Below are 52,364 nucleotides of genomic sequence, written 5' to 3'. Positions count from 1 at the left end.
ACCTAAATTGTGAGATTTAGGAATCACCGTCCTTCTAGGGCGGTGAGGATGTCAACAGCAAACAGGGCAATGATAATATTGGTATCGAGCAAATATCTACCATTCATTGACATCTATCCGATCGCAGTCTTCCTGAATCGCTTTTGCCATCATTTGTAGATCTTCGGCTGGAATTGAACCAGCAAAACGGAGGTGTTTGTATCCTGGTGTTCCAGACGGTTCTGTTTGGATCTCAGCCAGCAGACGAGCGGCGATTCGCTGCGCGATACCTTCGGGAACGCATCCTGCTGATCTTCGGGTAACTGCTTCAGTTGGGCGATCGCCTCTTCCAGTAATTGAGTCATACTCACGCTTCCAATCGATGGCTTTGCCCGTTATTGTAACGAAACTGACTGGATTTATGGCGATCGCCCCTGAAATCCTAAGCCGATTCTAAATGCGTTACCGGAATGACTTCAGTTCTCTCTGGCAATTTGGCTCCGGTTGCCACCTGATGAACTTCATAAAGAATATCGGCTGCATAATAGCGATTACCACAGTTGTCGCAGACTCCAATGGTGACATTCTCCAGGATCACAAATCCATCTCGATGCTTAAATACCTCATGTTTAACCTGTCGAGGCTGAACAGTTCCTTGACAATATTCACAGTTGTATCCGTACATATTTTTAGAGAGTTAGTCTTTCCTGTCAGTTCATAAGGAGTAGACATGACAGGGAGATCGCCCCGCTATCCCTTGGGACATGCCCCCCATTTAAGCATGAGGGGTCATTTTGCCATCAATGATTAGTTGGCCAGGCGTTGTGCGATTTTCATCAATGACCGTAAGGCTTTATTTACGGATTTTTCATTGGGAAATACCTTAGCCACATCAGGATCAAGCCGAACCAAATTATTTCCAGCTTGCTCCTGTTCAGCATATTTACTTTCAACTTTCCCGGCTAACTGGGAAGGATTATGCACTTCGAGTTGCAGGTCTTCATCTATTTTATTGTCAACTTTGGGTTGCAGATCTTCATTCGTTTTCTTCTGCATCAAATTCTTTGATTCCTCACGAAAAGCTTCTAAAACATCGTCTGGATTCGGAGGATTGCCATGATTTTTTATAAACAATCTTTCCAAAATAGCAATGTAAGTTTCTCCAACTAATGCAGTAAGGGTTCCTGCTGTTCCTCCAGCTATTAAACCTCCAGCAATCTGACCGCCAGGAACTAACTTAAGAAGTCCTGTTACAATAGCTCTTCCCGTAAGTGTTCCACCTGCTCCAGTAACAACACTGCCCACAATTGAGCTATAAAAGCTTTCATTGAAAGACAAACCAAAAGTTACTGATATACCAGTAATCATCCCAATCTGAATGGGTATAATACCGAATGCATCCGAGAGTGGGATAGGAATTGCACCTATTCCTACTGCTGCTGCTGTCGCCGCCGCCACTATTACACGGCATTGGTCTTTTTTTAGCTCAATATCTGCTTTTTGAGCAGCCGCGAATGCTCTTCTATGTCCTTCTGGGATAACTTCCATCGTCAAGTTTACAAGTTCATCCAGTCCCTTAGCTTCAAGGATCAATCCATTATCTAGCTCTTCTGGAATTGAGCGCACACGAATCACGTTTTTTGTAAGTGGAAGTTTCTCCTTAACTTTTTCATAAAATGATTCACGTTTTCCCTCATTATTAGGAGCTTTATCCTGTTTTGCTTTTGTGATCACTGCAATGACAGGCATATAGTCAGCCAACATATTGACCAGTTCCTCTTCCGCTTCCTGAACACGACGAGAATCTTCAGAAATGCAAAGCCAGGCAACATGAATATGTTTGTTACGATCGGTTTCTTTACTACGTTTCTTAACCAATGAATATAAAGCCTCTCTAGTCTCGGCAAGAGCCTTCATTTCAAGTCCACGAGTATCAATAATAGAAATCGGAATCCCTTCTTTTTTAATTTCGTTTATGTCTGGAGTTATAGGAGATCCCGACCCAGTAGTTGCAAAATTGCCCTGGAATACCGCATTAATGAGTGTGCTTTTACCAACTCCAGTAGCACCAACGATCACGATGTTGACATGACCACGCTCTTTTACCGCTTTGTCTAAAGACTCTCTAACTAATTTTTCAAAGTCAAATTTTTCAAAGTCAAACTCTTTTGTCATAGTTCAATCCTACTTTTATGAATCGTAAAATAATTCAGTATTTTTTTACATACTGAGTAAGTTGAGTGAATAGTTTGTGATATATTAGCTTAATCGATCACCCAGACTTTCAAGTTATAAGTTAACTTTGTGCCTGCATCGAGCCAGTAGTGGACTCGAACATTGGATGAAGTGGTTTCAGCAACCTTAGCGTCTCCGTGACCACTACCAGGAATAGATGCTTTAGTCTTAGCAATGAAGGGTAGAGAAACATCTCCAAGTTCAGCTAAAGGGATAGGACTCACACTTCTGTTGAACTCAATTCTCGATATTTTCTTGGCATCGTAGGGAAAATCATCATCCCCTTTCTTACCCAACCATTTTGCTTCATGATTGATGGATGAATCTATGGCAAGCCTTTCACTCATTAGCTCATCTACCGAAAAACACTAGGTTCCACTGTCATTGAAGAAAAAGCTCTCCAATCGTAGACTCCCTTGAGGAAGGGAAGTATTCTTTACAGTATAGGATGCTCTTTCAAGTTTGCCTACTTCAAAAAAGGTGAATTTAGTCTATAGTTTGAGCAACTATTTCCCTATTCGTTAGTCTAAAAAAGTTAATTCAAGTTATTTTAAGTTGCAAAAAGGTAAAAAAAGTGATATGGTAGCGGCGAAGTCGTATTGATAAAACGAATGGATGTGGAAGCAATCCTGACATGGGCCGATGAGTTGATGTTGGCTAAAACAGGCACAAGGTTAAGTAGTCTGCAACGAGCTGTGTTGGTTGGGGTTTGGAATCATCAGAAATATAAAGAGATTGCGGATGAATATCACTGTGGCGAAGGGAATGTGAAAATAGTGGCGGGGAACTTATGGAAGTTGATTGGAGAAGAGTTGGGAGAAAAAGTTAATAAGAAGAATTTTCGCGCAACATTGGAGAGGTATTATATTTCCCATTCTAAAATCAACAATTTTGAGAAAAGTTTCAATCAAAATAATATTAATTTTTGTAGCAAAGATTTATACTCTAGAGATCCAACCAAAAACCGCTCCCCTACTTCTAAGGGAACGCAACAACGCCACGATCTCATAGAAGCGCCAGAATACTATCCTCTCAATAATCGCAGCACTGAACTAACCACACTGAAACAGTGGGTATTGGATGAAAAAATCAAGATAGTTACAATTTTTGGATTACCTCGCATCGGCAAAACCACTCTCGCGAGAGCATTGGTAGAAGAGGTTAAAACTCAATTTGAAGCCGTCATCTGGCGCAACTGCACGAATAGTGTAAAACGGGAATCTCTGGAAGATGAAATTATAGACTGTATCGGCAAAAATGAAACGGATAAATCTGCAAAACTCATCCATTATTTGCGCTCTTCTCGTTCCCTGATTATCCTCGATGACTTCCAAGAACTGTTTACTCCGGGTGAGTTGGCTGGGACTTATTTACCTGGATGTGAAAGTTATGGTAAACTCTTAAGAGAAATAAGGCGCTTGCATCACCGCAGTTGCTTCCTTCTCCTCAGTTACGAAAAGCCCACAGAAATTGCCACCTTAGAACGGGAAAACAACCATTGTCTCAGCTTACAATTGGGGAGTTTAGGAACAGCAGCCAAGGAAATCTTGAGCCACCACCAACTCATGGATGAAGAGCGGTGGGAAGAACTGATTCAACGCTACGGAGGTAACCCTTCCTGGCTCAATATTATTGCTTCTACTATTCAGGACTTCTTTAACCGTAGCGTTGATAAGTTCCTATCCTATCCTAACCCCTTTCTGGGCGACCTAGAACCGATATTGCAAGACTATTATCAACGCTTATCCCCCTCGGAAATGACTGTGGTTCAATGGTTAGCCAGTGAAGACACGACCGATATTTTCCACAAACCCAAAGAGTTAGCCTTGTCTGATGCTGAATTCTCGCAAGCAATACATTCTTTAATTAAACGGGGAGTTATTCAGAAAGAGGCGAATGATGATGTGGCCCAATTTATTCTACAACCGACGTTTTCATCTTATATTCATGGTCTATAGAAAATAGATATAATCGCATGACCTATAACTCAGATGATCCTTTTTTTGAGATTTTATGTCAAGACTATAGCAAACCTAAATCAGTTGTGTAATGGCTGCCCCTCATCCCCCAACCCCTTCTCCCGCAGGAGAAGGGGAGCAGAAGTCCCTCTCCCACGGGAGAGGGATATAGGGAGAGGGCATTTCCTGTTGCACAATTCATTGAGACTAGCTATATCCTCGATCATGCCGAAAGAAAATACATTAACCCCTTCTAACCTGGAACTAACCCAACATCACATTATTCAACAGCTACAGCAACTGACGATAGCTTATCAACAGGCAAAATCAGAGCTGCAAAATTTACCCCTTGAATCTTCTGCCGAAGAGTTTACTCAGAAGAAATAGAACTCTTAACTACAGAAATTCGAGGGTATGCCAGTCAAATTAAGTTTACAGGTACGATAGAAAATCCCCAACAAGCCACGGAAATCTTACATCATCGTCGTGTCTTAGAAATTCCGGTGATTACTCAGTTCTATTTCCAGAGGGATATTGAATTGACACACCTGAAATCTTACTTACAAAAATTAGACTACCTGCGATTATTAATCTTGGAGTATTTGCAATTTACAGTGATTTGACTGTCTCCATCCTCATCCTCAAGTAAATCAGCAATCAGATCGTCCACCGTTCCTCGTTTAGCAGATCCTTGCTTAAATTCTTGCTTCAGCGCTTCAGTATTAGCAGCAATTTCTAAGCGCCGTTGTTCGATTCTTCGCTTGCGGATTAACTCGAATAAATAATCTTGCTCTTCAATAGATAACTGTTCGATGGAATCAATTAATTCTTGTAATTTCATAGATTTAACTTAAATAAATGAGTCGCGTTCATGTCGGTGAGAGCCGAAACATTTGTCCCTCATCCCCCAACCCCTTCTCCCACAGGAGAAGGGGAGAAAAGTCCCTCTCCCGTGGGAGAGGGATTTAGGGAGAGGGCATTTTCAACTCACAATCTAAAGGCTACATCTTCAGGCATTTGTCCTAAATGGTAGATCTATTCGGATTGCACTGACAACTGGATGGAGAAGATAACGTTTTCCATGGATTGTAGGATCTGCGTAGAGATAAGGCGTGCCTTGTCTCTACCGGTTTCCAACGATTCTAAGGATATGATTTTAGGTACGGTTGTGGAGTGAGGAATTGATGCTGTCATTATTTTATGTTTCGTTGTTGGGCGCTGGGATTTTTGCCAGTGCGAATGCGCTTCCGGTTAAGGCTTGTGAGAATGGGTTAACTGAAGTTTGTCCATCAAGCCTGACAAGATCCCCCCAACCCCCCTTGGAAAGGGGGGCAGTCAGGCAAGTCCCCCTTATTAAGGGGGATTTAGGGGGATCGAGGATTCCCACTCAAGGGAATCAGATCATCATTAATGGTCAAACTTTACCCATTGCTTGGAAACAATGGCGGGAGAATAATCAAGTACGGATTGCTATTAGTGATGTGGGTTTGGGGTCTGGTTTTGGGGTAGAGTTGCTGAGTACCTCGAATCCTGCTCTACAACCGATTCAGTGGTATGGAGTGCCAGGGCAAACTCGGTGGACGCTTCCGGCTCAGGTAGGGGCGAACGGCCGTTCTCCCCTACATTCCATACGGTATGTGGAGGTGACGGAGTGGGTGCAAGAATTGGGATGGCGGATGGTTCCCCAGGGGAATGTGCTGAGGGTGGAAACGGCTTCGAGTCAGGTTTTGGGGATGCGTCAGGGGAAACAAACTTGGGGCGATCGCCTCGTCATCGCTCTGAACCAAGAAACTCCCGTACAAGTTAACCATGCTCCCGGAAAGACAACCATCACTCTTGGTGCAGTGGCTTCTCCTGCTCTCTTCGATGCCTTTGAATCTAAGGCAGGGAATGCGGTTGATAGCATCAAGTTTACCCCTGAATCAGGGCGCACGAAAATCGAAATCAACCTGAAAACCAAACAAGTTCGCCCCCAAATTCTGACTCTGAATGCTCCCTATCGGTTGGCGATCGATTTTCGTTTAGATGCGACGATTCCGGCTAAACAAATTCAATGGGCTTCAGGGATTCAATGGCGACAACAAACCGTGAGCCTCGGATCGTCTGAATTTCCGGTGTTTTGGCTGCAAATTGACCCCCGAAATCCTCAGATCCAACTGCGTCCTATTCGCACGAATAGCCAAGGGGCAGCCGGGACTTCTCCCTTAGTGACTTTAGCCCGTCAATCTCAAGTGGCAGCCGCCATTAATGCCGGATTTTTTAATCGTAATAATCGCTTACCCTTGGGAGTTATTCGCGACAATGGGGAATGGATTTCCGGCCCGATTCTCAACCGGGGGGCGATCGCCTGGAACAACCAAGGACAATTCCTCATCGATCGCCTCACCCTCACGGAAACCCTCACCACCCAAACCGGCCAGTATTATCCCATTCTCTACCTTAATAGCGCCTATCTGCAACCGGGATTATCCCGCTACACCTCTGCTTGGGGAACCACCTATACCCCACTGACCAATAATGAAACTATTCTTTCTGTAAACGGCGATCGCATCCTCAGCCAAACCCAAGCCCCCCAAGCCGGAGTTGGACAAATTCCTATCCCTCCCCAAGGATATCTCCTCGTCCATCGCGGCCAAACTCCCCCACCCTCGATTCCCCCAGGAAGCCCTGTTCAACTACAAAGGCGCTCATCTCCCGATCTCACTAACTATCCCTTCACCCTAGGCGCTGGCCCCCTCTTGGTCAAAAATGGTCGTATCGTTCTCAATGCGGAGAGCGAGACTTTCAGCCAAGCCTTTATCCGACAACAAGCCTCTCGCAGTGCGATCGGTATCACCCAAAACGGACAACTGATCATCGCTGCCGTCCATGACCGCTCCTACGGCAAAGGCCCCACGCTCACCGAAATCGCCCAAATCATGCAACGTCTCGGTGCAGTCGATGCCCTCAATTTAGATGGGGGCAGTTCCACCGGACTTTATTTAGGAGGAGAATTATTAGACCGCTCTCCCCGCAGTGCTGCGCGTATTCATAATGGCTTAGGCATCTTTCTGCAACCTTAATTGAAATTACCCCTCATCCCCCTACACAGAAAGGGCAACAAGATGACACTCAACAGCAAAGATTGTTATGGTTAGCGAAGGGGAACTCTTCTCCCCTTATCGATTCTGCAACCCAAGATTTCTAACCTTCTACGGAGAAAAATCAATCATGGTACAAGCTACAGAACGCCCAACCGTTAACTCAGACAAAGATCAAGACTCCCTTCCTAAGTCTTCTCCCTCCTCCAGTGGACTCTGCGAAGTGGGAGAACGCCCTTGGGGAACCTATACGGTATTGGAAGAAGGACAAGGCTATAAAATTAAACGCATCGAAGTAAAACCCGGTCATCGCCTGAGTTTACAGATGCACCACCACCGCAGCGAACATTGGATCGTGGTTTCGGGTACGGCAAAAGTCGTCTGTGGCGATAAAGAAATCATGGTGTACCAATACCAATCGACCTATGTTCCCCAAGGAAACTCCCATAGGTTGGAAAATCCGGGAGTGATTCCCTTGGTGCTGATCGAAGTGCAAAATGGGGAATATTTGGGTGAAGATGATATTGTCCGCTTCCAGGATGACTATGCCCGCAGTAACGGCAAAGAGAGTAAAGTTTAAATTAGAGATACCCCCCCAAATGAATCATCAACTGTTGCCCTCATCCCCCTACCCCCTTCTCCCAAGGGAGAAGGAGGAAAAGTCCCTCTCCCTTGGGAGAGGGATTTAGGGAGAGGGCGTTATATCCATTGGAAATAGGATAAACTGATAGACGTTTAAAGGGCATTTCCCATGATTCATTTAACCCCTGCTGCGGCCACAGAATTAAAACGCTTGCAAAGCCGATATCCCCAAGCTAAACCTTGGGTGCGTTTTGAGGTGCAGACAGGGGGATGTGCAGATTTTAGCTATGAGATCCGGTTTGACTCGGAAAAACAGGAGACTGATCAGGAGTATGCGTATGAGGCGATCGCCATCATCGTTGATCCAACCCAACTCCCTTATCTCGATAACCTAAAAGTCGATTACTCTGATGATTTGATGGGTGGAGGATTTCGTTTCCATAATCCCAACGCCACCCAAACCTGTGGTTGTGGTCAATCCTTTTCCCTTGACTCCCCCTCAAACTAGAAGGATTAAGACCTAAAAGGATTGACAAAAGGTATCTTTATTTGGTAAAGTCAAAAATTGTCGTCAAAGTTGAACCAGAGACGGTTTATAGCAAACCTCCGTACCTTATGCCAACGATCCAACAACTCATTCGTACTGAACGTCAGAAAATAGAACGGAAAACCAAGTCTCCGGCCCTAAAAAGCTGTCCTCAGCGCCGTGGAGTCTGCACCCGTGTTTACACTACAACGCCTAAAAAACCCAATTCAGCCCTGCGTAAAGTAGCCCGTGTACGCTTGACCTCCGGGTTTGAAGTAACGGCCTATATCCCAGGAATTGGGCACAACCTTCAAGAACACTCCGTTGTCATGATTCGCGGTGGACGGGTGAAGGACTTGCCTGGTGTAAGATATCACATTATCCGGGGAACGCTGGATACCGCAGGCGTAAAAGATCGGCGGCAAGGTCGCTCCAAGTACGGAGCTAAACGGCCCAAATAGCGGACTAACAACGGTTTAATCGATCCCCTCTATCTATTGATTGGATTAACACCAACCGTTATAGCTTCCTAGTTATTGTAACGCTGATCGTGTAGATTTATACTGTAAACCCATTATTCAATTCTCAAACCTAAACCTATGTCTCGTCGAGGAGTATCTCATCACCGTTCTGTCCCTCCAGACTCGGTATACAATAGCCGCTTAGTCAGTATGACGATTCGGCGGATCATGGAGAGTGGCAAAAAATCCTTAGCCTCTCGCATCCTGTACGATGCCTTCAAGATTATTGAAGAACGTACCGGTTCGGATGCGTTGAACCTATTTGAAAAAGCCATTAAAAATGCCACTCCCTTAGTCGAGGTGAAAGCCAGACGGGTAGGTGGAGCAACCTATCAGGTTCCTATGGAAGTGCGTTCAGATCGGGGAATAAGCTTGGCTCTGCGTTGGTTAATCCGGTTCTCCAGACAGCGTTCTGGCAATTCCATGGCCATGAAATTAGCCAATGAACTGATGGATGCGGCCAACGAAACCGGGAACACCATTCGTAAGCGAGAAGAAACTCATCGCATGGCTGAAGCGAACAAAGCATTCGCCCACTATCGCTACTAAGGCATCCAGCCCACTATTCTGGGAAACTAAAGCCCTAAATCTTTAGCTCAAGGCCAATCAACTGAGCCAAGTCTAGTCTAAAACCGATTTAGACTAGATTTCTTCAGGAAGTCTTAAACGTTTGTCTTAAAAAAAGTATACAATTCTAAAAGAGCAGAAAAATAACCAATCAAGACTGCTTTTCAAGACCAAGGAGGTATCTGTGGCACGAAATATCCCGCTGGAGCGAATTCGCAATATTGGCATCGCTGCCCATATTGATGCGGGCAAAACAACAACAACTGAAAGAATCCTGTTTTACTCAGGCATCGTTCACAAAATTGGTGAAGTGCATGATGGAACAGCAGTAACGGACTGGATGGCCCAAGAACGGGAACGGGGAATCACCATCACAGCAGCCGCCATCAGTACCAGTTGGAAAGACCATCAAATCAACATTATTGATACTCCAGGTCACGTGGACTTCACCATTGAAGTCGAGCGTTCCATGCGGGTATTAGATGGTGTAATTGCCGTATTTTGTTCAGTTGGGGGCGTTCAACCCCAATCAGAAACCGTATGGCGACAAGCCGATCGCTATAAAGTGCCCCGGATTGTTTTCGTTAACAAAATGGATCGCACAGGAGCGAACTTCTTCAAGGTATACGAACAAATTAAAGATCGTCTCCGGGCCAACGCTGTCCCCATTCAAATTCCTATTGGATCAGAGAGCAATTTTAGAGGTATTGTAGACTTGGTGCGAATGCGTGCCAAAATCTACACGAATGATATCGGTACAGATATTGAAGAAACCGAAATTCCCGAAGAAATTCTGGAACTAGCAGAAGAGTATCGTGCCAAGCTTATTGAATCCGTAGCGGAAACCGATGATGCTCTGACCGAAAAATATTTGGAAGGGGAAGAGCTAACGGAAGAAGAAATCCATGATGCTCTGCGTAAGGGAACCATTAACGGGACAATCGTTCCCCTGCTGTGTGGTTCTGCCTTCAAGAACAAAGGAGTACAATTGCTCCTCGATGCCGTAATCGACTATATGCCTGCTCCCATTGACGTGCTGGCGATTCAAGGAACCCTACCCGATGGTACGCCTACAGAACGCAAAGCCGATGATGAGCAGCCCTTCTCTGCCCTAGCCTTCAAAATCATGTCTGACCCTTATGGTCGCTTGACCTTTACGCGGGTCTATTCAGGCGTGCTGAAAAAAGGCAGCTATGTCATGAACTCGACCAAGGGCAAGAAAGAGCGGGCCTCTCGGTTGATTATCCTCAAAGCAGATGAGCGGATTGAAGTCGATGAGCTGCGATCGGGTGACTTAGGCGCAATCCTGGGTCTGAAAGACACCACGACTGGAGATACCCTCTGTGATGACAGCTCTCCAGTAATTCTGGAATCTCTGTACATTCCAGAACCGGTGATCTCCGTGGCAGTAGAGCCGAAAACCAAGCAAGACATGGAGAAGCTCTCCAAAGCCCTCCAATCCTTGTCTGAAGAAGACCCCACCTTCCGAGTCAGCGTTGATCCGGAAACCAACCAAACCGTAATTGCCGGTATGGGAGAACTCCACTTAGAAATTCTCGTAGACCGTATGCTGCGGGAGTTCAAAGTGGAAGCCAATGTAGGTGCGCCCCAGGTGGCTTATCGGGAGACCATCCGTAAAGCGATCAAAGCTGAAGGTAAATTTATCCGCCAAAGTGGGGGTAAAGGTCAATACGGCCATGTGGTGGTTCAAGTCGAACCAGGTGAACCGGGTAGCGGCTTTGAATTTGTCTCCAAAATTGTCGGTGGATCTGTACCCAAAGAGTACATTGGCCCTGCTGAACAAGGGATGAAAGAAGCTTGCGAGTCTGGCATCCTGGCTGGATACCCCGTGATCGATCTCAAGGTCACCTTAGTCGATGGTTCATTCCACGAAGTAGACTCTTCGGAAATGGCCTTTAAGATTGCTGGCTCTATGGCCATTAAAGAAGGCGTGACTAAGGCATCTCCCGTTCTCCTGGAACCCACAATGAAGGTAGAGGTGGAAGTTCCTGAAGACTTCCTCGGAGATGTGATGGGAGACCTAAATTCCCGTCGCGGCCAGATTGAAGGGATGGGTTCTGAAGACGGTCTGAGCAAGATCTCGGCTAAAGTTCCTCTGGCAGAAATGTTTGGTTATGCCACGGATATTCGCTCCAAAACTCAAGGACGCGGAATTTTTTCCATGGAATTTAGTCAGTATGATGAAGTTCCTCGGAATGTGGCAGAAGCCATCATTGCCAAGAGCAAGGGAGAGTCATAAAATCCACTAGGACAATTAGAGTTGGTGAGAGTTGAGGAATCAACGCTATCAACTCTAATGTCCTGGATCTCATCCCTTGACTGTCCTGACTGACGGTCAGAAAACGTTTACTTCGTCTTTTATCTAGTCAACATTAGGCACAATTAATTAGTTATGGCACGCGAAAAATTTGAACGGACAAAACCTCACGTTAATATTGGTACGATTGGTCATGTTGACCATGGTAAAACGACCCTGACTGCGGCGATTACCATGAGCTTGGGAGCGGCTGGCCAAGCCAAAGCCAAAAACTACGAAGATATCGATGCTGCTCCAGAGGAGAAAGCGCGGGGAATTACCATTAATACGGCTCACGTGGAATATGAAACGGGTAACCGCCACTATGCCCATGTGGACTGTCCTGGACATGCTGACTATGTGAAAAACATGATCACTGGGGCAGCGCAAATGGATGGTGCGATTCTGGTGGTTTCTGCGGCGGATGGCCCCATGCCTCAAACCCGCGAGCATATTCTTTTGGCTCGCCAGGTGGGTGTTCCTAACTTGGTGGTGTTCTTGAATAAGAAAGACCAAGTGGATGATGAGGAATTGTTAGAACTGGTGGAGCTGGAAGTCCGCGAGCTTCTGAGTGATTACGAATTCGATGGTGACAATATTCCGATTGTTTCAGGTTCAGCCCTGAAAGCTGTAGAAGCTATGGTTGCCGATCCGAAGACGGCACGGGGTAAGGATGCTTGGGTGGATGCCATTTGGCAGTTGATGGATGAGGTGGATAGCTTTATCCCGACTCCAGAGCGGGATGTGGATAAGCCTTTCTTGATGGCAGTCGAAGATGTGTTTACCATTACCGGTCGGGGAACGGTTGCCACCGGACGGATTGAGCGGGGTAAAATCAAGCTCAATGAAGAGGTGGAAATCGTTGGCATTAAAGACACTCGGAAAACGACGGTGACGGGTGTGGAAATGTTTAAGAAATCTCTGGAAGAAGGGATGGCTGGTGATAATGCTGGTCTTCTGCTTCGGGGAATGAAGAAAGAGGATATTGAGCGGGGTATGGTGTTGGCTAAACCCGGTTCGATCACCCCTCATACTGAGTTTGAAGCTGAAGTTTATGTGCTGAAAAAAGAAGAAGGTGGCCGTCATACTCCCTTTTTCTCGAACTATCGTCCTCAGTTTTATGTGCGGACAACGGATGTAACCGGTACGATTAAGTCCTTCACCGCAGATGATGGTAGTACTGCCGAGATGGTGATGCCTGGCGACCGGATTAAAATGAACGTGGAATTGATCAATGCGATCGCCATTGAACAAGGAATGCGTTTTGCTATCCGTGAAGGGGGCCGTACTATCGGTGCGGGTGTGGTCGCTAAGATCCTTAAATAGCTGGGTCTGAGTCCCCCATTCATCTGGATTAAACCCTTCCCTCAGTGAACCCTAAACTCATGGGGAAGGGTTTCTCTCTCAAAACTTTCACAGAACCTTGACAAGTGTAAATAATCATGGCAACTCTACAACAACAAAAAATCCGTATTCGTCTGAAAGCATTCGATCGCCGTCTCCTGGATACCTCTTGTGAAAAAATTGTCGATACGGCTAACCGCACCAACGCCACAGCAGTTGGCCCCATTCCTTTACCCACGAAACGCAAAATCTACTGTATCCTGCGATCGCCCCACGTGGATAAAGACTCGCGGGAGCATTTTGAAACCCGTACCCACCGTCGCATTATTGATATTTACCAACCTTCCTCTAAAACCATTGATGCTCTGATGAAACTCGATCTGCCGGCTGGAGTTGATATCGAAGTGAAGCTTTAAGCTTGTTTTCTTTCCCCTTCCCTGGTTAAGGATCGATCCTGAAGATTGAGGTTAGGTTTTTGCAGCCTCGAACAATGCGATAGACTAAAAGATGTTTGTGCTATTTCCAGGTCTTTCTTTAGAGTCTCCAGCATAGGAAAATCACCATGACATCTTCTTCATCGATCGCCGTGCGAGAATTGCCTCTGTTTCCCTTACCAGAAGTCGTCCTCTTTCCAGGGAGACCCCTACCCCTACATATCTTTGAATTTCGGTATCGGATGATGATGAATACCGTGCTTCAAACGGATAGTCGGTTTGGGGTGTTGATGTGGGACCCGCTCAAAAATGAAGCCGTTTCCGTGGGTTGCTGTGCAGAAATTGTTAATTATCAACGCTTACCCGATGACCGGATGAAGATCCTTACCCTAGGACAACAACGGTTTCGGGTTTTGGAATATGTACGAGAAAAACCCTATCGCGTAGGGTTGGTGGAATGGATCGAAGATCAACCGACCGATCGCGATTTGAGATCCTTAGCGACTCATGTGGAACAACTGCTTCAAGATGTGGTTCACCTATCCTCTAAATTAACAGGTCAGGACATTGAATTACCCGACAATATCCCGGCATTGCCCACTGAATTATCTTACTGGGTCGCGAGTAACTTGTATGGTGTGGCAGCAGAACAACAAGCCTTATTAGAAATGCAAAATACCGCCGAACGATTGGAGAGGGAAACAGAAATTCTTACCTCGACTCGTAATCACTTAGCGGCTCGCACTGTGCTTAAAGATACGTTTAAGGAATAAGTAATGAGTAATGAGTAATGAGTACACCTCAGAACATCATAGAACTGTGGTATAGCGTTTCTCTCTTCTATGGAGTACAGCTTGAAGGCTAGACCCTAAGCAATACAAGCTATTCCCTATTCCCTATTCCCTATTCCCTAGCGCGAAGCGCTATAAATATCGGTAACGGTATAGCTACCGAATATTTTTAACACATCGGTGTACTCTTCGAGTTGTTGAAGGGTGCTTTGGATGCTGGGTTCTCTAGCATCAACTTCAATATCAATAAAAAATAAATATTCGCCCAGCGATCGCTTGGTGGGACGAGATTCGATGCGGCTTAAGTTAATTCCTTGACGGGCAAAAATTTCCAGGGGTTTGACCAACACTCCCGGAATATTGGGTAAACTCAAGGCGATCGAGGTATGGGTTTTGGGTTGGGAGGGTTCATTTAACTTCACATCAGCACCTGTAGAGGTCATGACCCAAAAGCGAGTACAGTTATCTGGATGATCGTTAATGGGATAGGCTAATACGGGAACTTGATAGAGTTTTGCTGCTCGTTGGGAAGAGATCGCCGCGATGGGTCGATCGGGCTGAAGATACTGAATGGATTCTGTGGTGGAGTTAGTGGGAATTAATTCAACTCCCGGTAAATGTTGTTCTAACCACTCCTGACACTGGGCTAAGGCTTGGGGATGGGAATAGACGGTTTCAATGGCTGATAAATCGCTTACCTGAGAGAGCAGTCCATGGGTGATGGGTAACACATAAGCTTGCTGAATTTCTAAACCCTCTAATTGCCATACACTATCGAGGGTCATGGGAACGCTCCCTTCAATGGAGTTTTCTACTGGGGCGATCGCCACATCGGCCTGCTGTTTAGCTACGGCCTGTAAGGTTTGGGCAATACTGGGATAGGGACGCAACTGACCCTCATAACCCTGAGCTTGAAGCTGTTGACAACAGGCGATCGCCGCTGCTTCCGAATAAGTTCCTCGCGGCCCCAAATAAGCAATAATAACCATGATTTCTCCTGATTTCATCGTGGATCGTTAGAATTATTGAGGTTAGTCCATAAAAATTAACAATTAAATATCAATTATTCATACACAACACGGTATGATATCCGCAACTTAAATCCAGCATTTACAGTTCCAGAATCCCTCTCTATCTAATAGAGGGCGTTTTTTCATGGTCTAGCCACCAGCTAGAATCTTGAGAATTTTGTAAAATATATTTACATTTGCAGATTAACTCCCAATCTATGACCACCCAATTTAGCGCCACCCAATCGGTTAACCTCAATGTTCCTCATCAGCCTATTCCCATACAGCATTACCTACGGCAACCGAAACGTCTTGTCAATGCCTTAACCGCCCAAAGTCAAATTGAACATTTAAGTGACGAGCTGTTTCGCTTAAAAATGCGCCCTCTCACCTTCATGATGTTTACCTTCCAGCCTACGGTAGACCTCAAGGTTTGGGCCGATAGTCACGGAAATGTACAATTGCAATCAGTCAATTGTCATATTCGAGGCATTGAATATATTAATCAACGGTTTCATCTGGACTTAAAAGGAAAACTTTGTCCCCAACAGAGTGGCGATCGCACTACTCTTCATGGAAAAGCCAACTTAACGGTACAAGTAGAACTTCCTCCTCCCTTAAACCTCACGCCCTCCTATATCCTAGAAAACACGGGCAATGGATTACTTAGAAGTGTCCTTTTAACCATCAAACAGCGTTTGATGCATCAACTCTTGTCAGACTATCGCCACTGGGTACAAAACAGCCAAAATACAGAAGCTGAAAATTCTGGCAACCTGGAAGCCTTAGTTAATCCCTATCAGGCCTAAAGAGGAGGGGTTGACCGAAGGTCAAAAAGCTCCTAATATTTATAAGGGCAAAATTTATTCGGTCAAGAATAACTTGACCCTTAAATGTTCCCTTAGAATTCATGGGTTAAAAAAGGCATGAGAGAAAAATTTGCTCTTGAGTTTAAATTGCACGAACACAAGTTCGGCTTATCAGCAAATGTCTATGAGTATCTGAACCAATATTGCACTGACAGTCAATTTAAACCAGAGTTCAAAAGAAGATCCCATCTGTTTGTTCCTCTGAATAAGCCTCGATACTTAGAAAAAATTGGTAACAATGAAGTCCCTGCCGATGGCTTTATCTGGGACTTAGAAGACAGCATTCCGGCAGACCAAAAGCAAGTTGCAAGAGATAGCATTGCCAACCTCCCCCCCAAGCCCAGAATCGTTGAGTATAACGTCAGAATTAATGTTGGGGAACCCCAGGAGTTAGAAGAAGACATCAAAGCGATCGCTCAATTTCCCTTTGATTCCGTCACCCTGCCCAAAGGAGAATCGGGTGACCAAATTGCCCGACTGATGGAGGCAATTGGAGAGGACAAAAACTACATCGTTACCATTGAGACGATCGCCGGTCTCAAGGCCATAGACGACATCGCCAGAGTTCTCAGAAAAGGCCGAGATGCACTAGGTTTTGGGGTAGGCGATATGTCAACTGACCTAGGTGTAGATCGAATATCGACCTGTGAAAGTCCTTTATTCCAACAAATTTTAGGTACAATTGCCCTCACGGGAAAAATACACGGACTGGCATTATTTGACAGCGTTTCGGCCAAATTTAACGATCCTGAAAGTTCTCGCAAAGAAGCCGAATTATCCCGTTATATCTACGGTTTTACTGGTAAAAAGTGCATCAATCCCAAACAGTTAGAATTGATTAATTTAGTCTATTCCCCCACAATTGCAGAGATAGAAGAAGAGCTAGAAACTCTAGAATCATTCTTGGGCGGCGCTAAAACTAACGCTCATGTGGTCGGTGGCGAGTATAAGGGAATGCCTGCTTTTAAGGCAGCCGATCGCCAAATCAAAAAATACTTGAGGCAAGGGTATTTAGCGCCCATACACTTTTAACGGTTGAAATATGACTCAAATCAATTTAGACGGTAAAGTAGCCTTGGTGACTGGATCGAGCCGCAATATCGGGCGGGCGATCGCCTTGGAATTGGGGAAACAGGGCGCTTCTGTCGCTATCAACGCCCGTACCAGTGCCGAAGAAGCCCAATCTACAGCTCAAGAAGTAGAAGCTTTAGGAGTAAAGGCTATCTCCGTCCTAGCCGATGTTGCGGATGAAAACCAAGTCCAGGCTATGGTAAAACAGGTATTGGACGAATTCGGTCGCATCGATATTCTGGTCAACAATACCGGACTGCGGCGATCGCGCCCCATAACCGACATGACCACAGAAGAGTGGCGCAGCGTTCTCGGAGTCAACCTAGACGGCCCCTTTTTCTGCTGTCGGGCAGTAGTACCCAGTATGCTCGCTACTGGGTGGGGTCGGATTATTAATGTATCAGGACTCAATGCCTTCATCGGTAGAACCGAATGGTCTCACGTTTGTGCCTCGAAAATGGGAGCGCTGGGTTTGACCAGAGCGTTAGCAGTGGAATTAGCCACACAAAAAATAACAGTCAACCACATTGTTCCCGGACTCATAAACACGAGCCTTGGTAGTTCCACAGATGAAAAAACGGTAAAACGGATCGCCACTGTCCCTCAAGGACGCTTGGGATTGCCCGAAGAAATTGCCAATATGTGCGTCTTTTTAGCCTCAGATGCAGCAAGTTTCATCACCGGTCAGACTCTTCACGTCAATGGCGGAGCGCTACGATACTAACATTTTTAGTTTATCAACAATACGAAAGTGAAAATTCATCAAGTCCGAACCTATCCATCTAAAGAGTATCTTCCCCGCGAAGATCAACTGGCCTGGAAAATTGCCGCCGTAGCATCCGATCCCGTTGTAGTAGAAGACAACGTTGTTGAGATGATCATCAACCGCATCATCGACAATGCTGCTGCTGCTTGTGCTGCACTCAATTATCATTCAGTCCAAACCGCCCGCGCTCAAGCCCTCGCTCACCCACGCACGGGTGGCGCGACCCTCTTTGGCGTTCCCCCAGAAACAAAAGTCTGTGCGGAATGGGCGGCTTGGGCCAATAGCGTCGCAGTTAGGGAACTCGACTTTCATGATACGTTCCATGCCGCAGATTACTCCCACCCTGGAGATAATATCCCTTCGATTATCGCAGCCGCTCAACAATGCGGTTGTGACGGTATGGCTCTGACGCGGGCGATCGCAACCGGCTATGAAATTCAGATCGATTTAGTTAAAGGCATTTGTCTCCACGAACACAAAATAGACCATATCGCTCACTTAGGGCCGTCCGTAGCTGCCGCAATTGGTACTCTCTTAGGATTAGATACAGAAACCATTTATCAAGCCGTTCAGCAAGCCGCCCACACCACCATCACCACCAGGCAATCTCGCAAAGCCGATATTTCTAGCTGGAAAGCTTACGCTCCCGCATTCGCAGGTAAAAATGGTCTCGAAGCCGTCGATCGCTGCATGAGGGGAGAAGGTTCACCATCCCCCATTTACGAAGGCGAAGACAGTATTATTGCCTGGATTTTAAGCGGCCCCGATGCCGTTTATCACATGCCCCTACCCGAACCAGGGGAACCCAAGCGAGCCATTCTCGAATCCTATACCAAAGAACATTCTGCGGAATATCAAGCCCAAGGACTGATCGATTTAGCCTTTCGGATGGGAGAAAAAATTGATGACTTCGAGAAGATCAAAGAAATAGTCATCCACGGCAGCCATCAAACCCATTATGTTATTGGTACGGGTTCCGGAGATCCCCAGAAGATGAACCCCAAAGCCACGCGGGAAACCCTAGACCATTCGATTATGTACATCTTTGCCGTTGCCCTGCAAGATGGACGCTGGCATCACTTTGACTCTTATACCCCAGAACGCGCTCAACGGGAAGATACCGTTCGTCTTTGGCAGAAGATACGCACCCTAGAAGACCCAGAATGGACGCGACGCTATCACAGCCGCGATCCCAAAGAACGAGCCTTTGGCGCTCGCGTTGAGATTTTCTTTACGGATGGCTCTAAACTTGAAGATGAACTCGCCGTTGCCAACGCCCATTCCTACGGCGCACGACCCTTTCAGCGTCCCAATTATATTCGCAAATTCGAGATGCTCACTGAGGGAATTATTGCACCTAAAGAGCAGAAAGATTTCCTCGAATTGGTGCAACAGTTACCGAAACTAGCTCCAGAGGATTTAATGAAGCTGAATTTAATCGCATCTCCGGGCTATCTGATCGAAAATACTGCTCCAGGAATTTTCTAATACCCTAGTGCTAAAGCTTTGGGCAAAAGGGAGTAGTGGACTGTTTCAGCTAATTTGATGCATTGGGGGAGTGCGTAGCGTAGCGTGTCCGCAGGACAAACGTCTCGCTCGCTAGGGAAAACAACAGCGAGCAAGATGCTCGCACTCCCCAGAGTAGGGACAGAAAATTGTTCGCCTCTACTATAGTCAATTTGAATAACAATGAGACATTATGTAGGTCAATTTGTAAGGTGGGCAGTGCCCACCCTACTAGACCGGCAAGCTTAAAACTGTAGGTTGGGTTGAACGAAGTGAAACCCAACTTTCGTCAGACGGGTGTTGGGTTTCGTTCCTCAACCCAACCTACACTCTTACCCCCAATTTTAAGCTTGCCGGTCCAGTAGCGCAAATAAATAGATTTGATGTTACCCTTGTTAACCCAACTAAGTTGTATTGGTTTTTTTATCTGCGATCGAAAGGTTGAAGATATAAATTCCTAATAAAATCAACATTTGCCTGGTAATTTGTATGGCTAAGACCATCCCCGTATCACCGCCTAACTGATTAGCGGTGGCAATCATTGCTTCTATTCCTCCAGGGGTAAACCCTAAAATTGCGGTGACAATGTTGATGTTAGTGAGGCGATGAAATTGATAGCCAATGACCATGCAAGATAACATCAGGACGATCACTAGCAGAATTTCTAGTAATACGGCTTTCCAAAGTTTGCGGACTGTTTGCCAATCAAATTTCCAGCCAATGGAGAGTCCGACTAAAATTAAGGCTATAATCCACAACCAATGAGGGACAAAGAATAAGTTGGGCGCAGTCCAAAATAATAATAGCCCTAATAAAAAAGCGCCTAAAAATCCAGTGGTAGGGAGCTTAAGCCACTGACCTAGGACAACGCCTAAAATACCGCATATGCCCAAGACGGGTAAATTGAGAACCATGGGTAGGGTAGCTTCGTTAACGGTTGAGAGTGTAGTGGTTATGGGTTCTACTGCATCATCGGAAAAAATTAATAAAGTTAACGTGGGTATAGTCAGGACAACAATAACCATACGGATATATTGAAGCAGGGTAACGGTTATGGGTTCTGCCCCAAACTCTTCGCTGATCATGGCTAATGTACCCGCAGAACCAGGAATGGCTCCCAAAAAACTGCTTAATTTATCGACTCCTGTCCATTTCCACAGCAGGTAACCGTTGAACATACTTAAAGCACCCGTGATCAAAATACATACAATGATCGGTACAGCATAAGTTGTGGTTAACATTAAGGTTTCAGGGGAAAATCTGGAGGCAGAGTAGAGGCCAATCATGGCTTTGCCCACTTTAATAAAACTGGAGGGGAGGGGTTGGCGATCGCTGTCCATACAAGCATACACAATCGCAACCAGTAAGGGGCCGAGCAGCCATCCAATAGGAACTCCTAGCTCATTGCAAGTAAAGCCGAAAACGACAGCGAGAGTGAAGACTGGGATAATTCTTTTGAGGTTCTGCCAGTTTGAGCTTATGGCTTGATGCCAGGATGCCAAGATTTTCATATCATATTTTGATCCTTTTTCCATAAAGTTTAGCTTCTACTGTATCCAGAAGCTCAGAGCCATCTCTCCAGTTTTAGTCAGGCTTGGCGATCGCTCTGGGGTACAACCTCTTACTCTGGCGTACCCAGAATGTTACCCTATCCAAAACCCATCCGCAATAAAGAGCGCCCTTGTCTGATTTTGCAAAACGATATTGGCAACCAAAATGGGGCAACGACAATAGTTGCTCCATTATTGCCCGGAGCAAAAAGTTATCCATTTGTTGTGAATGTTACACCGACTGCCAAGAATGGATTAGATAAAGATCGACACATCAACTTAAGTCAAATGAGAGCTGTGGATGCCCAGAGAATTAAAAATAAACAGGGTGATTTAGAGGAGATTTACTGGGAAGAGATTGAGAAAGCGGTATGTATTGAGCTTGGTTTTAGTTTAGCATTTAGGTCTTCGTAGCTTGCCTAACAAGCGGCTGCACGCGGAACGGGTTGTTAAACTATCGTTAAACTCAAGGGAGATGAACCTTGGGCCTATGAGTCATTTGGAGTAGGCGATGCAGATCTGTTGATGTTCATCGGCAATCTTCCATAAGGGCAAAATCTTGGCTAGAATTCATCCCAAGTCTTACGGACTTGCTCGTAACATTGAGGGGGTGTAATGGGTAGGTTTTTCAAGTAAAAGAATGTTACTCGATCGCAAGACTCCAGCAACAATACAACCTCTGTGGTTGGAGAATAATTATTGACAACTCCCAAGATGTGAGCGATCGCAAAGTGATGGGGCAACATTGCCGTGTCAGGAGCCGCGAACCAGGCATTCAGGAACGGCGCAAGATGAGATTGCCCAATAAAATGAGTTTTGAATGATTCTCCGCAAACCCCCAATGTTGGAGCATTTGTGCTACAAACGATCGCGCCGCGCTTCTGGCTGAGATGACCAGCCCAAGCATTATAGCCAATGACCAACAAATTACTGGCAATAAAATCTTGATGCCAATTCGATCTATCGTTGGTTTCTCTCATTAGAGACCTCTATTGTGAAAGCCAATCTCCTATTGAATTAAAGATTACAATAGGGGATGAATTTGTTCGTAGTGATTGCTTGAGCAATCTCCAGCTAGGCTTTTAAGCACTAAAGTGCTTACTACAAACAAAGCCCTATTTTAGGTGGGTCAGCCCACTAGCTATAGCGATCGGCGCTTTCCTTTGGTCAGAAATTCTGATCGCTATAAAATAGGCATCACTCGCTCTTTGAGAAGACAGTTTCAAGCTGCTTTTTCGGGGGAGTTATGCCCACCATCTAAGCCGCGAACAATGCCTTTTTCTTGGTTGGTACTGGAACCAGCCGATTAGCGGCGGCATCCCACAGGATAAATTTGGAACAGTGGAGTACATCGCCAAGCCGCAGGGTTGTCACATTCGAGAGCAGGTGAGAATTGGCTCGATGGCAGGCAGCCAAGTTGTAGTTCGGAATTCGCTCTGAGAGATGGTGAATGCTGTGGTAGCTGATATCGGCGGTAAACCAGCGCAGAATGGGTGGCAAATCTAGATAGCTGCTACCCTCAATCGCCCCGCACAGGTAGTCCCAATCCACAGTTTTCTGGGCATAAGCACCTTCAAAATTGTGTTGTACAAAAAAGACACAGATAAAAATTGCTCCAGCCAAGGTCATCACAGTTGCATACAGACCCCAAAATAGTCCCAGTCCGACTAGATGGCTCAAAATAAACCAACTGCCTACAACAAAAATGTTGTTCAACAGCACATCCCAAAACTCTTTGCTTGTCTGCCAATGCTCGGACTTATATGAAGAAACAATCGATCTGAAGTTTTTGAACCCATTAGTTTTTAAGCAGGTCAACCCGTGCCTGACAAACCCTAGAATACCTAATATCAACGTCAGCCTGGGCTGAATCACGAGATAGAAGAAACCTCCCGGCAGAGTCATAAGTGGCTGCCGAAGTAGGCCGTAGAGTTTCTGGTCGAAGGCGCTGAGTTGAGCAAACTCTTCGACAGAGAGAAAGTCACCAATACCGCGATACCGTTGCCAGTCGCCATTGGTTTTGTGGTGATAGGCATGATCCCTCGACCAGGCATATTGAGGGATCGCGTTAACGACTCCCAGCGCAAAGCCCACCACTCTATTGGCCCGTTTGGATCGAAATAGGGAATAGTGTCCGCAATCATGCATCAGCGAAAAGCAGCGCAACAAAAAAAGCACCATTAACCCAACGATCGGCGGCAACAGCCAGAGGGAAATGGAGACCGTTTTAACAGCCAAAACCCACAGCACAATGTAGGGAACCACGGTGTTGAGAATTTGATAGGTGGCGCGTCGGTCACTGCTTTTTATGTAAGGCGCTAAGACAAAATCTGACTTTTTGACCATGGTGTTCATTAGTTGTTGTTGTTATCGAAGCCCCCGTCCAGAGCAATTGTTTCTGGAGGTAGAGGGGGTGAGCTTTCCTTTACCGACATTGAGAACTCTGGCAGGGGATAAGTTGTGCCTCCTGTCTACTCAGGTTCTAGGTTAAATTCATCCCAGCGATCGCACACCTGGCGATAGCAATCGGGAGGGGCGATCGCCAAATTCCGCAACCAATAAATCTCAATCGGCTTCCCCTCAATGGCGATCGAAATATCTCGATCAGGGGTATAGATTTGCACTGTATCCATTAGGCGATGGCTGCAATCTGTTTGCAGATGATGGGGTTCAAGGTAGGTAGGGATAGCGCCAGAGGGAATGTACTGGAGGCGATATTGCACGATATCACTCCTCCAATCCACAGCGATCGCATCTCCCCCCTCCACCTCACAGGCGAGGAGTCCCCGCCCGTGAGTCAGATACCCCTGCCAGGCAGCATGACCCAGCGGCAATAGGTTTTCTCGAATAAAGGCAGGCTGCCAGTGACCTGAGCAACCCTGCCAGACCTCAGAGGGGGGTCGCATCATTCACCTCTCGAAACTGCCGTAGCACGAAGTTTTACTGCGGTCTCGACCATGTTGATGAGGGAAGGCTTCACTTCCGACCATTGGCGAGTCTTGAGGCCACAATCTGGGTTGACCCAGAGGTTCTGACGCGGGATCACGGCTTCCGCTTTTGACATAAGGTTGCTCATCTCATCGGTGGGCGGCACTCGTGGTGAGTGGATGTCATAGACCCCTGGGCCGATCTCATTGGGATACTTAAAGTCCACGAAGGCATCGAGCAGCTCCATATTCGATCGCGAGGTCTCAATCGTGATGACATCGGCATCCAGAGCGGCGATCGAGTCGATGATGTCGTTGAATTCAGAGTAGCACATATGAGTGTGGATCTGGGTATCATCCTTCACGCCGCAGGCGCTGAGGTGAAAGGCCTTCACTGCCCAGTCGAGATAGTAATCCCACTCGCTCCGGCGTAGCGGCAGGCCTTCGCGGAAGGCTGGTTCATCGATCTGGATGGCGGCGATCCCGGCGGATTCGAGGTCTACCACTTCATCGCGAATGGCGAGGGCGATCTGATGGGTGGTGACGGAGCGCGGCTGGTCGTCGCGCACGAAGCTCCACTGGAGGATTGTAACCGGGCCGGTGAGCATCCCCTTCATCGGGCGATCGGTCAGGGATTGAGCATACTCAGACCAGTACACCGTCATCGGGTTGGGACGGCTGACATCGCCAAAAATAATCGGCGGTTTCACGTAGCGAGTACCAAAGCTCTGCACCCAGCCGGTGCTGGTAAAGGCAAAGCCTTCGAGATTTTCGCCAAAGTATTCCACCATGTCATTGCGCTCAAACTCGCCATGAACAGGCATATCGACTCCGATCGCATCTTGGAAGGCAACGCATTTCGCGATTTCTTCCTTCAGGAACTGGTCGTAGTCTGCATCGCTGAGTTTCCCTTTTTTCCACTGGGCGCGTGCCTGACGCACTTCTTTGGTCTGCGGGAACGAGCCGATGGTTGTGGTGGGGAATTCTGGCAGATTCAGCTTGGCTCGCTGTTTGGGTTGACGTTCAGCAAAGACCGAGGCGCGATCGAAATCGCTGGGTTTAACCTCAGCAAGGCGCTTTTTCACGGCATCATTGTGGATGCGCTTGCTAGACTTCCGGGATGCGGCGGCGGCACGGTTGGCTTCAAGGATCTGGGCACTGCCGACTTCATCGAGAAGCTGCCGGAGTTCGCTGACTTCCGTGAGTTTTTCGTCAGCAAAGGCTAACCAGCTTTTTAGCTCGTCATCAAGCTTTTGTTCGTTTTGCAGGGTAACGGGTGAATGCATCAGCGAGCAGCTCGGTGCGACCCAGAGCCGATCCGCGCCGACAGCAGCCTTGGCCTTATTCAAAACGTCTAGTGAGGCATCGTAATTGTTCTTCCAGATATTACGGCCTTCGACGATTCCGGCGGAGAGAATTGTGTTCTGTGGGAAGTTGGCTAGAACAGTGTCGATGTCCTCTGAACCGCGCACGAAATCAAAGTGCAATGCATCAACGGGCAACGCGAGGTAGTTATCGAGATTATCTCTCACGCCACCAAAATAGGTGGTGACGAGCAACTTGGCGGAACCTTTGGCCTTGGAGAGGCGATCGTATGCTGCCTTCAAAGCATCGCGCTGGCGATCGCTAAGATCCGTGGAAACAATCGGCTCATCGAGCTGTATCCATTCCGCTCCTGCGGCTGCCAGCTTGTTGATGATCTCTTCATAGACAGAGAGAAGGCGATCGAGGAGGGTCAACGGCTCAAAGTCCGGGTTTTTAGAATCCTGTACCTTGCCTAGGGAGAGGTAAGTCACGGGGCCGACCAGCACCGGCTTCGCGTTAATCCCCAGTGCCTTAGCTTCTGCGAACTCATCGAAGACTTTTGTGCTGCTCAGGGAAAACTTCGTGTCCGCCCGAAACTCAGGGACGATGAAGTGGTAATTCGTGTTGAACCACTTGGTCATCTCGCTGGCGAACGTGGAAATCTTGTTCGTTTGGCAGTCTTTCTCGTCTTCAACCAAAGAAGCGCCACCCTCTGTACCGCGAGCGATGGTGAAAACGGTGTTGATATCGGTCTGCCCACCTTGCCACTGGAAGCGCGACGGCACATTACCAAGCAGGCAACTCATGTCTAGCACTTGGTCATAAAAGGAAAAGTCGTTGACCGGGATGAGATCGATTCCGGCAGCCTGTTGCTTCTTCCAGTTGGTTTCGCGCAAGGTCTTGCCCGTAGCGAGCAGATCAGAAAGAGGCAGGTTGCCTTTCCAGTAGGCTTCCGTGGCCTTTTTCAATTCACGCTTGGCTCCAATGCGAGGGTATCCCAGCGAATGGGTTTTGATATGGCTGTTACTCATAGAACTTAGCTCCGATGTGAGTGTATTTCAGCAAATTTATGAATGCTGTTTTCCTTGTTGCTTATTGGCATAAAAATTATCGTACCAGCCTTGACCGATGAAGAAAAATGGTATTTACTCATGGAATAATGAACTAAATTCATGGAAAGCTGATGGCATTTCTCGAACGTAGCCACCTTGAGATCGTCCGTGCGGTTGAACTGCACGGGACTATGACCGCCGCCGCCAATGCGCTACACCTGACGCAATCGGCTCTGAGCCACAGTATGCGTAAGTTGGAAGATCGGATAGGGGTGAAGCTTTGGTATCGGGAAGGACGCAGCCTTCGCCTGACTCCGGCGGGAACCCACTTGCTGGCCACGGCCAATCGCCTGATTCCCCAGTTCGTCCACCTAGAGGAACGATTAGAACAGTTCGCCCGTGGTGAGCGGGGAACATTACGAATTGGTATGGAGTGCTACCCCTGCTACCAGTGGCTGCAAAAGATCGTCGCCCCCTACTTACGCGCTTGGCCGTTGGTGGATTTTGAGGTCAAACAGGAGTTCCAATTTGGCGGCATCGGTGCGCTCTTCGCCCATGAGATTGACCTGCTGGTGACACCCGATCCGCTACGAAAAAAATCACTGCATTTTGAGCCGGTCTTTGACTATGAGCAGGTTCTGGTGGTCTCTTCAGATCATCCACTTGCAGAGAAGGATCACGTCATCCCCCGGCAGCTTGGTGAAGAAGTGCTTTTCACTTATCCGGTTTCTCGCGATCGCCTAGATATCTACACCTGCTTCCTCGCTCCGGCGGGCAGGACGGTCAGAAAACAGAAAGCGATCGAGAGTACGGACATCATGCTGCAAATGGTTGCCTGCGGACGCGGAGTGGCGGCTCTACCAGGCTGGCTGGTGGAGGAATTCTCGGAAAAGTATCCCGTGCGTGGAGTGCGACTCGGTTCCAGGGGGGTTCAAAAGCAAATCTTTTTGGGTGTCCGTCGCACCGATCTCGAAGTTGATTATCTCCATGCATTTATGGCGCTGGCTCGTAACTACAGTGAGCATCCTTGAATAGATCCAGTTAGTGGAGTTTAAACGATCGCCGATGCAGACAAGATCGGCCAAACTCGGCGATCGCCTGGCGGTGTTTCTTCGTGCCATAACCCTTATTCGCCCTCAGATCGTACTGGGGAAACATCGGATCTAAGCGAGTGATTAACTCATCTCGCCAGACCTTCGCAAAGATACTGGCGGCGGCGATCGCCACCTCCGTCTGGTCTCCCTTGACCACCGTCTTTTGAACCCCTTGCCATTCAGGAATCTCATAGAGTCCATCTACCAAACAGACCTGGGGAACCACGGCCAATTTCAACACCGCCCGCCTCATCGCCAACAAGGAAGCCTGTAAAATATTAAACTGGTCAATTTCCGCCACTGAGGCCACACCCAATTGACAATCGATCGCCAACTCTTGAATCACGCCTAATAACTGCTCTCGCTTGCGGTGGCTCAACCTCTTACTATCGGTCACCCCCAAACCCTGCAACCGATGGCCCACCTCTGGCGAGACCATTACCGCAGCCGCCACCACGGGGCCGAAGAGCGAACCTCGGCCCACTTCATCAACCCCTGCCACTCGAACGATCCGATCCAAAATAATAACTAATTATTCTGAATCCGCAGAAGAGCGGCGGCGACGACGGCGACGAGTTTCTGGAATCTCCTCACCCGTCTCATCATCGGAACCACTTACCCCATCGGCATCTTCTGGCTGTAGCGTTTGGGTACTCACGGGTTCCGGCTCCCCACTCGCAGACATCCATCCCCAACTGCCTTCTTCTTGTGCTACTTTCTCTGGGTCTGGAGAAGCCTCCTCCTCAGTCTCTGGGGTAGTAGCCACCAAAGTTAAAGTTGCAGTCGAACCCTCAGAATCATGGGAATCTACTGAATTGACTTCAATAATCGTTGATTTAGGGTTTTTGCTTTCTCCATTAGGCAACAACACCAAAGGCGAAATACCCATCAAAGCATAGATATCTTGCTCTTCGGCAGTCATCGGAACCTTAACCACCTCTGGAGGAGCTTCTATGGATCGTCCCCCGATACGTTTACGTGGGTTCGTGGGTTTATCCCAATAGTCTTTCCGAGAGGAAAAGCGAACATCAGAGGGTCGCGATCCTTCATGGAGCGTTGTGGCCGAAAAATCCGATCCTCCCCGATAGGCTGGCTCACTATATCCATATGCGCCCTGATCTTTGGCATCCGGGCGGCGGCGGCGAGTGCGTCTGGCGATCGCCTCCTCATCAGCAGAAAACCCTTCTCCCAGGTTATCTATCCCCGAAGAGCTACGCAGGGAAGACGGTTCCCCATAACCCGAACCAGCTTCATCACTAGAAGCCAACTCATTCACAAAATCTGGCTTGAGGGTGGGAGCCGGAGTTTCTGAGGAGCGCAGATCTGGGGTAGGGGTTTCCCGTCCCACGGGATAGGAGCGATCCTGTAGAGCGGCTGGGGGGTCTTCTACTTCCCCTGGCAGGGCTGCCAAATGGCCTAAACCATTACAAGTTTTACAGGTATGGCCAAACAGCTCATAAATATTTTGTCCCTGGCGTTTACGGGTTAATTCCACCAAACCCAACTCCGACAGTTGAGCCACTTGGGGGCGAGCCTTATCCGCTAAAAGGGCTTCCTCAAAATGTTGGAGGACTCTCAACTGATCTTTTCGGGAGTCCATGTCAATGAAATCGACAATAATCACCCCAGCAATATTCCGTAGACGCAATTGACGGGCGATTTCCGTAGCCGCTTCGCAGTTTGTCCACAGCACCGTTTCGCGGGCTGTGGCGGAACTGGTAAAGGAGCCAGAGTTCACATCAATTACCGTTAGAGCCTCCGTTGGCTCAATGATCACATAGCCTCCGGAGGGTAGGTCTACCCTGGGTTTGAGGGCTTCTCGAATCGCCGCATTCACCCGGAAGTATTCCAAAATCGAGTTCTTTTCCCGGTGATGGTCAATCAAGATACCCGGCGGAGTTTTACCTCCATTCCAGTTCATGATCTGTTGTTTCACCCGCTTGAGACCGGTATGGGAGTCTACCACAATGCGATTGACATCATTGCTGTACATATCCCGGAGGACGCGGACAATAAAATCATCATCTCGACCCAATAGGGCTGGGGGCGCGGCGGAACTGGCTTCAGCTAAAATAGATTCCCAGCGACCCAGTAATTCTTCTAGGTCTTCCATGATCGCTTCTTCGGCCATAGCTTGGGCTTCCGTCCGCACCAACAAGCCCATACCGGCCGGTTTAATCAGGATGGCCAAGGCCCGTAGGCGCGATCGCTCCTGAGACCCCATAATCCGGCGCGATAGGTTCACCCCCCGTCCATAGGGCATCAGCACCAGATAGCGACCGGGCAGGGTAATATTACCCGTTAACCGGGGCCCCTTAGAACCCGTGGGTTCTTTCATCACCTGTACCAGCACCTTTTGTTGGGGAACCAGCAGTTCCGTAATCGTTCCTGAACCCCGTTTAAGCCTCAGAGGGCCTAGATCCGTCACATGAATAAATCCATTTCTTTGGGCATCGCCAATGTTCACAAAGGCCGCATCAATACCCGGTAAGACGTTCTCTACGCTACCGAGATAAATGTCTCCGACTTGATGACTTCCTGTGGCGACTACAAGTTCTTGGATTTGATCCTCTTCAAAAACAGCAGCTAATCTATGCTGCTCGGCGATAATAATTTGCTTTGGCATCCAATTTCCTCAAATTATGCATGTCAGTAATAGGTAAGCAGCTTACGCATTCAATTTGTCTCGCTGGTGTTCTGGGTTGCTCGCCGCAAGCCGATCGCAGGAGGGAAAGAGCATCACCCAGGTTTACTGCACAACCGGCGGGCATGTTTCTTATAATGTAGCCTGAACAATCGGTCGGGACTCAAACACGAGACCCAATCACTTTACGGGTTCTCTGTCCCTCATGTGCGATCGCCAAAAACTGTGACCTAATTGCGAGGTCATAAATAGCTATTGTATCAAACTCTGAGTTCAGGCAAGAGACAAAAGGCAAAAGGGAATCACAACGTCCTGTGATACAGCGCCGAAGCGCGGTAATTAGGTAATCGGTAATGGGTAATAGGTTCTCTTAAAAGTCCCGATTTATAAGGTCTGTGCTATAATTGGCTATAATTGAGGCAAAACAGCCCAACCAACAATGAAGGGTTAATGTATGAGGCTCAAACGATGGGAATCTCCCCGCCGTAAGGGGAGAAACGATAAAGGAAAAGGCGGATCGGCTCGCCAGCGACAACTGAAAAAACAAACCCAAATGCTACGCAAGCGCTTAAAGGGTGAACCAAGGAAGGGAGAATGTGATGTTCTCCCTTCTGTGGTTTTGGGGAAAAGGGGGACTTTCTTACTCATTACTCATATCCCATCCAATTGCACAACTCATTTAGACTAGCTATAGATTAGGATGTGGCCAAGTAGATTGAGAGGTCAGCCGACATGGTACAAGCACCATCTAAACCGCTTACATTGGCAGAATTTCTCAGATTGCCAGAAATAGAACCGGCAAATGAATATATTGACGGACAGATTATCCAGAAGCCCATGCCACGAGGGAAACACAGTGCCATTCAAGCAGAATTGGTTCCTGCGATCAACAGTGTAGTCAAAACTAAGCGGATTGCTCGTGCTTTCCCCGAACTCCGTTGTACCTTTGGCGATCGCTCAACTGTTCCCGATATTTCTGTTTTTATTTGGAGTCGTATTCCTAGGGATGAGAATGGGGAAATTGCCAATACATTCGATATTGCACCAGACTGGACAATTGAAATTTTGTCTCCCGATCAAAACCAGACCAAAGTTACCAAAAATATTCTGCACTGTCTCAAGCATGGAACTCAAATGGGTTGGTTAATCGATCCCGGTGAAAAAACCGTATTTGTCTATCGTCCCAAGCAAGAAACTGAAGTATTTGATCAATCTAATTCACTTCTTCCCATGCCATCCTTTGCCAGTGAACTATGCTTAACCGTTAAGGATTTGTTTGCTTGGTTATTGGATTAATAACCCGCTAACTATAGCGCTTCGCGCTAGGCAATAGGCAATAGGCAATAGCTTGTATTGCTTAGGGTCTAGCCTTCAAGCTGTACTCCATAGAAGAGAGAAGCGCTATAGACTGTTATCCAAAACCGGTAAGACCAAATAGGCGATCGCTTGCTCGAATGTACGACAACGGTTTTAGGCATCACTGGGCGATCGCCATATGAGATTTTTGGCTCCCCGGATGACCTCAAATTGCGATCGTGTGCCACCTTATTTGCAGTGGTGTCACCGCCCGATTCTGTGTTTGTGCAATTGTTAGAGCAGTTTTACAATGGGCAAAGAGATACCAAGACGTTGGAGTGGTTAGGATTCGAGCATCTATAACAGTTTCATGAAATTTGAAATTTCTACACCGCTTGGATTTACAGTTAGAACATCTGAAGAATACTGGCAACGGCTAATCATCAAGCACCCTGATCTTGAGGAGTTGGAGGATCTCATCCAATTAGCTCTTTGGACACCGGACGAGGTTCGACGCAGTAGCCGGGATGCAGAAGTATTATTGTTTTATCGGGTACGGCGAGAAGAACGTTGGGTTGTTGCAGTTGCGCGACGCTTAAATGGAGATGGATTTTTGATCACAGCCTACCAAACGGATGCGATTAAGGAGGGGGAAACAGTATGGCTCAAATAAAAGTGTTTTATGAACCAGAAACGGAGCTATTGAGCGTGTTTTGGCAAGTTCCACGAATGAATCAAATTGGTACTGAGCTTGGAGATGGGGTGATTTTGATCAAGGATGGGGTAAGTGGTGAGCCAATTGGATTAGAAGTGCTATCTTACCATCCTGGTGACGATCGCTTTGATGCCGTAAGTGTTGAATTCGGGCAAATGAGTTCTAGGAGTGTCCTTACCTAGCAAAGTGAGGAGTGCGAGCATCTTGCTCGCTGCCTTTCAAAGTGAGGAGTGCGAGCATCTTGCTCGCTGCCTTTCTCTAGCGAGCAAGATGCTCCCAGTCCTAAAGTACCAAATTAGCTGTGTCAAGGCACTACAATTCCCTCATTACTCATTACTCATTTGAAGGACAAACCAAGGGTGAAACCGCGCTCAAGCTATTACGATTTAATTCCTTATCTGCGTCAAGAGTGGCAAACGATCGCCCAAGCCTTATTCTGTACGCTTGTGTTTACTGGCTTTTGGCCGATTTTAGCCCAACTCGCTGGAGAGATCGCCGAGTTGATTAGCCAAGGTTTGGTGGTGCAAATTGCCCAAGTTGCGGCGATCGCGGCGGGGGTGTTTCTCTTGCGAGGCTTGGTACAATACGGGCAGGATGCTTTAATGGCCAAAGCTGCATTTCTGATTGCCCGCGATCTACGGCAAGAAGTCTATCGCCATTTACACCGCCTCAGTTTAGATTACTTTGAAACTGCCAAAACCGGCGATTTATCCTATCGACTCACGGAAGATGTCGATCGCATTGGTGAAGCCATTAACAAGATCTTTCACCAGTTTATTCCCAGCATTCTCCAGCTCATTGTCGTCATTGGCTACATGGTTTACATTAACTGGCAGCTTACCCTAGCCGTTGCCATTGTCGCCCCTTTAATGGCTCTGTTGGTGGGATGGTTTGGGGAACAATTGCTTCAGTATTCCCGCCGCAGTCAAAATCGAGTCTCGGATTTAGCCTCTTTGATTTCCGAGGTCTTGGGCGGCATTCGTTTAGTGCAAGCCTTTGGTGCTGCTGATTATGAAGTCGAGCGCTTTAGTCTAGAAGCCGAACGCAATCGTCGCGCTAAGTATAATGCCGAACGATTAAAGGCAATTCAGTTTCCCGTGGTGGGTTTCCTAGAAGCCATGAGCATCATCTTCCTGTTGTTTCTGGGAGGATGGCAAATTCAACAGGGAAATCTGACGGGGAATGGCTTTTTGCGCTATGTGGTGGCAACTGCCATGCTCATCGATCCGATTTCCTTTGCTACCACCAATTTTAATGAGTTTAAGCAAGCGGAAGCCTCTGTAGACCGGGTATTTGAGTTAATGAAGATTGCCCCCCAGGTGGTCGAGAGTGCCGAGGCGATCGCCTTACCCAGAGTTGAGGGAACCGTAGAATACAACCAGGTTTATTTTGCCTATGATCGCCAGAAACCCGTTTTACAGGGTCTCAGTTTTCAGGTCAAACCTGGTCAAGTCATCGCCCTAGTGGGGCCTTCCGGAGCCGGTAAAACCACCCTAGTGAATCTACTCTTGCGGTTTTATGATGTGCAGAGCGGTGAAATTCTCATCGATGGCCTAAATATCCGTCAGGTTACCTTAAATTCCCTACGGCAACAAATTGGCATCGTGCCCCAAGAAACGATCCTCTTTTCCGGCACAGTCGCGCAGAATATCGCTTTTGGTCAAAAAGACTTCAATCTTGAGCAAGTGGAAGAAGCAGCTAAAATTGCCAATGCTCACCCGTTTATCGAACAACTGCCCGAAGGCTATCAGACGTGGATGGGAGAGCGAGGAATGACCTTATCGGGGGGACAACGACAGCGAGTGGCGATCGCCCGTGCCGTATATCTCAATCCTCAGATCTTAATTCTCGATGAAGCCACCTCTGCCCTAGACTCAGAATCGGAGAGCCTGGTACAAGAAGCCCTAGAGCGGGTAATGAACAATCGCACCGTCTTCATTATTGCCCACCGGTTAGCCACCGTGCGTCGAGCCGATCGCATCCTAGTGGTGGAACAGGGGCAAATTGTCGAGTCTGGAACCCATCAGGAACTCTTGGATAAAGGCGATCGCTATGCTCTCTTTCATGCACGCCAGTTCAATTAATGTAGGTCATGGGTAATTGAATTTCTCCATCTACCGATTAAGGTAAGGAGTCAATCTGAGTCAGTCGTAGTAAGAATTATCTATTAGATCGAGCAAATTCCTGGAATTCTCCCATCCAACTTCATCTCTACTTCATAATTCTTCGTTGACGTACTGAAATAGTCCAATCCCTTATGCAATAAGGGTTTTGTCTATTAGTGTTGTGTTAATTGCAGGGGTGGCAGAACTGGGAGTATCCCAAGCCGCTTTCAGTGCCAGCCTAACCACACTGTTTAGCGCCAACAATGGCGGCAACACTGGTGGTGCTGTTTACTTCAATATCGAGACGGGGGCTAATGCTCTCTCAATCACGGGTTTCGACACCAACACAGCAGAGCTATTTGGCCCAACTGCGGGATTTGAGGTCTATACCAAATTAGGTACGGCACAAGGGTTTGAAGGCAATATTGGAGCCTGGGATCTCGAATCAACTGGAACCATCACCCCTAGCGGACGGGATAATCCTAGTGCTGTAGATTTAGATAATCCATTTGTACTCGAAGCTAACACCCTTTATGGTTTCGCCCTGGTTATGCCTAGTAGTGTAGGCCATGATTATACCAATGGCAGTGGTTGTAGTGCTTATGTGGCTGGTGGAAACTGTTCCTCTTCTAATGGCGATCTTTCCTTTATTGGGGGTTCAGCATCAAACTCGCCTTTTAGTACATCAAGCCCTTTCGCTCCACGGATTTGGAATGGTACTATTGAATATGAAGTTGTTGCTGAAAGCGTTCCGGAACCTACCGCTCTTCTAGGTTTAGTGGGCTTAGGTTGTGGTTTATTAGTGTCTAAACGCAATCAAAGGAAGAGTTAGGTCTCTATTAGCGAGTCGAGGCTAAAATGTTTTATAGATTAAACTCGCTCCAGCGATCGCCCTATTATGAGAATTTTTGAACCCAAAATCCCTCTATTGATATCAGAGGGATTTTTCATCTAAATAGGGTTTAACGATTCGATAAACTCTCTGAAGTCGGGGTTGAACATCGTATTTCCATTGATGATATTCTTGGCGGATTTGTTCAAGGGCAGCTAGGCGATCGGTCGGGTGGCGTGTTTGCCAGTAGGTGAAGTCTTTGGGTTGCTGCTTTTGGTTGACTTTGGTATAAGTCATAGCAATACTGCGTTTGGGTGGTGTGGTCATGGAAGTGATTAACAATGATTGCTAAATAACTGATTGTAACGTAAGGCGATCGCTATGCCCTCTTTCATGCTCGCCAATTCAATTAAAAATTAAAACTTCCACTATGTTCGACCCATAGCCTTTTATAGGGTATAACAAAGACAATTGGGGAATCAGTGAACTATAGATGATTTATCCGAGTGGAGAAAAAGTATGGAACCTCTCTCTTTAATTATGGCGGCGTTAGTGGCTGGTGCGGCTAAGGCGGCGGGTGATGCTGCACCGGATGCCTATCAAGGGCTGAAGGCGTTGATTAAGCGCAAGTTTGGCGGGGAACCGAAGGCAGAAATGGTGTTAGAAGAACATGAGAGCGATCCGGAAACTTACGAAGCGCCTTTGAAGAAAAAGTTACTCGAAGCCGGAGCCGATCGGGATGAGGCAATTTTGGCGGCGGCTCAGAAACTGCTGGATGAGATGGAGTCGAAAGACTCAACCCCTAGCGGCTTTCAGACTACCTTTGAAGGAGAGGTAAAAGGGGCGCAAGTTGGGAATCGTAACCAACAAACCAATACGTTTAATTAAATTCATATTTGATGTGTTGGGATTGGGCGGGTTCATATTATCGATGGTATGTTTCCTAGATTTGGGTAAAACCCGCCTCTACAGACCGACCTAAACCCTCTCTCCCTAACGATTACACCCATTTTTAATTTTTAATTGAAACCATATGGCTGACGATACTTCTCAATTTGATTCCCAGTTTCAGGGAGCAGTGTCAGTTACAGCCCGGATGGAAAGACCTTGGCTTCTGGGGGTTATGACGGAAGGATCAAGGTGTGGAACCTAGAGACTCAGGAAGAAGTGGCTACCCTTCCCCGTCATCAGGGGAGTGTCAGGAGTGTCAGTTACAGCCCGGATGGAAAGACTTTGGCTTCTGGGGGTTATGACGGAACGCTCAAGGTGTGGAACCTAGAGACTCAGGAAGAAGTGGCTACCCTTCCCGGTGATCAGGGGGGGTCAACAGTGTCAGTTATAGTCCGGATGGAAAGACTTTGGCTTCTGGGAGTGGGTACGGAACTATCAAGCTGTGGGATGTGGACTTAGACTCTTTAATGGAGAGAACTTGCCAGAGAATTCGCCCTTATTTAGATAATCCTCATGCTCCTTTGAATGAAGAAGAGCGCCGCTTATGCGACGGAATCGGGGAAGAATGAGTTGAGTAATGAGTAAGAAGTTATCCCTCTTCTGTCACTTTCGGAGAGAGCGATGCTGTATCCCTCTATTGAACCTGAGTTTTGGATAAGAACCGGGAAAAAGTCTAGTATGAGGCGAGAAACCGGGTTTCTCCAACAATACCTTCGCCAAAACCAAAAATGCCTTGATTCGTAGGTTGGGTTGAGGAACGTGCATGTCGGCGACAGCCGAAAACCCAACAAATACGTTGGGTTTCACTTCGTTCAACCCAACCTACGGGAAAATGGCGAAGGTATTGTCCAACCGATGAGACTTCTGGCTTGAGGTAGAGGCGAGAAACCCGGTTTCTGAGATCCCCCACTTCACCACTCCACGGCTGCTGGCTTATCCAAAACTGACGTTATAGCGCTTTGCGCTGTATAGGTGGACAGTAGGAGAAGATCCCCCCTTGCCCCCCTTAAAAAGGGGGGAATAGGAAAGTCCCCCTTTTTAAGGGGGATTTAGGGGGATCAAGATGTCCCACATAACAGCGAAAACTGCTGTATTGAGGAACGTTTGTTAGAATCAGAGCAATGTTCACGTTCTATGCAGACAGAGGTTTTTACATGACGATTATTCTTGATGATCTTGAGCCAGATCTATTAGCAAAGCTCAAAGACCAGGCAGTTGCTCACGGTCGAACCTTGGCCGAAGAAATCAAGGTTATTTTAACCCAAAAGTTAGATCAACCCCAAAAAATGAAAACTCCAGAAGAATTAGGATGGAGTGAAGGATTCTTTGAGAAAACAGCAGGAGCTTGTGCGGATGATCCGATTAGGATTGACAGTGGAGGCATTGACTCGAACTTAGATCATTCTTTGGGCAATGTCTTTAATGAGTAATCCCATGAGATATTTGTTAGACACCAATGTGATTATTACATACCTAAACAATCGCTCTACCGCTATTAGAGGACGCTTGCAGCAAATACCGGTTCAGGATATTTGTGTTTGTTCTGTTGTTAAATCTGAATTGTTTTATGGGGCAAACAAAAGCAATAATCCAGTTAAGACATTATCCAAACAAAAGGAGTTTTTGTCAGAATTTGTCTCGCTTCCATTTGACGATCGTTCAGCAGAAGTCTATGGAAGTATTCGAGCGGATTTAGAGCGAAAAGGAACGCCGATTGGTGCGTATGATTTGCAAATTGCGGCGATCGCCATTTCCCATACCTTAACTCTAGTAACCCATAATACCAGGGAGTTTGCCCGAATTGATAGGTTGAATCACGAAGATTGGGATGCTTAGATATAGCGCTGTGCGCTAGGGAATAGGATAATTCTGTAGAATGTAGGTCATGGGTAAGTTGACTTGCGTTGGTGATTCCATTAACTTATGATGGCAAAATCCTAGCGATCGCCTGTGAGTTGACTCTTTATAAAGTCCCATCCTCCCATTAAGTCCCATGCTCAAACTCAAACCCCATCGACTCTGGCTCATTGGTTTAGCGGTGATGACGACCCTAGGGTTAATCCTAGGCAACAGCAACTGGCCCAATTCTCAGGGACAATTCGCCCTAGAGCAACCTGCCATTGCCCAAGTTCCTAGTCCTCCTTCCCCAGAAGAAACCCTCCCGGAACCTCCTCCTTCCCCAGAAGCTTCTCCCTCTCCAGATGTGCCTTCAGCCCCCACTCCCCTAGCTTCCCCTTCTCCCTTACCTCCTCCTCCCACTCCTCCGACTCCAGAAACGACTCCAGCAGTTGAAGAGCCAACTGCACCCCCGTTAGAAATTGGTGGCGTTTATGAAGATCCCAATGGGTTTTATCAAATAGCCATTGTTCAAGACTACAAAGTGGGTTCAACGGGAAAATCCCCGCTTTTTGAATCTCCAGATGGGCAAGTCGCTTATACGGTGTTGCGTTTACCCCGACTGACTAGACAACGGCTCACGAATGGTATTTTGGCCCAAATTGCCGTTGAGGAATTGCAACGGGGAGAGGGGTTTGTGGCTCAAGGTTATATCCCCCTCGATGAAGGGGTGGTGCAAGTGCCTTGGACAGGAACCTTAACCCAAGGGCGCAATAGCCAACCCATGAGCGGTACACTGATTTCCACTCAACTGGAACAGGATGTGTTTTTGGTGTTAATTGCTGCTACGGAAGCGGGAGCGGATCAATTGCCGAATTTGCTGACGACTTTGGTTGATGGTTTGGAGGTTACCCCTAGATAATGTATCGCGATCGCGACCCTGAACTGTCTCGGTTGATAGAATTAATGCCCGCTTCTGGGCGCATGTTTGTGCAATTGATTAGTAAACCGGAACAGCCCCAGGTGATTGATGCCCCTTTTCCTTTGCCCTGGAAGCGATCGCGCCCGGTTTATATTAATTTTGACCTTTTGCGCCAGCTCCCCCTGCCAGAGCAAGATTTAGCGGTGCTACAGGCGGTTTGTTGGGTCTGTGAGGTGGAATGGTTTAAGCCCAATCTCTATCAAGGATTGGTAGCAGTGGGATTACTGGGAACAGCGATCGAAATGATGCAAGGAGATGCGGTGGGCATGGTGGCGGGTGGAGGACTGACGGCCATGGCAGTGATGCAAATTAGACGGAAAAACCGGCAACGAGATGTAATGATTGAAGGGGATAAGGCCGCCGTTCGAGTCGCAAGTCGGCGCGGATATACCGAACAGGAAGCGATTGAATCTCTGTTAAAGGCGATCGAGCATATTGCCCAAATTGAAGGCAGGAATGGTTTAGCGGTGGTGGAGTTACTCCGATGCCAGAATTTGCGGGTCATGTTGAAGAATGGATAGGGCTTTGTGGAGGTGAGGCTGTATTTGGCTGTTTTACCAATTGACAAGATAGGGGTCTTCTAAGGTTTGGGAAGAAGTGGCGAGAACTTGCTGAAATCGATCGCTTACTCTGGTTTTTTCCTCTGGATTGAGGGTATAAAATCCGGCTTCTTGAGGAATAAATAAGGGTTGATTGAACGGGAAATCACTCGATTGTTGTGGGGAACGTAATCCAGGGGGAAGATAGCCCAATAGTAATTGGCGGAGACGATCGCCACAAACGGCTGTATTAACCCCTCGTTGTTCTAATAACTGCAAAATTTCGGTTTCGGCGATCGCCCCATCGGGCATGACTCGCAGCAATTCTAACAACAGAAAATAATCACTATATTGATGACGCACGGCATTCAACACTTGAGGATAGAGCGGTAAATTGGCCAAGCCATAGGCCACCCGACTACATTTTGCCCGTTGACCCACTACGGTACGGTCTTGAATAATCGCGGCGCTGGGCAGTTTTTGCCGTAACCAACGGGCGATCGCCGGTAATGACGCACTCCCTCCAGTACATAACATCTGACGCACCCCCTGGGGAGCCACTCCTGTGCGGCTAAATAAGCGATTAATCTCCCGATTTAGACCCCGTAAAAAGGGCACAAACACCTTGATTTCCAAATCTCGACGGCGAATCGTCCACTGTTGCCGATCCAGGCGAACGGCGATCTGATTTTCCACCTGGAGTCTGTGCTTAATTTCTCCGGCGATCGCCAATAACTTCCCTCCCCAATCTGCACCGCTCAAATACTCACTCAACCGATGACGGGCTGTAACATCCACTTCTCCCGGTTGAGGAAACTTGATCCCTTTTTCCAGAGGAGATGAAGAAGGCAAAAAGACATTCTCGACATTCAACAATAACTGACAGATAATATCTTGATCGATCGCATCTCCCCCATAGGCCAAAGACGCTACATGAAACTGCTCATACTTGAGTTGCGATCGATTTAAGGGAATATCAACCAAAGCAAACTCCGTGGAAGTCGCTCCCGAATCTAAAATTAACGTCGCTCCTTGCCATTGAGTTCCCTGGGCCGTATCTCGCAACTCTGAAATCACCAAGGCGATCGGCTCCTCCAAAAACATAATTTGGTCAGCCTGCTCCACCCAACCCACCCTCAAAATCGCCTCCCGTAGATTAAACCGATAGGCATCACTCCAATGGGCTGGACAACCGATAATCACCCCACTTAACTGACTGAAAATCTCTTGATAGCGGCCCTCTTTCTCCGCCATCTCCCTCAACTGACTCGCCATCTGCACAAGGATTTCCTCATAAGAGAGACCCAAGGGAGCCAAGTCTTTCACAACCCATTCCCCCTCTACCCCAGGCAAACCCCGATCTAACCAAGGTTTTACAGAGACCCCAGGTTTCGGGGGTTGAGTGAGAAAAGGCTCCAAAGGATAAAAGCAGCGCCTAGAGGAATTGAGGAACACGGCTGAAATTTTAGTGGTTCCCCAATCGATTCCCAAATACCAAGTGTGCCCTTCCGAATGGCTCTGTCCCGATGAGTGATATGTCACACTTTTGCCCTCTCTCAGATCCTCAGAATTAATTTTTATTCAAAGAATTCAAGGGTGGATCAGGATCGTCTTCTCCAAACCCTTCAAAGACATCATCAACGGTAAACGAGTCTTCAGAGGGGGGGGGGTTGGTTTGACTCGATGGAGGGGACGGTTGATCGAGATCTAAGTCTGAAGTCTCTCCTTGCAAAAAGCCATCAAACATATTTTCTATGGTTGATGTCCCTTTCTGCCTAGAGGGATCGATCTGGTTTTGCTCCCCTGATGTTTCTTCCTCAAACACATTATCTAGGGTGATAGAGGTGGGTTCTTCGGCTTCTACAGTTCCAGGCTCCTGCTCAAACACCGTATCGATGGTTAAAGATTCCGGCCAATCCACCGGATTTTCTGGTGCTGCTTCCTCTGAGGCGATCGCCGGTGATGCTGATAATTCTGAAGATTCTGCTGCTTCGCTGAACCCCTCAAATAAGCTATCGACGGTTCCTCCGGGTTCTGAACTTCCTCCATCTTCAAGGGGTTCCGGCCTTGGGGGACTTGGCTCCGGAGCGTCTAAAATTTCATCGAGGAAATTTTCCGTTTTGGGGTTTGCACCTTCTTCTGGCTCGTCTAGAGTCGAACTGACCGGTTCTAAATTGCCAAAGATGTCCTCTTGCTCTTCTGGGGTCTGAGGAGGTTCTTCTGGCTCGTCTAGAGCAGAACTGACCGGTTCTAAATTGCCAAAGATGTCCTCTTGCTCTTCTGGGGTCTGAGGAGGTTCTTCTGGCTCGTCTAGAGCAGAACTGACCGGTTCTAAGCTTTCAAACATATCTTCTGCTCTCTCTTCTGGCGCTGGCGAAGGAACCGGGGGTTCATCCCCTTCTAAGCTAAATAAATCTTGACTTAACTGTTCTAAAACTTCGCCTTGTAAATTTAACTGACTCAGTTCCTCTGGCTCCTCGGTGTCTGTGGGTAATAAAACTTCATCCGGGGAGGCCGGAATATAAACATCCTCTGTAGACTCCAAAGCACTTCCTTCCCCATTAGTTTCTAGGCTCTCTGAGGAGATCGACGTAGGTGCATCTTCTTCACCAAACAACTCCATGAAGGTTTCCAGGGATACGGGATCTTCTACTTGGGAGGGAGGAGGAGCGCCTTCAAATAGATTGGACTCTACCACTGAATCCGTTGAGGAGATCTCTTCTGGTTCTGGGGGGACTTCTTCGCCTTCTGTTGAGGCGATCGCCTCTTCTGAGGTTTCCTCATCTGCTAACCCTTCAAATAGATCGGATTCCACAGTTTCGGCGATCGCTTCTTCATCTGGTTGAGTATCCGCTTCTGTTTCCTGGGCGATCGCCTCTTCTGGGGTTTCCTCAGTCAACTCTTGTAGGGGATCATCCGATTCCCCTGGCTGTGGAATTTCACCCGTTGTAAAGCGATCGGAGCCAAATAGGGCATCATATAATTCATCCCCTTGCATCGACTCATCTGAGAGAGATTCGCCAGAGAATTGATCCTTTGTCTCCTCCTCTACTTCCGTAATCTCAACCGCCTCTTCTAGCTCTTCAAATTGTTCAAAGAACTCTGAAGTGATCTCCTCATCTAGGAATTCATCCGCCTCTTGCGAATCTAGCTGTTCCTCCTCCTCTGGTTCCTCTATCTCTTCAGCTAAATCAACCGACTCCATCCGATCCTCAGAATCCCTTGGCTGGGCAACTGGGGGCGAGTCGAGAGCATCCGATAAGGGAGGTGGAGTAGGATCTTTTTGCTCAACTCGATCCACCCGATCCTCAATTTCCGAAGGATTCAGAGATCTACCCCCACTTGTATTTTCCAAGGCTCCTCCAGTAGAATCCTCCGGTCGCGTTTGCATGTAAGAAGAAGCTTCTCGCCCTAACTGAGAGGCTAACCGGTTCACCAAGGCATTAAACATCACCTCGCCCTGTTGACCCAAGCTATACATATGCTCAATTCCTTCGGTCATCGACTCACTATAGCTTTGGAGATTACTTTGCAGGGTTTCAAACACCACATTAATCGAGGCATCCAGGGTTTTGAGCAGTTTATCAGATTGGCTCTGTAGCGCTCTGAGTTGATCTAGGCGCTCTTGGGGAGTAAGCAAACTGGGATCGGCATTACTATCCGGGGCCAAAATCGGATCGTGGGGTTCACGAGGCCGATATTGGAGTAACTCCACTTGTAAATCGGCTAAATTTTGAGCGACCTGTTGGGTTAAACTTTCCGCACAGCGATCGATCAGAGTTTGGAAAAACTCGGTCATCATTTTCTGAGATTGACCGGACATGGCATTATTGCGCCGTTGTTGATCCAGAGATTGGAGTTCTTGGCGCATCTGTTCCCGTTGATTTTGTAGGTCGGCAATCTCTGCCTGTAGGGGCATCAGAATACTGGTTCGCAAATCCTGTACCACCGCTTGCACGATTTGTTGGTTGGCCGAGGTCTCTGGAGCAGGTTGACTCTGTTGGGATAGATCTGCCCCCAGTAACGACATACGACGGCGACTTGGAGGAGTGGGGCGGGTCGAAGGGGGCAGTTGACCTTGACGAGAGGGCCCCGGAGTTGGGGAAGTTGGTAACTGGGCCAAATACTCCCGAACCCGTCTTAAAACCCGACGTTGTTGGCTCACCTCTCCCGCCATCACCCAGGGGAGGCGAGACTGGGTTTTGGATAGCACACTATCGATTTCTGTTATCAGTGCTTGACGCTGGTCAGTCTGAGGTGTCACAATCGTCATCCCTAACTAGAAGTTCCGTCAGTTCTGCTGAAGGTAGGCATACTGCAAGCAGTGTAAGTCAAAATTGGACGGCAAGGGGGGATTTGATGAGAAAATTAACTTTATTGGTTCTGGATTATGGAGGGCGATCGCCGATGGCTGACCCGTTCATCTTGGTTTCTAGGGAGGTTTCACCCAAGGCAGATCGACCGGTGGTGAGGGCGATCGCCCCTATTGACGAGTGAATCTTGTAGATTTTGAGGCACTTTACGTTATGATTGCCTTATTGTTTAGGTGTAAACCCATGGCCTGCCCTCAGCCGTCGCTATGAGAGCCTTTAGTCTTTTGAATCCCGCACATTACCCTTATGGTAGAACGACACAAGTCCCGTGGTGAATTGAATCAGCGTGAACTCATTAAATCAGCTCCCTTTTTTGAAGGCTTACCGGAGGAGATTGTTGAACGGACGACGGCGCAAGTGGTGGTGCGAGAACATCCTTCTAACCAAGTCATTCTATTGGAAAATGATTGGGGTAGCTCGGTTTATTTTATTTTGGAAGGATGGGTTAAAATTCGTACTTATAATTTAGATGGTAAGGAAGTGACCCTCAATATTATCGGTAAGGGAGAGTTGTTTGGAGAAATGGCTCCCTTAGAAGAGGTTCCTCGCTCGACTGATGTGATCACCCTAGCGCCAACAACGATTGGTAATATGCCGGCTAATGACTTTGTTCATCTGATTCATACGGAACCTAAAGCGGGGATTCGGTTAGCCCAATTGATGGCTCGACGCTTACGGCAAGTGAACCGACGCTTACGACTGCGAGAGTCGGATAGTACCTCCCGCGTAGCGGATATTCTGTTATTTTTGGCCGATGGTCAAGGGACAAAAACGGCTGAGGGGGTGGAAATTCCTAATTTACCCCACCGGGAATTAAGCTCTTTAAGTGGATTAGCGCGTGAAACGGTGACTCGCGTTCTAAGTAAATTGGAAAAGAAAAAGTTGATTGTGCGCCCCGATCGCGATACCCTGTGTATTCCCGATTTGGGGGCTTTGGAGCGCTTGATGGTTTGATGGGGAATAGGGAATAGGTAATGGGTAATATCGCGTTTTCAAATGAGTTATCAATGGTTGCCCCTCATCCCCCTGCCCCTTCTCCCGCAGGCGCTGTCCTGAGCGAAGTCGAAGGGCGCTGCCCTGCTTGCCCTGCTTGCCCTGAGCGAAGTCGAAGGGAGCGTAGCCGAAGGGAGCGAAGTCGAAGGGAGAAGGGGAGAAAAGTCCCTCTCCCGTGGGAGAGGGATTGAGGGAGAGGGCTTTTCAAGTAGACATCTCATTTAAAAACACTATAGGTAATGGGAATGGGTAATCAAAAGCCGGAGAGTCAGGTTAATCTGACGTTGCCTTTGGTTGAATCGGCGTTTTTAGCGAGTACGTCTAGTCTAATTTGGTTGGTGAATTATTATTTTCCACCAGGGCCATTATTGCGGATCTTTTTTCCCGTGCCGATCGCCTTGGCCTATTTGCGCTGGGGCAGTCGTAATGCTTGGATGACGATGACGGTAACGGGTTTGCTGTTAACGGTGTTAATGGGGCCAACCCGCAGTATCCTGTTTCTGATTCCCTTTGGGCTGTTGGGAGTGCAGTTGGGGATGATGTGGCGACGGGGCGCGAGTTGGTGTCTGTCCATTGGCTTGGGGACGCTATTGGGGGCGATCGGATTTTTCTTTAAAATTTGGTTGGTGTCGATTCTGCTGGGTGAAGACCTATGGCTGTATTTGATGGCACAGGTTACCGGGTTGGTAGATTGGATGTTCCTGAAGTTGGGATTGTTGGCCGAGCCGGATATTATGGTCGTACAGGCGATCGCCGTCGTCATGGTTTTAATCAATAATTTTATCTATTTATTCGTTGTCCATTTGGTCTCTAGTTTGCTCCTGGAAAAACTCGGTAACCCCATTCCCTTGCCTCCTGCTTGGGTGGAAGTGTTGTTGGATCGGGAATAGGGAATGGGGGGATGGGGAGAAAATCTCTCATTGTTAATTGTTCATTGTTAATTGTTCATTGTTAATTGTTAATTGTTCATTGATATGATTAGGGTTTATACGGAGTCAAAACAGGGAAAAATTTGGTTAAATAAATATCGTGAAAGTCGGGCAAATTTTGCGTGTATTCTCGGTTTTACGGAAACGGCTTTAATTCCGGGAATCTCGGCGGCGGGGGCAACGCCTGAAGACCGACGCTATACTTGCTTGGCGGATGCTGAGTTTTTATCTAAAGGAGTGGCTCCTGAATATGCCTATCCGTTGCCGCCTTTACAGGCTGGGGTTTCTCCAGTGTTTATCTCCCGTGCCATTTGTGAAACACTCCAGATTCCGATTACCTTGTTGAATGCCGGATTGCCCGATCGCCCTTCGGTAGAGGCAGTAGATTTAGGAGGAACTCCTGCCTTCTGTGTGAGTAGTGGACAAGCTTTAGATCCAGAGGTGGTGCGTCATCTGTTTAACCAAGGTCAAAAATGGGGAGCGCAGTTGGCACAACAAACGGATTATCTGATCATTGGTGAATGTGTGGTGGGGGGAACAACCACTGCATTGGCAATTTTAACGGGGTTGGGATTATCGGCATCGGGTAAAGTCAATAGTAGTCATCCCACTTGTAATCACGAGCAGAAAATTGAGGTGGTGAAGCGGGGGTTAGAGCGTGGGGGAGGGTTGGAGCCGTCGAGATCGGTATGGGAATTAATGGCAGCAGTGGGCGATCCGATGCAACCGGTGGCGGCGGGGATGGCGATCGCCGCCAGTCAACACAGTGGCGTACTTTTGGCGGGAGGGACTCAAATGTTAGCGGTGTATGGTTTAATCGGAGCTATTGCTCAGGAGGAACCGTGTATTTGGGATACGTCTGAAGTGGTTGTGGGGACGACTCGATGGGTGGCGGAAGATGCCACTGGAGATACGGTAGGTTTGGCGAAACTCTTACCTCCAGTTCCCCTGATGGCAACCCAACTGAGTTTTGCTGGATCTCGCTATAGCCAACTTCAAATGTATGAACAAGGGTTTGTGAAAGAAGGGGTGGGTGCGGGAGGTTGCGCGATCGCCGCTACCCTTTGCCAAAATTGGACACAAAAAACTCTGCTTAAGGCGATCGAAACCTTAATTGATCGGTATTCTAATGGGTAATGGGTCAATTCTTGTCCCTATCTATGCCCTAGGGTGTCACTAGAGGTGAATCCGCTTTGAGAGTAATTGCTCTTCTAGAGCAGCAATGCGATTATAAGCCGCCGTTAGTTGTGCCGTTAAGCGCTGCACTTGCAGTTCAGGGGACAAATAGGCATCTGAGCGGGATTCAGAGCGATCGCGATGATTCTCGTAATCATCATCGACTAACACATCTTTATGATCCCAAATGGGCAGATCCGATAAGTCCTGGGTATAGGAATGGCTAGTTACAGCCCGTTCTGGTCGGAGAGCCTCTTCTTCTGTCCCATGGCTGGCAGTAGGTTGCGATTCGAGTACCGAGAATTTAGAATTAAGCCGTTCAATGGCATGGGACATGCTCTCTATTTTGTCCATGAGCATCATAATTTGGGTTTCTAAGATTTCCATAGGAAACTCCGGGGTGTGAAGATTTAGATTGTTCTATACGATTTTAGATAGGCTTTGACAAAATTCTTGATTTATTTTTGGATCATTTAACTTTTAGTAAAAACTGTAAATAAATACTTAATATTTTCTCAGTTATGGATCGTCGAAGATTTTTGTCTGGAAGCCTGAAAACGGCAGGTTTAGCGCTCACCAGCGTTTGTGGAGCCTCAGTTTTAATGACTGGATGTAGTGCCTCGACTCACTTAAAGATTTATATCTTAAAGGGGTCTATTCCGGCGACATTGATTAATGAACTCAAAACAGCTCTACCGGAGAATGGGGGTTTAGAGGTGATCCCGGTGAGTCAACTCGATCGCCTGTTCCAATCTCTGGAACCCAAACCCAAGGATTCTGAGAATTCCCTATTCAAGAATTTAGCCTTCTGGCGAACCTCTCCCTCTCCTCCAGATCTGGTGACTCTGGGGGATGCTTGGTTAACAGAGGCGATCGCCAATCAACTGATTCAACCGCTCGATTCCTCTTTGTTTTCTTGGGATCAATTACCGAGGGGTTGGCAAGCCTTAGTGAGGCGCGATCGCCAAGGGTATCTCGATCCCAATGGAGAGGTTTGGGGGGTTCCCTACAGTTGGGGAACCACGGCGATCGTTTATCGACCCGATAAATTTAAATCCCTCGGTTGGGAACCTACAGATTGGTCAGATTTATGGCGAGAAGAATTACAAGGTCAGATTTCCTTACTCAATCAACCCAGAGAGGCGATCGGTTTAACCCTAAAATCCCTCGGTTATTCCTATAACACTCCCGATTTAGACACCATTCCCGAACTTCTCCCCACCCTAAAAAGCCTGAATCAACAAGTTAAATTTTATAGCTCTGACCAATACTTACAACCTCTGATTGAAGGAGATTCTTGGTTAGCCCTTGGATGGTCAACGGATATCCTCCCGGTGTTAAATCGGTATAAACTTAAAGCCATCATTCCCCAATCTGGAACTGCGCTTTGGGCAAATCTCTGGGTGAGTCCGACCCAAAGTCCCAATCATGCTGGTCTTCAGGAATGGATCAACCAGTTTTTAGATCCTGATTTAGCCCTCAAACTCTCCCAATTTAGCGATACTGCTTCACCGTTATTAATTACTGCTAACCGGGAGAACTTACCCGCGTCTCTTCTGAACTCTGGGATAAAATTCCCCGATCCTACGGTTTTATCCAAGAGTGAATTTCTCTTGCCTGTATCGGAGCAAACCCAGCAGCGTTATGCTGAACTGTGGCAAGAGATGCGGAGTTGAAGGTGAAAAGGTCAAAGGGGAAAATCTAGTTTTTCCTCTTTTCTGCTCCCTATTGCCGAACTAAAAACAGGGTTTCTAATACTTCGTCTGGGGAATGATACCCCAAACCATAACAAGCACGGTTGCGCCAGATAATGGCCGGAAGATGTCCCACGGGTGCAGAGAGGGAAAATCTGAGTTGATCGGTGCTTAACCATTTGGACTGAATGCGCCAGCCCACGCGATCGCAGAATCGGTCATAATGGCGATCGCACTCTTGCCAAATCCATTCCTGCACCCCAAACCCAAACCGACCCTCACTATACTCATACCACAACCGATCTAAGGTCTCTATATCGGTCTTCGGCAGCGCTTCTATCTCCTCCAGAGCCAGATCGTCCCCCTCCTCATATCCAGCCAGCGCCAACACTAATAGCCAGGTATACTCATTCGCCTCTTGCCAACTCCCCGCCGCCAGCAAATCCACCAAATGACGATAGTCCATCCCTACCTCAGACGGCCAAGGATTTGGGGCTTCAGCCCCCTTTAACTGTCGTAATTCTAACAAAACCTCATACAAAAGGTTTCTTAACTCTTCCCGTTCCTGAGACGCAATTTCTAGCTGCTCTTTTAACCAATCCCGCTCTGGTAACAGCATAGACTCATCAATCCAAATCGAACCATTCTCCAACTGCTCCCCCATCAGCCTGCCCTGTTTCCACCAGCGCCAAGCTGTTTTATAGGAGACCCCTACCTGTTGGGCATAATTTGATAATGTGATTCGCCCTTGTTCTTCCACAACTGTTTTAAGCGGTTGAAGTCATCATCTATGAGAAACCGGGTCTCTTGAATGAAGAAACCCGGTTTCTGTCTTGCGAGAGTATCCCAAGGTTTAGAAATTCATTTCTGCTGCTTGGACTTTCTCCACTTGTTTCTTCTTCAGAACGAGGAAGATTTGAGTGATCATAATCAGCACTAAGAAGGCAATCATCCCTTGAATGCGAGTGGCATCTTGGAGAACGATTTCTGTATCGATTTGACCAAAACCGCCCACATTGGGATTGTTGGTTAAGGCTTGTCCGGCGGCTACTTCGTCGCCTTCAGCAACAATCAATTCGGGGCCAGCCGGAATACTGTCAACAACAGCCTCTCCATCGGCGGGTTGAATGGTGACTTCATAGCCGCCATATTCGAGTTCATTAATGCTGGCGATTGTTCCAGCGACAGAAGCCGGTACAACGGTATTGTTGGTATTGTTTCCGGCGGGATAGACTTGACCGCGACCCCGGTTTCCACCCACATGAATGGCATATTTACCATAGTTGATGGATTTATCGGTTTTGGGGTCAGGAGAGAGAATGGGGAAGACGATTTCTTGATGGTCATCACCGGGAATGGGGCCAATCAGGATTACGTTTTCTTGCTCTGCGGTGTAGGTTTGATAATAAAGGCCTTCGGTTTCTTCTTTGAGTTCTTCAGAGATGCGATCTTCGGGCGCAAGTTTAAATCCTTCGGGCAACATTAAGACTGCACCGACATTGAGACCCCCTTTAGAGCCATCCCCTAACACTTGTTGTGCGTCAGTGTCATAAGGGATGTTGACGACAGCTTTGAATACGGTGTCGGGGAGGACGGAGTGGGGAACTTCCACTTCCGTAGGTTTGGCTCCCAGGTGACAGTTGGCGCAAACAATGCGGCCGGTGGCTTCACGGGGAGTGAGGGGAGCGGTTTCTTGGGCCCAAAAGGGGTAGGCGGCTGCGGGTTGGGGGTTAAGGAGATCGGAGGCGACAAAGATAGAGATTGCCGCGATCGCCACTAACACCAACCTGCGCCAGGTTGCTAAAACAGAACAGTATTTCATCAGTTATGAACGGGATGTAGACTTTATAAATTCAGCGCTTAAAGTGGGGATTTAAGTCCACCAGGGGTCTTCGTTGGTGCGGAAGTCAGTTTCTTCCCAGTTGCTGAGAATGACTTTATCATCGGTTACGTCAGCATGGGCGAGAGCCAAGGATAGGGGAGCTGGCCCGCGAACGACTTTACCTTCCGCGTTGTACTGGGAACCGTGACAGGGACAGATAAACTTGTTTTCACTGGCGTTCCAGGGTACAACACAACCCAAATGGGTGCAGACTGCGTTGAGTCCGTAGCTGGCTAAGGTTTTATCTTGTTTAACGACTAAATAGGTGGGATCGCCTTTGAGTCCTTGCACCAGGGAGCGATCGCCTGCGGGATGGCTCGCCAAATACTCACTCGCCACCACATCATTACCAGCCGCGTCCTTCGCTGTGGTTCCGCCTCCAGCACCACCACTGGAAGGAGGAATAAAATAGTTGACAACCGGATAAAGAGCGCCTAGAGCCACTCCGGTTGCGGAACCAAAGGTTAAGAGGTTCATAAATTGCCGCCGTCCCATATTTGGGACATCTGCCGATCCAGAAGCTTGAGTCATCTGTTGTTTTCTTAATCGATTAACTTTTTTTAGGTGTCTGTAGGCGGCAAGTGTGCCCCTACGCAAAGATGACCACTTAAATTTGGCCAATCCTCAGTTTACACTTTGTATGAGAGCATTATTACATTTTTTAACACCCCTTAGCGGTGAGTTTTGAAGAATTTTGCAGCTTGAGGATCGGGAGCAGAAGAATGACCGGAGAAGAGTTACAACAATTGTTACGGAACAAATGGGGCCGCTCTTACGATATGCAAATCCGTAGGAGCCAGGGGAAAATCTTGGTGCAAATTATGTGGAAATATTTGGAACAAGCGTCTTTCCCTTGGTCTGCCGAGGAGTATCTGGCCCATCTGAGTCGTATTTGTCTCTATTTGCAAGACTGGGGAGCGACGGAACAATTGCAGTCTTATATTGAACAGACGAGCGATCGCCCCCGTTTGGGAAAAGCCTTGACGTTGATCCTGGATTTGGGGGATCGCTCTTCTGAATGGATTTTGGAGGATTCTTAACCTATTTAGAGAACTTTTGTAAGGTTGTGTGAAGTTTTACGGATTAATTGCTCTAAGTCATCCTGAATCACAATACAACAGGGTAAGAGAGTTATATTAACCCAACTTTAAGAAGATGACCATAACAACTCCTACGCCAAAACCGGAAACCCAAACGCGCACTCGCATTTTGGAAGCCGCCCAACATCTGTTTGCCCGTAGAGGATATGATGGCACAACCACAAGGGATCTGGCTCAAGCGGCGGGGGTGGCGGAAGGGACTTTATTTCGGCATTTTAGTAATAAGAAGGCGATTTTGTTGGAAATTGCCACCCAAGGCTGGATTGATATTTTGACGGATCTGCTGACGGAGTTAAGCGAAATGGGCAGTTATCGGGATATTGCCCAGGTGATGCGACGACGGATGATGAGTTTACATCGCAATGCCGATCGCATGAGAGTCTGTTTTATGGAGGCTCAGTTTCATCCAGAGTTGCGCGATCGCATTCAAGCCGATGTGATCGATAAAATGACGGATGTGGCGGAAGCCTTTTTTCAAACCGCTATGGATCGAGGAGTGTATCGCCAGATGAACCCTAAAATCGTTGCCCAGGTCTTTTTGGGCATGTTTGTGATTGCCGGATTTAGCGATACCACCATTATCGAACCCGACGCTTCTCCCCAGTCCATGCGCGAGATGGCTGAAGGCATGGCCGATATTTTCCTCCATGGTGTGTTGACGAAGTAGGGTTGGGGAGATAGGGAGATGGGGAGATTGGGAGATTGCCTATTGCCTATTCCCCATTCCCTATTCCCTATTCCCTATTCCCTATTCCCTATTCCCTATTCCCTATTCCCCATTCCCTATTCCCTATTCCCCATTCCCCATTCCCCATTCCCCATTCCCCATTCCC

General features: G+C 47.6%; 57 protein-coding genes and 1 pseudogene. 38 read left to right on the top strand and 20 right to left on the bottom strand.

Features of this window, described 5'->3' with window-relative positions; all coding sequences use genetic code 11:
* Positions 1 to 149: 149 nt before the first annotated feature.
* The 4 genes from PMG25_RS05030 to PMG25_RS05015 form a co-directional block, all read right to left on the bottom strand.
* Positions 150 to 344: a hypothetical protein gene (locus PMG25_RS05030; protein WP_283765816.1), complete on the bottom strand. Its 195-nt coding sequence runs from the start codon at positions 342 to 344 to the stop codon at positions 150 to 152.
* A gap of 77 nt (positions 345 to 421) precedes the next feature.
* Positions 422 to 664 (bottom strand): YgiT-type zinc finger protein, encoded by a 243-nt coding sequence (locus PMG25_RS05025; RefSeq protein ID WP_283765815.1) that lies wholly within the window; start codon positions 662 to 664, stop codon positions 422 to 424.
* A 122-nt stretch (positions 665 to 786) separates the two neighbouring features.
* On the bottom strand, positions 787 to 2,154 hold the full coding sequence (locus tag PMG25_RS05020) for a YcjF family protein (protein WP_283765814.1): 1,368 nt from the start codon (positions 2,152 to 2,154) through the stop codon (positions 787 to 789).
* Between the two features lie 89 nt (positions 2,155 to 2,243).
* Entirely contained in the window at positions 2,244 to 2,561 is a 318-nt protein-coding gene (locus PMG25_RS05015; RefSeq protein WP_283765813.1) for a hypothetical protein, read from the bottom strand.
* A 264-nt stretch (positions 2,562 to 2,825) separates the two neighbouring features.
* On the opposite strand from PMG25_RS05015, the gene PMG25_RS05010 reads away from it, so the two are divergent.
* Complete coding sequence (locus PMG25_RS05010; protein WP_283765812.1) at positions 2,826 to 4,172, top strand: helix-turn-helix domain-containing protein; 1,347 nt, start codon at positions 2,826 to 2,828, stop codon at positions 4,170 to 4,172.
* 225 nt (positions 4,173 to 4,397) lie between these two features.
* Entirely contained in the window at positions 4,398 to 4,559 is a 162-nt protein-coding gene (locus tag PMG25_RS05005; RefSeq protein WP_283765811.1) for a hypothetical protein, read from the top strand.
* A gap of 187 nt (positions 4,560 to 4,746) precedes the next feature.
* On the opposite strand, the gene PMG25_RS05000 is transcribed toward PMG25_RS05005, so the two are convergent.
* Positions 4,747 to 5,013, bottom strand: coding sequence for a hypothetical protein (locus PMG25_RS05000; RefSeq protein ID WP_283765810.1), 267 nt, complete (start codon positions 5,011 to 5,013; stop codon positions 4,747 to 4,749).
* Positions 5,014 to 5,356: 343 nt separating this feature from the next.
* On the opposite strand from PMG25_RS05000, the gene PMG25_RS04995 reads away from it, so the two are divergent.
* The 9 genes from PMG25_RS04995 (at position 5,357) to PMG25_RS04955 (ending at position 14,316) form a co-directional block, all read left to right on the top strand.
* Complete coding sequence (locus tag PMG25_RS04995; RefSeq protein WP_283765809.1) at positions 5,357 to 7,234, top strand: phosphodiester glycosidase family protein; 1,878 nt, start codon at positions 5,357 to 5,359, stop codon at positions 7,232 to 7,234.
* Between the two features lie 148 nt (positions 7,235 to 7,382).
* Positions 7,383 to 7,832 (top strand): cupin domain-containing protein, encoded by a 450-nt coding sequence (locus PMG25_RS04990; RefSeq protein WP_283754586.1) that lies wholly within the window; start codon positions 7,383 to 7,385, stop codon positions 7,830 to 7,832.
* Positions 7,833 to 8,003: 171 nt separating this feature from the next.
* The gene (locus tag PMG25_RS04985) at positions 8,004 to 8,342 is read left to right on the top strand and encodes a HesB/IscA family protein (RefSeq protein WP_283765808.1); all 339 of its coding nucleotides are present in this window, start codon (positions 8,004 to 8,006) and stop codon (positions 8,340 to 8,342) included.
* A 107-nt stretch (positions 8,343 to 8,449) separates the two neighbouring features.
* Complete coding sequence (gene rpsL / locus PMG25_RS04980; protein WP_283761835.1) at positions 8,450 to 8,821, top strand: 30S ribosomal protein S12; 372 nt, start codon at positions 8,450 to 8,452, stop codon at positions 8,819 to 8,821.
* A gap of 138 nt (positions 8,822 to 8,959) precedes the next feature.
* A complete protein-coding gene (gene rpsG / locus PMG25_RS04975; RefSeq protein ID WP_283765807.1) occupies positions 8,960 to 9,430 on the top strand; it encodes a 30S ribosomal protein S7 in 471 nt (156 codons plus the stop codon).
* 202 nt (positions 9,431 to 9,632) lie between these two features.
* A complete protein-coding gene (gene fusA, locus PMG25_RS04970) occupies positions 9,633 to 11,708 on the top strand; it encodes an elongation factor G (protein ID WP_283765806.1) in 2,076 nt (691 codons plus the stop codon).
* A 153-nt stretch (positions 11,709 to 11,861) separates the two neighbouring features.
* The gene (gene tuf, locus PMG25_RS04965; protein WP_283765805.1) at positions 11,862 to 13,091 is read left to right on the top strand and encodes an elongation factor Tu; all 1,230 of its coding nucleotides are present in this window, start codon (positions 11,862 to 11,864) and stop codon (positions 13,089 to 13,091) included.
* Positions 13,092 to 13,207: 116 nt separating this feature from the next.
* Positions 13,208 to 13,525: a 30S ribosomal protein S10 gene (rpsJ, locus tag PMG25_RS04960; protein ID WP_283765804.1), complete on the top strand. Its 318-nt coding sequence runs from the start codon at positions 13,208 to 13,210 to the stop codon at positions 13,523 to 13,525.
* A 146-nt stretch (positions 13,526 to 13,671) separates the two neighbouring features.
* A complete protein-coding gene (locus PMG25_RS04955) occupies positions 13,672 to 14,316 on the top strand; it encodes an LON peptidase substrate-binding domain-containing protein (protein ID WP_283765803.1) in 645 nt (214 codons plus the stop codon).
* A 137-nt stretch (positions 14,317 to 14,453) separates the two neighbouring features.
* On the opposite strand, the gene pheA is transcribed toward PMG25_RS04955, so the two are convergent.
* Positions 14,454 to 15,326, bottom strand: coding sequence for a prephenate dehydratase (gene pheA, locus PMG25_RS04950; protein WP_347178746.1), 873 nt, complete (start codon positions 15,324 to 15,326; stop codon positions 14,454 to 14,456).
* Between the two features lie 236 nt (positions 15,327 to 15,562).
* On the opposite strand from pheA, the gene PMG25_RS04945 reads away from it, so the two are divergent.
* The 4 genes from PMG25_RS04945 (at position 15,563) to PMG25_RS04930 (ending at position 19,538) form a co-directional block, all read left to right on the top strand.
* Positions 15,563 to 16,153, top strand: coding sequence for a DUF1997 domain-containing protein (locus PMG25_RS04945; protein WP_283765801.1), 591 nt, complete (start codon positions 15,563 to 15,565; stop codon positions 16,151 to 16,153).
* Positions 16,154 to 16,270: 117 nt separating this feature from the next.
* The gene (locus tag PMG25_RS04940; RefSeq protein WP_283765800.1) at positions 16,271 to 17,245 is read left to right on the top strand and encodes an HpcH/HpaI aldolase/citrate lyase family protein; all 975 of its coding nucleotides are present in this window, start codon (positions 16,271 to 16,273) and stop codon (positions 17,243 to 17,245) included.
* Positions 17,246 to 17,255: 10 nt separating this feature from the next.
* Positions 17,256 to 18,008 (top strand): SDR family NAD(P)-dependent oxidoreductase, encoded by a 753-nt coding sequence (locus PMG25_RS04935; protein WP_283765799.1) that lies wholly within the window; start codon positions 17,256 to 17,258, stop codon positions 18,006 to 18,008.
* A gap of 27 nt (positions 18,009 to 18,035) precedes the next feature.
* Entirely contained in the window at positions 18,036 to 19,538 is a 1,503-nt protein-coding gene (locus tag PMG25_RS04930; RefSeq protein ID WP_283765798.1) for an MmgE/PrpD family protein, read from the top strand.
* 422 nt (positions 19,539 to 19,960) lie between these two features.
* Here the strand turns inward: PMG25_RS04930 and PMG25_RS04925 are convergent, their stop codons facing one another.
* Positions 19,961 to 21,091 (bottom strand): AbrB family transcriptional regulator, encoded by a 1,131-nt coding sequence (locus PMG25_RS04925; RefSeq protein WP_283765797.1) that lies wholly within the window; start codon positions 21,089 to 21,091, stop codon positions 19,961 to 19,963.
* Positions 21,092 to 21,196: 105 nt separating this feature from the next.
* Between PMG25_RS04925 and PMG25_RS04920 the strand changes: the two genes are divergently transcribed.
* Positions 21,197 to 21,520 (top strand): type II toxin-antitoxin system PemK/MazF family toxin, encoded by a 324-nt coding sequence (locus tag PMG25_RS04920; protein WP_283765796.1) that lies wholly within the window; start codon positions 21,197 to 21,199, stop codon positions 21,518 to 21,520.
* 149 nt (positions 21,521 to 21,669) lie between these two features.
* Here the strand turns inward: PMG25_RS04920 and PMG25_RS04915 are convergent, their stop codons facing one another.
* The 4 genes from PMG25_RS04915 to metE all read right to left on the bottom strand — a co-directional run bounded on the left by PMG25_RS04915 (position 21,670) and on the right by metE (position 26,369).
* A complete protein-coding gene (locus PMG25_RS04915; RefSeq protein ID WP_283765795.1) occupies positions 21,670 to 22,086 on the bottom strand; it encodes a hypothetical protein in 417 nt (138 codons plus the stop codon).
* A gap of 277 nt (positions 22,087 to 22,363) precedes the next feature.
* Positions 22,364 to 23,461: a fatty acid desaturase gene (locus PMG25_RS04910; RefSeq protein ID WP_347178745.1), complete on the bottom strand. Its 1,098-nt coding sequence runs from the start codon at positions 23,459 to 23,461 to the stop codon at positions 22,364 to 22,366.
* Between the two features lie 116 nt (positions 23,462 to 23,577).
* Positions 23,578 to 24,012: a hypothetical protein gene (locus PMG25_RS04905; protein ID WP_283765793.1), complete on the bottom strand. Its 435-nt coding sequence runs from the start codon at positions 24,010 to 24,012 to the stop codon at positions 23,578 to 23,580.
* A complete protein-coding gene (gene metE / locus PMG25_RS04900; protein ID WP_283765792.1) occupies positions 24,012 to 26,369 on the bottom strand; it encodes a 5-methyltetrahydropteroyltriglutamate--homocysteine S-methyltransferase in 2,358 nt (785 codons plus the stop codon). Before metE ends, PMG25_RS04905 begins: the two co-directional genes overlap by 1 nt.
* 152 nt (positions 26,370 to 26,521) lie before the next feature.
* On the opposite strand from metE, the gene PMG25_RS04895 reads away from it, so the two are divergent.
* Positions 26,522 to 27,421 carry a LysR family transcriptional regulator gene (locus PMG25_RS04895; protein ID WP_283765791.1) on the top strand — a complete coding sequence of 300 codons (900 nt, stop codon included), beginning with the start codon at positions 26,522 to 26,524 and terminating at the stop codon, positions 27,419 to 27,421.
* Between the two features lie 10 nt (positions 27,422 to 27,431).
* Here PMG25_RS04895 and PMG25_RS04890 read toward each other — a convergent pair whose 3' ends face one another.
* Together PMG25_RS04890 and rne are read right to left on the bottom strand one after the other, a co-directional pair.
* The gene (locus tag PMG25_RS04890; RefSeq protein WP_283765790.1) at positions 27,432 to 28,004 is read right to left on the bottom strand and encodes a ribonuclease HII; all 573 of its coding nucleotides are present in this window, start codon (positions 28,002 to 28,004) and stop codon (positions 27,432 to 27,434) included.
* A gap of 12 nt (positions 28,005 to 28,016) precedes the next feature.
* Positions 28,017 to 30,110, bottom strand: coding sequence for a ribonuclease E (rne, locus tag PMG25_RS04885; RefSeq protein ID WP_283765789.1), 2,094 nt, complete (start codon positions 30,108 to 30,110; stop codon positions 28,017 to 28,019).
* A gap of 472 nt (positions 30,111 to 30,582) precedes the next feature.
* Between rne and PMG25_RS24390 the strand changes: the two genes are divergently transcribed.
* The 7 genes from PMG25_RS24390 to PMG25_RS04855 all read left to right on the top strand — a co-directional run bounded on the left by PMG25_RS24390 (position 30,583) and on the right by PMG25_RS04855 (position 35,076).
* Positions 30,583 to 30,816 (top strand): hypothetical protein, encoded by a 234-nt coding sequence (locus tag PMG25_RS24390; protein ID WP_347178744.1) that lies wholly within the window; start codon positions 30,583 to 30,585, stop codon positions 30,814 to 30,816.
* A 44-nt stretch (positions 30,817 to 30,860) separates the two neighbouring features.
* Positions 30,861 to 31,424, top strand: a complete 564-nt coding sequence (locus tag PMG25_RS04880; RefSeq protein WP_283765788.1) for a Uma2 family endonuclease — start codon at positions 30,861 to 30,863, stop codon at positions 31,422 to 31,424.
* Between the two features lie 150 nt (positions 31,425 to 31,574).
* Positions 31,575 to 31,787, top strand: coding sequence for a DUF1810 family protein (locus PMG25_RS04875; RefSeq protein WP_283765787.1), 213 nt, complete (start codon positions 31,575 to 31,577; stop codon positions 31,785 to 31,787).
* A gap of 7 nt (positions 31,788 to 31,794) precedes the next feature.
* On the top strand, positions 31,795 to 32,097 hold the full coding sequence (locus PMG25_RS04870; protein ID WP_283765786.1) for a hypothetical protein: 303 nt from the start codon (positions 31,795 to 31,797) through the stop codon (positions 32,095 to 32,097).
* On the top strand, positions 32,085 to 32,321 hold the full coding sequence (locus PMG25_RS04865) for a hypothetical protein (RefSeq protein ID WP_283765785.1): 237 nt from the start codon (positions 32,085 to 32,087) through the stop codon (positions 32,319 to 32,321). Before PMG25_RS04870 ends, PMG25_RS04865 begins: the two co-directional genes overlap by 13 nt.
* Positions 32,322 to 32,498: 177 nt before the next feature.
* Positions 32,499 to 34,223, top strand: coding sequence for an ABC transporter ATP-binding protein (locus PMG25_RS04860; protein ID WP_283765784.1), 1,725 nt, complete (start codon positions 32,499 to 32,501; stop codon positions 34,221 to 34,223).
* Between the two features lie 187 nt (positions 34,224 to 34,410).
* Positions 34,411 to 35,076, top strand: coding sequence for a PEP-CTERM sorting domain-containing protein (locus tag PMG25_RS04855; RefSeq protein WP_283765783.1), 666 nt, complete (start codon positions 34,411 to 34,413; stop codon positions 35,074 to 35,076).
* Between the two features lie 102 nt (positions 35,077 to 35,178).
* Here the strand turns inward: PMG25_RS04855 and PMG25_RS04850 are convergent, their stop codons facing one another.
* Positions 35,179 to 35,403 (bottom strand): hypothetical protein, encoded by a 225-nt coding sequence (locus PMG25_RS04850; protein WP_283765782.1) that lies wholly within the window; start codon positions 35,401 to 35,403, stop codon positions 35,179 to 35,181.
* A 192-nt stretch (positions 35,404 to 35,595) separates the two neighbouring features.
* On the opposite strand from PMG25_RS04850, the gene PMG25_RS04845 reads away from it, so the two are divergent.
* From PMG25_RS04845 to PMG25_RS04820, 7 genes and pseudogenes are all read left to right on the top strand, one after another.
* Positions 35,596 to 35,964: a hypothetical protein gene (locus PMG25_RS04845; RefSeq protein ID WP_283765781.1), complete on the top strand. Its 369-nt coding sequence runs from the start codon at positions 35,596 to 35,598 to the stop codon at positions 35,962 to 35,964.
* A 219-nt stretch (positions 35,965 to 36,183) separates the two neighbouring features.
* Positions 36,184 to 36,486 (top strand): WD40 repeat domain-containing protein, encoded by a 303-nt coding sequence (locus PMG25_RS04840; RefSeq protein ID WP_430540949.1) that lies wholly within the window; start codon positions 36,184 to 36,186, stop codon positions 36,484 to 36,486.
* Positions 36,432 to 36,596: pseudogene (locus PMG25_RS24385) on the top strand (hypothetical protein); the annotation flags it as partial. The gene PMG25_RS04840 and the pseudogene PMG25_RS24385, both read left to right, overlap by 55 nt.
* A gap of 585 nt (positions 36,597 to 37,181) precedes the next feature.
* Positions 37,182 to 37,457 carry a hypothetical protein gene (locus PMG25_RS04835; RefSeq protein ID WP_283765779.1) on the top strand — a complete coding sequence of 92 codons (276 nt, stop codon included), beginning with the start codon at positions 37,182 to 37,184 and terminating at the stop codon, positions 37,455 to 37,457.
* A 4-nt stretch (positions 37,458 to 37,461) separates the two neighbouring features.
* Positions 37,462 to 37,863: a type II toxin-antitoxin system tRNA(fMet)-specific endonuclease VapC gene (gene vapC, locus PMG25_RS04830; RefSeq protein WP_283765778.1), complete on the top strand. Its 402-nt coding sequence runs from the start codon at positions 37,462 to 37,464 to the stop codon at positions 37,861 to 37,863.
* 157 nt (positions 37,864 to 38,020) lie between these two features.
* On the top strand, positions 38,021 to 38,785 hold the full coding sequence (locus PMG25_RS04825) for a hypothetical protein (protein WP_283765777.1): 765 nt from the start codon (positions 38,021 to 38,023) through the stop codon (positions 38,783 to 38,785).
* A complete protein-coding gene (locus PMG25_RS04820) occupies positions 38,785 to 39,366 on the top strand; it encodes a DUF3318 domain-containing protein (protein ID WP_283765776.1) in 582 nt (193 codons plus the stop codon). The genes PMG25_RS04825 and PMG25_RS04820 overlap by 1 nt, the downstream gene beginning before the upstream one ends.
* 33 nt (positions 39,367 to 39,399) lie before the next feature.
* Here the strand turns inward: PMG25_RS04820 and PMG25_RS04815 are convergent, their stop codons facing one another.
* On the bottom strand, positions 39,400 to 40,926 hold the full coding sequence (locus PMG25_RS04815; protein WP_283765775.1) for an Hsp70 family protein: 1,527 nt from the start codon (positions 40,924 to 40,926) through the stop codon (positions 39,400 to 39,402).
* 28 nt (positions 40,927 to 40,954) lie between these two features.
* Positions 40,955 to 43,648, bottom strand: coding sequence for a hypothetical protein (locus PMG25_RS04810; protein WP_283765774.1), 2,694 nt, complete (start codon positions 43,646 to 43,648; stop codon positions 40,955 to 40,957).
* A gap of 95 nt (positions 43,649 to 43,743) precedes the next feature.
* On the opposite strand from PMG25_RS04810, the gene PMG25_RS04805 reads away from it, so the two are divergent.
* The 4 genes from PMG25_RS04805 (at position 43,744) to cobT (ending at position 46,816) form a co-directional block, all read left to right on the top strand.
* Positions 43,744 to 43,881: a hypothetical protein gene (locus tag PMG25_RS04805; protein ID WP_283765773.1), complete on the top strand. Its 138-nt coding sequence runs from the start codon at positions 43,744 to 43,746 to the stop codon at positions 43,879 to 43,881.
* Positions 43,882 to 44,003: 122 nt separating this feature from the next.
* The gene (locus PMG25_RS04800; protein ID WP_283764044.1) at positions 44,004 to 44,711 is read left to right on the top strand and encodes a Crp/Fnr family transcriptional regulator; all 708 of its coding nucleotides are present in this window, start codon (positions 44,004 to 44,006) and stop codon (positions 44,709 to 44,711) included.
* 284 nt (positions 44,712 to 44,995) lie between these two features.
* A complete protein-coding gene (locus PMG25_RS04795; RefSeq protein ID WP_283765772.1) occupies positions 44,996 to 45,640 on the top strand; it encodes a DUF2232 domain-containing protein in 645 nt (214 codons plus the stop codon).
* 84 nt (positions 45,641 to 45,724) lie between these two features.
* Positions 45,725 to 46,816 carry a nicotinate mononucleotide-dependent phosphoribosyltransferase CobT gene (gene cobT, locus PMG25_RS04790; protein ID WP_283765771.1) on the top strand — a complete coding sequence of 364 codons (1,092 nt, stop codon included), beginning with the start codon at positions 45,725 to 45,727 and terminating at the stop codon, positions 46,814 to 46,816.
* A 39-nt stretch (positions 46,817 to 46,855) separates the two neighbouring features.
* Here cobT and PMG25_RS04785 read toward each other — a convergent pair whose 3' ends face one another.
* Entirely contained in the window at positions 46,856 to 47,242 is a 387-nt protein-coding gene (locus tag PMG25_RS04785; RefSeq protein ID WP_283765770.1) for a hypothetical protein, read from the bottom strand.
* 134 nt (positions 47,243 to 47,376) lie between these two features.
* Between PMG25_RS04785 and PMG25_RS04780 the strand changes: the two genes are divergently transcribed.
* On the top strand, positions 47,377 to 48,531 hold the full coding sequence (locus PMG25_RS04780; RefSeq protein ID WP_283765769.1) for an extracellular solute-binding protein: 1,155 nt from the start codon (positions 47,377 to 47,379) through the stop codon (positions 48,529 to 48,531).
* Positions 48,532 to 48,580: 49 nt separating this feature from the next.
* Here PMG25_RS04780 and PMG25_RS04775 read toward each other — a convergent pair whose 3' ends face one another.
* From PMG25_RS04775 to petC, 3 genes are all read right to left on the bottom strand, one after another.
* Positions 48,581 to 49,309 carry a GUN4 domain-containing protein gene (locus PMG25_RS04775; protein WP_283765768.1) on the bottom strand — a complete coding sequence of 243 codons (729 nt, stop codon included), beginning with the start codon at positions 49,307 to 49,309 and terminating at the stop codon, positions 48,581 to 48,583.
* Between the two features lie 93 nt (positions 49,310 to 49,402).
* On the bottom strand, positions 49,403 to 50,371 hold the full coding sequence (gene petA, locus PMG25_RS04770) for a cytochrome f (RefSeq protein ID WP_283765767.1): 969 nt from the start codon (positions 50,369 to 50,371) through the stop codon (positions 49,403 to 49,405).
* A gap of 51 nt (positions 50,372 to 50,422) precedes the next feature.
* Positions 50,423 to 50,962, bottom strand: coding sequence for a cytochrome b6-f complex iron-sulfur subunit (gene petC, locus PMG25_RS04765; protein WP_283765766.1), 540 nt, complete (start codon positions 50,960 to 50,962; stop codon positions 50,423 to 50,425).
* Between the two features lie 191 nt (positions 50,963 to 51,153).
* Between petC and PMG25_RS04760 the strand changes: the two genes are divergently transcribed.
* A complete protein-coding gene (locus PMG25_RS04760) occupies positions 51,154 to 51,471 on the top strand; it encodes a DUF3067 family protein (protein WP_283765765.1) in 318 nt (105 codons plus the stop codon).
* Between the two features lie 115 nt (positions 51,472 to 51,586).
* Complete coding sequence (locus PMG25_RS04755) at positions 51,587 to 52,198, top strand: TetR/AcrR family transcriptional regulator (protein ID WP_283765764.1); 612 nt, start codon at positions 51,587 to 51,589, stop codon at positions 52,196 to 52,198.
* The last annotated feature ends 166 nt before the right edge of the window (positions 52,199 to 52,364 follow it).

Source organism: Roseofilum capinflatum BLCC-M114 (assembly GCF_030068505.1).
GTDB lineage: Bacteria > Cyanobacteriota > Cyanobacteriia > Cyanobacteriales > Desertifilaceae > Roseofilum > Roseofilum capinflatum.
This window is presented reverse-complemented; position numbering and strand designations above follow the sequence as displayed.

Coding starts and splice junctions, on each gene's coding strand:
- PMG25_RS05030 (WP_283765816.1), bottom strand. CDS start 344: ATGACTCAATTACTGGAAGAGGCGATCGCCCAACTGAAGCAGTTACCC.
- PMG25_RS05025 (WP_283765815.1), bottom strand. CDS start 664: ATGTACGGATACAACTGTGAATATTGTCAAGGAACTGTTCAGCCTCGA.
- PMG25_RS05020 (WP_283765814.1), bottom strand. CDS start 2,154: ATGACAAAAGAGTTTGACTTTGAAAAATTTGACTTTGAAAAATTAGTT.
- PMG25_RS05015 (WP_283765813.1), bottom strand. CDS start 2,561: ATGAGTGAAAGGCTTGCCATAGATTCATCCATCAATCATGAAGCAAAA.
- PMG25_RS05010 (WP_283765812.1), top strand. CDS start 2,826: ATGGATGTGGAAGCAATCCTGACATGGGCCGATGAGTTGATGTTGGCT.
- PMG25_RS05005 (WP_283765811.1), top strand. CDS start 4,398: ATGCCGAAAGAAAATACATTAACCCCTTCTAACCTGGAACTAACCCAA.
- PMG25_RS05000 (WP_283765810.1), bottom strand. CDS start 5,013: ATGAAATTACAAGAATTAATTGATTCCATCGAACAGTTATCTATTGAA.
- PMG25_RS04995 (WP_283765809.1), top strand. CDS start 5,357: ATGCTGTCATTATTTTATGTTTCGTTGTTGGGCGCTGGGATTTTTGCC.
- PMG25_RS04990 (WP_283754586.1), top strand. CDS start 7,383: ATGGTACAAGCTACAGAACGCCCAACCGTTAACTCAGACAAAGATCAA.
- PMG25_RS04985 (WP_283765808.1), top strand. CDS start 8,004: ATGATTCATTTAACCCCTGCTGCGGCCACAGAATTAAAACGCTTGCAA.
- rpsL (WP_283761835.1), top strand. CDS start 8,450: ATGCCAACGATCCAACAACTCATTCGTACTGAACGTCAGAAAATAGAA.
- rpsG (WP_283765807.1), top strand. CDS start 8,960: ATGTCTCGTCGAGGAGTATCTCATCACCGTTCTGTCCCTCCAGACTCG.
- tuf (WP_283765805.1), top strand. CDS start 11,862: ATGGCACGCGAAAAATTTGAACGGACAAAACCTCACGTTAATATTGGT.
- rpsJ (WP_283765804.1), top strand. CDS start 13,208: ATGGCAACTCTACAACAACAAAAAATCCGTATTCGTCTGAAAGCATTC.
- PMG25_RS04955 (WP_283765803.1), top strand. CDS start 13,672: ATGACATCTTCTTCATCGATCGCCGTGCGAGAATTGCCTCTGTTTCCC.
- PMG25_RS04945 (WP_283765801.1), top strand. CDS start 15,563: ATGACCACCCAATTTAGCGCCACCCAATCGGTTAACCTCAATGTTCCT.
- PMG25_RS04940 (WP_283765800.1), top strand. CDS start 16,271: ATGAGAGAAAAATTTGCTCTTGAGTTTAAATTGCACGAACACAAGTTC.
- PMG25_RS04935 (WP_283765799.1), top strand. CDS start 17,256: ATGACTCAAATCAATTTAGACGGTAAAGTAGCCTTGGTGACTGGATCG.
- PMG25_RS04925 (WP_283765797.1), bottom strand. CDS start 21,091: ATGGAAAAAGGATCAAAATATGATATGAAAATCTTGGCATCCTGGCAT.
- PMG25_RS04920 (WP_283765796.1), top strand. CDS start 21,197: ATGTTACCCTATCCAAAACCCATCCGCAATAAAGAGCGCCCTTGTCTG.
- PMG25_RS04915 (WP_283765795.1), bottom strand. CDS start 22,086: ATGAGAGAAACCAACGATAGATCGAATTGGCATCAAGATTTTATTGCC.
- PMG25_RS04910 (WP_347178745.1), bottom strand. CDS start 23,461: ATGAACACCATGGTCAAAAAGTCAGATTTTGTCTTAGCGCCTTACATA.
- PMG25_RS04905 (WP_283765793.1), bottom strand. CDS start 24,012: ATGCGACCCCCCTCTGAGGTCTGGCAGGGTTGCTCAGGTCACTGGCAG.
- metE (WP_283765792.1), bottom strand. CDS start 26,369: ATGAGTAACAGCCATATCAAAACCCATTCGCTGGGATACCCTCGCATT.
- PMG25_RS04895 (WP_283765791.1), top strand. CDS start 26,522: ATGGCATTTCTCGAACGTAGCCACCTTGAGATCGTCCGTGCGGTTGAA.
- rne (WP_283765789.1), bottom strand. CDS start 30,110: ATGCCAAAGCAAATTATTATCGCCGAGCAGCATAGATTAGCTGCTGTT.
- PMG25_RS24390 (WP_347178744.1), top strand. CDS start 30,583: ATGAGGCTCAAACGATGGGAATCTCCCCGCCGTAAGGGGAGAAACGAT.
- PMG25_RS04880 (WP_283765788.1), top strand. CDS start 30,861: ATGGTACAAGCACCATCTAAACCGCTTACATTGGCAGAATTTCTCAGA.
- PMG25_RS04870 (WP_283765786.1), top strand. CDS start 31,795: ATGAAATTTGAAATTTCTACACCGCTTGGATTTACAGTTAGAACATCT.
- PMG25_RS04865 (WP_283765785.1), top strand. CDS start 32,085: ATGGCTCAAATAAAAGTGTTTTATGAACCAGAAACGGAGCTATTGAGC.
- PMG25_RS04850 (WP_283765782.1), bottom strand. CDS start 35,403: ATGACCACACCACCCAAACGCAGTATTGCTATGACTTATACCAAAGTC.
- PMG25_RS04845 (WP_283765781.1), top strand. CDS start 35,596: ATGGAACCTCTCTCTTTAATTATGGCGGCGTTAGTGGCTGGTGCGGCT.
- PMG25_RS04835 (WP_283765779.1), top strand. CDS start 37,182: ATGACGATTATTCTTGATGATCTTGAGCCAGATCTATTAGCAAAGCTC.
- vapC (WP_283765778.1), top strand. CDS start 37,462: ATGAGATATTTGTTAGACACCAATGTGATTATTACATACCTAAACAAT.
- PMG25_RS04825 (WP_283765777.1), top strand. CDS start 38,021: ATGCTCAAACTCAAACCCCATCGACTCTGGCTCATTGGTTTAGCGGTG.
- PMG25_RS04820 (WP_283765776.1), top strand. CDS start 38,785: ATGTATCGCGATCGCGACCCTGAACTGTCTCGGTTGATAGAATTAATG.
- PMG25_RS04805 (WP_283765773.1), top strand. CDS start 43,744: ATGAGAAAATTAACTTTATTGGTTCTGGATTATGGAGGGCGATCGCCG.
- PMG25_RS04800 (WP_283764044.1), top strand. CDS start 44,004: ATGGTAGAACGACACAAGTCCCGTGGTGAATTGAATCAGCGTGAACTC.
- PMG25_RS04795 (WP_283765772.1), top strand. CDS start 44,996: ATGGGTAATCAAAAGCCGGAGAGTCAGGTTAATCTGACGTTGCCTTTG.
- cobT (WP_283765771.1), top strand. CDS start 45,725: ATGATTAGGGTTTATACGGAGTCAAAACAGGGAAAAATTTGGTTAAAT.
- PMG25_RS04785 (WP_283765770.1), bottom strand. CDS start 47,242: ATGGAAATCTTAGAAACCCAAATTATGATGCTCATGGACAAAATAGAG.
- PMG25_RS04780 (WP_283765769.1), top strand. CDS start 47,377: ATGGATCGTCGAAGATTTTTGTCTGGAAGCCTGAAAACGGCAGGTTTA.
- petA (WP_283765767.1), bottom strand. CDS start 50,371: ATGAAATACTGTTCTGTTTTAGCAACCTGGCGCAGGTTGGTGTTAGTG.
- petC (WP_283765766.1), bottom strand. CDS start 50,962: ATGACTCAAGCTTCTGGATCGGCAGATGTCCCAAATATGGGACGGCGG.
- PMG25_RS04760 (WP_283765765.1), top strand. CDS start 51,154: ATGACCGGAGAAGAGTTACAACAATTGTTACGGAACAAATGGGGCCGC.
- PMG25_RS04755 (WP_283765764.1), top strand. CDS start 51,587: ATGACCATAACAACTCCTACGCCAAAACCGGAAACCCAAACGCGCACT.